This is a genomic window from Pseudomonas sp. S2_A02 (assembly GCF_054668495.1).
Genome location: NZ_CP162776.1, coordinates 1,434,266 through 1,491,936, shown reverse-complemented (window position 1 = coordinate 1,491,936; position 57,671 = coordinate 1,434,266). Strand labels below are relative to the sequence as shown.

The window sequence follows — 57,671 nt, the reverse complement described above, 5'->3', positions numbered from 1 at the left end:
AGCCACAAGATGGCGAACATCATCGAGGAGATAAACCCGGTGCTGCGATATTGGGATGGCCACTTTAAGCTCAGTCAGAGCAAACACCCCGTTGAGGAACTGGACGTCTGGGTGAGACGCCAGAATTCGTTGCGTCATTTGGCGACAATGGAAGCAGCCCTTGACGAGGGCGCGCAACCTGATGCGCTTGGGCCTCAAGGGAGGCCGTGCCTGCAACTCAGCGTTCAATGGCCGAGGCCCCTGGTGGAACTCGGGAGCGTCACATGTGAACCAGGCGCTACCGAAGAAACTGTGCGATCAACTCGGGTTGGTCTCGATACTGGATACGATAAACCGGTTTAGCCGCCTAACCTGAACCGCCGTATACGGATCCGTACGTACGGTGGTCTGAGAGGACGGCGGGGGTTAAATCCCGCCTCCTACTCGATCCGGAATTTATTCGGAGTCAATCTTTACTTGATCACTTATAAGCTGGGCAAGTATCCGCACTGGCTCGGCGCTCTGTCGAGACCTGTGCTAGCCCGATATCACGGTGGAAGTTCGCGAACTGAATATAACGGCAGTTAGCATGCACGCTTGATACTTTGTCGTCATGGACTAATTTAGATTCGATAGCTGGCTGCGGGATGTGGATTCTGCAACAAGCGGTTTTGGCTGAAGAGTTTCTCCCTCAACGTCCCAGGTGTGTATTCAGTCTTGTAGATTCCTCGCTCCTGAAGGACGGGAATAAGCAACTCGACGATGTCCTTGATCGTGTCAGGCGCCACTGCATACGCCAGGTTGAAACCATCAATATCGGTTTCCTCTATCCACTGTTGCAGCTCATCAGCAACCCGTTGAGCGGAGCCTACGATCAAGGGGCCAGAACCGCCCACGGCGATGTGCTCAGCAACTTCACCTACCGTCCAGACCCTGTTCGGATCGGAGATGGTGAAGCGATCAATCGCAGTATGCATGCTGTCATTACGGATATGCTTGATTGTATCGTTTGGATCACAAGAGGCGAAATCGATGCCTGTCCAGCCCGACATCAGCGTCAGCGCACCCTCATAACTGGCGTAGCGCTTATATTCAGCAAGTTTTTCCTCTGCTTCCGCATCGGTTCTGCCGACAATCAATGTCATCATGCCAAATACAGCAACACTATCGCGAGACCGTCCTTCAGCGACCGTGGCAGCCCTGAGCTTTTTGACAGTGGCCGCAAGTACGGTTTTTGTTGGGCTGCTGGCGAATACACATTCCGCGTGGCGACCTGCGAATGCTTGCCCTTTGGGCGATGCACCGGCTTGGTACAGTACGGGCGTGCGTTGGATGGAAGGCTCGCTGAGATGGATGCCCTTGAGCTGGAAGTATTGACCATAGTGATCGACAGGGTGAACTTTAGCGGGATTGATATAAATTCCCGTATCCACGTTCCGTTCTACAGCATCTTCCTCCCAGCAGCCTTCCCAAAGTTTGTACATGAGCTCCATGTACTCTTCAGCAATTTCATAACGCGTATCGTGGCCAGTCTGTGCCTTCGCGCCGCTGGCTTTTGCAGCACTGTTAAGATAGCCGGTGACGATATTCCAGCCGATTCGGCCATTGGTTAAATGGTCCAGCGTGCTCATTTTTCGAGCGAACGTATACGGCGGTTCATAGGTCAGCGAACCGGTGACGCCAAACCCGAGGTGTTGGGTGACGGCGGCCATCGCTGGAACAATAACGAACGGATCGTGGCTCGGTATTTGGACAGCATTGCGTAGCGCCGCGTCCGAGTTCCCTCCGTATACGTCATAAACTCCGGTCACATCTGCCAGGAAAAGCCCGTCAAATAAACCATTTTCCAGTGTCTTTGCCAGATCCTGCCAGTAACCGATCGTTTTGTACTCTGACGAACGATCGCGTGGGTGACGCCACAATCCCTGGGACTGATGCACAGGCGTGTTCATATCAAATGCATTGAATAGAATTTTTTTAGACATTAGATTTATTCCGATGGTCGGGCGAAGGTCTGAAGATTATTGATGCTCGAGAGTGGCGTACTTGCCGCTGTGGTAAACAAGCGGCTCGCCGCCATTGATCGCTGTATTGATCACTCGTCCAATGATGATTGTGTGATCGCCACCGCTGTAAGATTCATGAACCTCGCATTCACCATGCGCTAAAGCACCTTCAAGACATGGGCTGCCGGTGATGCCTTTGTAGAAGCTTACGTTGTCAAACTTGTCATCGGATTTTGATGAGAATAGTTGTGAAACGGTGCTCTGGTCTTTGCTAAGAAAGTTTATGCAAAAATGACCATTGTCCAAGATCGCAGTCAAGGTCTTGGAGTTGTTGTCAAGGCTCACCAAAAACAATGGCGGTGTCAGAGAGAGTGACATGACAGCGGTCATTGTAATGCCCGCACAAAGTCCCTCATCGTCAGCGGTCGAGATGACGGATACGCCCGCTGCAAATTGGCCAGCGAATTTGCGCAGATCGACTTCTGGTGTTTTTTTATTATCAAGTTGCATGAGATTTCTCCTGTTTGCCTAAACAGATAGTGCTTAGTGACTCACATCAATTCAAACGAATAATTCTGCAGGTTTGAGTTCGGTTTTTTCGATGCGAAAAGCTTTACTGATTTTTTGCACCGCTTCGCCGCGCTGGATCGATGCTCGGGATCTTGGTTGACCTATCTCAGAAAGCCGAGATCCAGAGGGTAATCAAGGATGATTCGGGTCTGGTCGAGGTCGTTTGCGATGGCGTTGTAATCACCACCTGTTCGCATTGAGGCGAGCATCAAACGCAACGATAGATTCTTGGCGGGGCCCGCCTGCACGACGTACCTGACCCACAAATCACGCTCCCATTGCGAGCCACTGCGCACGGCCTGATAGCGGGAGTACGCGCCGCCCGCATCCCTGCCGTCGATATCGGTGCCGCGTAGATAGCGCGCGGTGAAGCTTAGGCCCGGCACACCAAGCACTGCAGCATCCAGGTCGTAGCGGGCACTCCAGATCTTCTCGTTGGGACTGTTGAAGTCACTCCCCTGGGCGGCTGAGTCCAGTTCGATATCGAAACTGTTCCAGACATAGTCGAATGGCTGGTCGCCATCTATCTGCGTGTAGGCAAGTTCGACCTTGTGTCCTGCCAAGGCATAACCCACACGGGTGCTCCAGGCATCGTTACGAATATCACCCAACAACGCCGCGCCGGTATTACGTGTGCGGTAGTAGTTGACCCCGGTATTAATCACGCCACCGACGGCCAAGGGCATGCGGTAGTCAATCGAAGCAAACTGCTGATTCCAGATCTCATCCAGTTCAGAACCGAATAGTTTAATCCTGACGTTGTTGATACCCGTATATATGCCGCCGTAGTAACTGACAAACTCGCTGTCAGTCTGGCGCCCGCTATAGGCCGTACCCAGATGCCCGCCATGATTGGGTTGCGCCCGGTCACTGCTGGAGACGAAACGACCGGCGTTAAGGGTAAGGCCATCGAACGAGCGGTCCGTGGCGCTCCAGCCCCTGAGGGTTTGTGGCAACAGACGAATGTCACCGTACTTGAGCACCGGAGAATCGGGGAACAGGTCGCCGTAGGCCAGTTCCGTGTGGCCCACCCGCATCTTTACCGCACCACCTGCCTTGGAGTAGCCGCTCTTCGGATCGCCCTGATTGTCTCGCGAAACGATGCCGCCATTGCCGATGCCATCGCCGACCCGTCCATTACCACCATCGAGCTTCAGCGCCCCCATGTAATGCAGGTCCACTCCGAAACCAACCAGCCCTTGCGTATAGCCGGAGTTGAACTTTGCCAGGACGCCTTGCGCCCACTCTTGCCGGTAACTTTGCCGTTCGCCTTCGGGATTGCGGTAACTGCCGTTGCGGTTATCAGCATTCCAGTAAAAGTTACGCAGGCCTACCGAGGATGTACTCTCTTCAATGAATCCCTTGGCCGGCTCTGCCGCGGCCACACCTGCACTGCTCAGGACGGCACTGACGCCAGCCATGCCCAAAGTTATAAGTTTAAACCACATAGTGCGCTTCCTCGTTGCCAACAGTGAGCACCGTCAGCGTGAAATTTTTATTGTTATCAAGCGCGTTTGTCTAAAGCGCATTGCGGTATTTCTAACGTGCTACGGGGGAAATCAGTTACGATCTGCAAGTTTGCTTGCGCGTAACGAATTGGCACTTATTAACGTGCGCTAAACTGCTATGCGCATTTTAGAAATGCCCACATAAGGCATTTCTTCGTGACTTACATATTCGATAAGATCGCGTATGCTCACTATTCGCAGAGCATGCTTTTTTGCGAAGTTCATAAGCTCCGGTAATCTGGACATACTTCCATCATCGTTGGCGATTTCACAAATAACGCCGCTGGGCGTTAAACCTGCAAGTCTTGCCAGTTCAACCGATGCTTCTGTATGTCCATTACGACCAAGGACACCTTGCGGATGAGCGATCAACGGAAAGACGTGGCCGGGTCTGCGAAAGTCTTGCGGCCTCGCAGAGGGGACCAGCATCTGTCTGATCGTGTTCGAGCGGTCGCTTGCCGAGATCCCCGTCGTCACATCCTTTACGCCGTCAATTGAAACGGTGAATGCTGTGGCAAAGCTTTCCGAGTTTTCGCATACCATCAGCGGCAGATTCAATTGGGTAGCCAGTTCCGGCTGAATGGACACACATATCAGGCCTCGTCCGAGACGCATCATGAAAGCGATAGTCTCGGGAGTGACCAGGTCGGCAGAGACGACAAGGTCGCCTTCGTTCTCTCGGTCTTCGTCATCGACCACAATGACCATCTCGCCTTGGCTGATTGCGTTAATCGCACTGGCGACGCTATCCAATTTCATAGCTATCAAGCCTCTTTTTGATCAAGTTTGATTTCGTTTGACTGCAGTGAGCGGGTCACTACTGTGGACAAGGAGGAGGGCGCCCCATGGAGGTGCGCCCGTTGATCATTAGTGCCTTAGGTCAATGCCCTTGGTCTCTCGCATGAAAAATACGACCACAAACATAATGACGTTAAGGGCAATCACATAACCGGAAAATACCCAGGCTTCGCCAATCGAGTGCAACCAGGAATTAAGATAGGGTGCTGTTCCGCCGAAAAGACCAGCGGCCAACGATGTCATTACGCTGACGCCCATGCCCCTCATTCGAGCCGGCACCAATTCGGCCATCAAAGCCGGGTAATGCCCTACGCCAATGGCATAGATAAACAGACCCAGGCTTTGCGCAATGAATAGCGACGACGGCTCGCTTGACAGAAGCGCCTGGATTGGAAGGCCGCACAGAACGACCAGCGCAGCGAATGTCATTGAATTGATGCGCCGACCCAGCTTGTCCGAAACCCATCCGAAAACAGGCAGAAATGCAATCATGCAAGCTTGCGCACCAAGACTCGACAGAAAGGCGCTGTTTGGATCCATGCCATGCTGTGTAATAGCCATTGCTGGAGCAAAGGCGACCCACGTGTAATACCAGACGTTCATTGCCGCGTTGATCACCATCACTGTCATAATGATGCGACCGATGCTTACGGGTTTGCCGGGGGCGTCGCTCGCTGGCGCAAGCTTCCCCGCATCAGCCGCGTTGAAGACCTCCGTTTCATGGGCACTTTTACGCAGATACATTACATATAGACCGAGCACCGAACCTGCACCGAAACCGATTCTCCAGCCCCATTCATTCATCACGTCGGCTGTAAATATTGACGTCAGGCCCGCAGCAACGGCCGTGGCAATCATAATGCCCAGAATGACACTCACGTAGACCGAGCTTGTCCAGAGACCTCGTCTATCCCTGGGCGCAATTTCGGCCACATACACGTAGGAAACCCCTGACTCACCGCCATGAGCAAATCCCTGAAGGATTCGCATCACGAGTAGGGCAAAGGAAGCAAATGCTCCAGCGGTCTCATAGGTCGGGAGGAGGGCGATGCCCAGGCTTGCTAACGCAAGCAAGGTCATCGTAACGACCAGGGTAAATTTTCTTCCTCTACGATCGGCAATACGTCCGAAAAACCAACCGCCCAAAGGTCTTGCGACGAAGCCACCAGCAAAGATGGCCAAGGTGGACAGCAAGGCGGAAGTAGGATCAGCTTTTTCGAAGAAGTTTGCCGCCAGGTAAATAGATAGCGTGCTGTAGATTGTCCAGTCATACCACTCCAGGACGTTCCCTGCCGCCGCGGCTTTCAGTGATTGTCGGCGCTGGGCCATCGTGAGGGAACAACCGTCGGATAGGGGAGATTCCTCAGCATCAATCAGCTGGGCATTCGCTACTGTATCGCTCATTGTCATCCTCCCTTTACTTTCGTAAAGATATCGAATTTTTATAGTTGTTATATTGAAGGAGCGTTCTTATCGTTATAAGCGCGCAACATGAGAGTCAGCGCTCTTTACGAGCGCTGTAGGATGAGGTCAGTCTCTTATACAGCTCCAACCGTCCAGCGAGCGGGCGGCAGCGTACCATTGACGGCAAACTCCCCAACTATTCGCTGTTTATAGATATGCGGATTGTGCGAAGCGATGGTGCGCGCATTTCTCCAATAGCGGTCAAGTCCCAGCCCCTGTTTGGTGCTGGAAGCACTCATTGCATCAAATGCTTGAGTTGCTGCGTTTAAAACCAGATCGATAACAACTGACTGGATCTGAGACGTCTCGATTTCGAGGAGCGGACACGCTCGGTCATAAGCTTCCTTGTCGCCGTCTCTCAATAAATTGACGGCGTTCTCCATACTTTCAGCAAGTCGCATCACCAGCGCACCTGCTGAGTAAGCCATGCCTCGTACGGCACCGACTACTTGCAAAAGTTGCGGGTCGTGTGAGGATTTACTGGCTGCGCCATGTGAGTAAACGCGCGTTCTTTTCGCCACAAATTCGGCAGTATCATTGGCAATGCCACGCGCAATGCCCGCCAATGTAGCGAGGTGGTACAGTTGAAAGTACGGAAGCGAATGCCCAAACCGTGTTGAGTGCTTGCGCAGATCATTCTCCGCCACTAGCACATTGCGGAAATGTGCGGTGCCACTGGCAGTGAGCTTTTGTCCAAAGCCATCCCAGTCGTCTATGATCTCCACGCCCTCTGCATGCCTGTTAATCATTGCCAGCACTGCATCGTCGGTAGCGTCGCCCGCGTTGACTTCAATCCAGTCAGCGTACATCGCCCCCGTTGAATAATATTTTGATCCCGTGACGAAAAAATTCCCGTCTTGCTCAATCAGCTTCGTCAGCAACGATTTCTGCATCGCCCCCGGACCAATTTCCGCCATGGCGTTAGAAGCTGTTTCATTACGTCCAGCAATGGTCAGCCAGCGATCCGCGAACGGCGTTGCGCCGAAACTCAGCAAGTCTTCCACGAAGGCAAAGTGGCCGCGTAATGCTTGTGCGATATTGGAGTCAGCTTCACCCAGTTCGATAATCATCGCGAAGAATTCCGGTAGGGTGACCGCCGAGCCGCCGTAGTCGATAGGTACTCGGATTGCGCCAAAACCTAGCGCTTTGAGTTCATTGATTTGTGGGCCAGGTAAAATTCGATTGGAATCTCGCTCGGCCGCACCCTTCTTGATGTCGGCCAAAACAGGTCTGATCTTTTCAACAAGTGAAGCGTACCGAGGTGAAGGCGGGCAGCCCCAAGTATGGGTATCCAGTTGGTCTGTCGAAAGTTCGCTCGTAGTGCTCAACACATCTATCACCTATTATTATTGGAGCATTGTTCGGCAGTGAAGCGACACGTCCTGTTCTGAAAGTTGGAGATCCAGTTGTCATGCAGCTCTGGCGTGTCGGATTATTCATGTGCTTCGATACAACTTGCGCTACGTCATGACTTGAGACTGCGGGGCAGACTTCAGGCGTATCAATCCATCATTTGGAGCTTGTTGATGTCGAAGAATGAAATGTGCAATACCTCTTTCAGTCGCTTGTGACGCCTATCTCCTCCTCGAAATTTCCAGGCTGATAATTTGCCAAGTCCGATCGAAATTCAAACGAAAAAACTTTGTCGGGGTTAATCGATAATTTCGATGGGGAGGTGTGAAGGTGAGGCTGCGCCGGGCTGCGGAGTAGATCTCACGTACGTTGGCAGTCAGAGATAGGGGCTCCGTGCCTCTGATCGGATGATGCTTTCCTATTTGGGGCGCGTTTCCTTCGCAATGATTCAGTGAGGGTTGCCTTGAGCTGTGTCCTGCTTGACTGGACCAGCATGATGGCGTGTGATGATCCCAACGAATTGCCACATCCGAGATCATTACGGGTGGCCAAAAAGTGGTCGCCGGCACCAATCGTTGAACACTTCAAGTGCAGATTAATTATTGAAGAGAATAAAAAAGTATGAATTTCCGCCAACTCGAGACATTTTTGGTAATCGCCGAACTTGGAAGTTTTTCAGCGGCGGCAGATCGCCTGTGTGTCACACAGTCTACGATTTCGGCTCGCATTATTGAGCTTGAACAAGACCTGGGTGTCGAACTATTTGATCGATCACAACGTCATGTGCAACTGACGTTCAAAGGAAGAGAGCTTGTTGTCTATGCTCAACAGATGGAGACGTTGTCCGAGCAAATAAAACACACAGTGGGTTCGAAGCATTCACTTACCGGAATCATTCGAATTGGCGTTGCAGAACTGGTCGCCATGACCTGGTTGCCCAAGTTTGCGGCCCTCATAAGAGCGCGTTATTCGGGTCTTCAAGTGGAATACGAGGTTGGATTGAACCCCTTTCTTTCAGAGGGCATCCGCAGTGGTAACCTGGACCTGGCCGTTGTGGCGGGTCTCTCTCCCGAACCTGGCCTGATTGCACGTGACCTTGGAACGGTTTCGTTTGCCTGGATGGCCAGTGACTCTCTTATTCCCAGCAACGAAATAATGCCTGTGGAGGAACTGCGCAAGTGGCCAATTTTGTATCAGGGCACAGAGTCCTACACTAATAACTTGATCGATGATCTTTTGAACTTGCCCATAGGCCGTAAGCAGCGAGCGGCGACTTGTAACTCTCTAGGCGCAATCATTTCACTCGCCCGTGGCGGGCTGGGCATCAGCTTGCTGCCAATCTCATCCTGTGCCAGTTACATCAAGAGCGGCGAACTGAAGATTTTGAAAACAGCCCCCGAATGTTATGAGATGCCCTTTACTGCGGTGTATGACCGACACCCCAACGCTAATTTGTTGGCCGCTATCGCAGACATCAGCTACGAAGCCAGCAGTTTTCATCGGCGGTGAAAGAACGTCCTGGCACACCTCATTCAAAGCCTTTATCGGCATCCCGCATAACCATGGAATCATTTTCTATTGACCGGTCGGTACAGAGCCGTTATAAATTTGCCAGGAACTCAAACCTCGCACGGTCATGCACCGTCGTAGGGAACATCTGAAAGCCCACACGGGCATTGGAGCCAACAAGAACAATGAGCAATCACCTCACGCAGACCGCTACCTCATCCGTGTCCGCGAGGCTGATAGGGTTGACCTGTTTTGCCATGGTCGCATTCGCCGCCAACTCGTTGCTGTGTCGCCTGGCGCTCAAACACACCAGCATTGATGCAGCGAGCTTCAGCGTTGTTCGACTAGCGAGTGGCGCTTTGGTGTTGTGGCTGATTTGTGCGCTCAAACGGCCTTCAACGCCGGTCAAGGGAAGTTGGTTGGGTGCCGCAGCGCTGTTCATTTACGTGTTCGCTTTTTCCTTTGCTTACCTTCACCTCGAAACTGGAACGGGGGCATTGCTGCTGTTCGGTGCTGTGCAGCTGACCATGGTTCTCTACGGCGTTTTCAAGGGCGAGAGGATGCGGCTACCGGCGATTGTCGGTCTATTGTCGGCTCTGGGTGGCCTGATCAGTTTACTGCTCCCAGGGGCCACGGCTCCCGACCCTTTGAGCGCGATCATAATGCTGATATCGGGGCTCGCATGGGGGGGCTACTCGTTGCTTGGCAAAGGCGTATCGGACCCTTTGGCGACCACCTCAGGCAACTTCATTCGGTCAATTCCTCTGGTTCTTCTAGCCAGTCTGGCGTTTTTACCAGGGCTGCGCTGGGATCCGCTGGGGCTACTCTACGCGGTGTTTTCCGGAGCGCTGGCCTCGGGCGTCGGGTACGCGATCTGGTACAGCGCAGTGCGCGATCTGGCATCGTTTCAAGCGGCTAGCGTGCAATTGAGTGTGCCCATCCTGGCGTCGCTCGCAGGCATCATTTTCCTCAATGAAAGCCTCACCCTACGGCTGGTCGTAGCTTCTCTTGCTGTCCTCGGCGGCGTCGCATTGGTCCTGGGTTGCAAGCAACAACGCTAAGCGCTGCAAGTTAACGAAAAGTGGTGACAGGCATTCCTACCATGGCCAATGAGAGCCCAGGTTAAAGAATGTCTGCACCGTTACTTGAGCTACATCGCGTTAACGACCTGGCTTCAGCGTTGAGTTGAACCGAGCGCTTGCTGCAAGTCATCTATCAGGTCTTCAATCGCCTCAATGCCGACAGACAAACGAATCATCTCTGGCTTCACGCCAGCCTTGGCTTGTTCATGCTCGTTCATCTGGCGATGGGTGGTAGAGGCGGGGTGGCAAGCCAGTGACTTGGCGTCACCGATATTCACGAGGCGCTTGAAGATTTGCAGTGCATCGTAGAAACGCACGCCTGCTTCGTAGCCGCCCTTCAAACCAAATGACAGGATTGCCGATGGCTTGCCCTGCATGTATTTCTGCGCCAGCGCGTGATGTGGATGATCCGGCAGGCCGGCGTAGCTGACCCACTCCACGTCAGCATGCCCTTGCAGAAATTGCGCAACCTTCAGGGCGTTTTCAGTGTGGCGCTCCATGCGCAAAGCCAGGGTTTCTAGCCCTTGAAGCAACAGGAACGCGTTCATCGGTGCCAGCGCCGCCCCGGTGTTACGCAGTGGCACCGTGCGAGCGCGCGCGATGAAGGCAGCCGGGCCGAATTTTTCGCTGTAGACCACACCGTGATAGGCCGGCTCGGGCTGGTTGAGGCCGGGAAATTTTTCCGGGTATTGGGTCCAAGGGAAGGTGCCGCTGTCGACGATCACACCGCCCAGTGAGTTGCCGTGGCCGCCGACGTATTTGGTCACAGAGTGCACGACTATGTCGGCACCAAACTGGATCGGCTTGCACAAAATCGGCGTGGCCACGGTGTTGTCGACCATCAACGGCACCCCACGGGCGTGAGCGACTTCGGCCAGGGCTTCAAGGTCGATGATATTGCCGGCTGGATTGCCGATGCTTTCGCAGTACACCAGCTTGGTGTTGTCATCGATCAGTTCGGCGATGGCCTCGGCAGAGTCGTTGCGAGCGAAGCGTACATCGACGCCAAAACTCGGCAACAGGTGGGCAAACAGAGTGTAGGTGCCGCCGTAAAGTTGCGGGGTGGTGACGATATTGTCACCGGCGCGGGTCAGGGTCTGGATCGCATAGTGGATCGCGGCACTGCCGGCCGAGACGGCCAGCGCCGCGATACCGCCTTCGAGGGCGGCTATGCGCTGCTCTAGCACGTCGTTGGTGGGGTTCATGATTCGCGTGTAGATATTGCCGGGCACTTCCAAATTGAAAAGGTCGGCGCCGTGCTGGGCGTTATCGAATTCGAAAGCGACGTTTTGATAGATCGGTACGGCGACGGCCTTGGTGGTCGGATCCGACTTGAAGCCGTGGTGCAGTGCGATTGTGGCGTCTTTCATGATGGTTATTGACCTTCTCTAAGGCGTCCCGGAATTTGTTTTAATTGAGTGAGGTAGTAACAAGGAGAGCGCCTCGCCTGGACCGCGAGGCCCCCGAAGTTTGTCCGAGTTATTAATGACGATCGAGCCATACCGTCTGTGCGTTACAGAATTCTCGTACCCCAAAGTGCGAAAGCTCGCGACCAAAACCGCTCTTCTTCACGCCGCCAAAGGTGACACGGGGGTCGGAAGCGCAGTAACCATTGATGAATACACCACCTGTTTCAAGCTCCCCCGCCATTTTTTGGGCCCGTTCCACATCGCCTGTATAGATTGTTGCAGTGAGTCCGAACTCACTGTCATTTGCCAGTTCCAGCGCGTGCGCAGCGTCGCGTGCGGTGATTATCGACGCGACTGGGCCAAACAGTTCCTGCTTGAACGAGGTCATCTGTTTGGTGACATGGGTTAAAACCGTTGGCTCGTAGAAATTTCCGAGGCCTTCAGCTTTCTTGCCGCCCAGCAATAACGTCGCCCCTTCTTCCAGCGTATCGCGCACTTGTTGATCCAGTTCATCACGCAGATCAAAACGAGCCATCGGGCCGATGTAGGTGGTAGCTGCGAGTGGATCACCGAGCACCAGCTTGCGTGTGGCTTCGACAAACTTGCGGGTGAATTCCTCGGCAACGCCTTGCTCGACAATCAGGCGCTTGGCCGCTGCGCAGACTTGCCCAGTGTTTTGATAACGACCGATCACCGCGGCTTTCACCGCATCGTCGAGGTCGGCATCATCGAGTACGATAAACGGGTCTGAGCCGCCTAACTCCAATACGCACTTTTTCAATGCTGCACCGGCCTGAGCGCCGATGGCCGTGCCGGCCCGCACACTGCCGGTGAGGGTCACCGCTGCAACGCGTGAGTCCTTGATCGCCATGGAAACACCGACCGGCGTAACGTTGATGACTTCGAAAACCCCCTCGGGGAATTCCGCCTGCTTCAAGGCGTCCTGCAAAAGATAAGCGCTGCCCATTACGTTCGGCGCGTGTTTGAGCACGTAGGTGTTGCCGGCGAGCAAGACCGGAACGGCTCCGCGCAGGACTTGCCAGATCGGAAAGTTCCACGGCATCACCGCGAGAATCGGGCCGATCGGGCGGTATTCGATGCGTGCCTTGCCGCCTTCAACCATGGTTGGCTCGGCTGTTAACATCGCAGGGCCGTGTTCGGCGTACCACTCGCAGAGCTGTGCACACTTTTCGATTTCGCCACGAGCCTGGCTGATCGGCTTCCCCATCTCCAGGGTAATCATGGTTGCCATCGCTTCTGCATTGTTGCGCAAGACGTTGGCCAGGGTGTTCAGCCGTTGCGCGCGCTGCGCTACGGGTGTGCCCCGCCAGACACGAAACCCGGCCGCGGCACGTGACAGTGCTGTGTGCAGCGCCGCGTTCGATTCAAAAGGGTAGTGGCCGATCTGCTCGCCGTTGGCGGGGTTGATCGAAATGGCGTGGGTGAGGTTGGAAACGTTGGTCATTGTACCGCCCTGAGTGGTGGGGATGCGTTCAAGCTACGGTGGCTACAGATTTCTGGAAATTGATTAATTCTGATCAAATCGTTCACGTTTAAAGAACGACCTGGATCTGGTTTGGCCCGAGCCCTTTTCCTAGGGATTTTTTAAACAGTTGGACATGCAGGCAACTGCTTTGCTATCGGGTCGATCATCGACAAAAAAACCTTCTTGATTCGGCATTTTGAGGTTGGCTAATGTCGACGCGTCCACCGTCGCATTGGCGTCGAGCAGTTTGTTAATGTGTAAGACGTATCCGGTCACCGCATAGACCTGGTCGTTGGTTAGTGACTGTGGAGCCTGGAAGGGCATTGCCCTGCGTATGTAGTCGAAGAGCGTCGTCGCATAGGGCCAGTAGCTGCCCACCGTTTTCAGCGGCTTTTCAGTCGTCAGCGACCCTTCACCTCCGGTTAACGCAGGACCTACTCCGCCTTCGAGTTTCATGCCGTGGCAAGCGACGCAGCTACTCATGTAAACCTTTTCGCCCTCCGCGATTGTGGCATTTCCCGGTGGCAATGCTTTGCCATCAGGAGCCACATCGATGTTCCAACCGGCGATCTGCGCCTCCGTAGCTTTTGTGCCCAAGCCGTATTTGGGTTCCGCCGCGGCATAAGTGAACACGCATGCACCCAGCACGCCAAAGACTAGCGATCCGCATTTAAGCCCGCCCATTGGTCACCTCCCCATTGCTGGATACGCGCCACGGTTGCACTGAGTTGTTGTGATAGAACGAGACCTTGCCACGCTCGTCGATCAACTGCTCCATCATCGGCTGTACGTATCCGGTCTCGTCAATGGCACGGCTCATAATCATCAGTTCCTGGCCGTTCCATTCGAAGGCTGCTCTAAAGGCGGTTAGCGCCTTAGTCAGAATGGGCTCCTGTAACCTTGCTTGAGTCCAGTTGTTACCGCCGTCTACGGAGACGTCGACACGTGTGATTTTGCCGTGGCCGCTCCACGCAATCCCACGCATTTCATGGACGCCCTTGCGTGTCAGCTTCTGGGTGCCGGAGGGGTAGGTAATCAGTGATTTGCATTCCATGACAAAGGAAAACTTCCGGGCTTTGCCGTTGGCCATTAAATCGGTGTACTTGGCGGTTTCCTCTCGACTGTAGGCAGGTGCGTCGGTGACGTGTAATCGACGCAACCATTTGATGTGAGTATTGCCTTCGTAGCCTGGAACAAAAAGACGTAAGGGGTATCCCTGTTCTGGCCTCAGTCGCTCGCCGTTCTGGCTGTACACGACCATCACATCGTCCAGACACTTCTCGATCGGAATACTTCGCGTCATCGCTGCGCCGTCGGCACCTTCGGCGATTATCCACTTGGCTTCGGGCTTCAGGCCGGCCTCATCCAGCAGTGTCCTCAGAGTCACTCCAGTCCATTCAGCGCAACTCACAAGGCCGCTCACTTCGGCCGCAGTTTTACCCCACGGAGGGAGGAATGACGGATTGCCCGAGCACTCCATGAAATACACCCGCGATACCGCGGGAAGCTGGCGAATCTCATCCACGGTGAATATAAGCGCTGTTTCGGTGAGGCCATGGATCATCAAGCGATGTTCCGCAGGATTGATCTGCGGGACGCCTGCGTGGTGGCGCTCATAAAACAGACCATTGGGCGTAATGATGCCGTCCAGCTCTTGAAGCGGCGAGGTGCTGTAGGCCGACATCGTGTCTTTCAGGCCGGGGTACAGACTCCTGATAGCCTTCGTTTCGAACGTTGAAGGTTTGCCATAAGGGCTTGCTGTGGGTGTGCCCAGGCTGCGAGTCCATTGTGGGACTTCAAGGGGTAGGTTCGGGTCAAGGCCGGTCGCGCTGGTGGTGTCTGCCATGACGAGTTTGCTGTCAACCAGGCCAAAGGCGGCGGTGCCAACAAGTGCGCCGCTTTTAATCAGAAAATCTCGACGAGCCAGTGGCGTTTTAGACGCTTCTTGCTCAGCGGAGGCAGTGGATTTTTTTGTCATTTTTTTCCTCTGGAGCTTTGCCGACACAGATATACCGATCAATGGACCGATCGGTCAGTCTGGTGGGAGCTTAGATCGGAAAATACGGCTGGTCTAGTCTTTGCGAGCGACGACAAAGTGTTAAAGCAGATTTGGGTGAGGGGGGGGGGCAGCGGGGAAGCGGCGCATGTGATGCACCGCTGATAGCCGTCAAGCTTGGCGTTGCGCAGTTTTGAGTCCGGGCAGAATGGTGTCGCAAAAGAACATTGCGATGGATTCGGGAGAGCGCGGGCCTCCTGGTTTGATCCACAGGTAACTGTAGTGGTGAATGCCAAGGATCGCCTTGACGGCCAATGAGTCGGAAGTATGGAACGTACCCTCGCTGACGCCTGCCTTGAGGATCTGCGACCAGAGCTTTTCATACTGACGGTGCAGGTCGAGTAGTTCGGTCTGGCGTGCACCAATGACGGAATACACTTCACGAAAACAGACCGTCATCTCGGCTAGATGAATGACGATCGTACGCATGACGATGGTGGAGAACTGGCGAAATTTGTCTTCGGCAGGCAGATCGCTTTCGCACAGTGGGATGCCTTCAGCGATCAAGACCCGCAGGTAGCGGCTGGTGATCTCAAACAGCAACTCTTCCTTGCTGCCGATATGGTAATACAGCGCACCTCGACCAAGCCCCGTGGCCTTTTCAAGCTCGGCCATACCGGTCGCGTGAAAGCCCCGAGTGGAAAACAACTCCGCAGCGATTCTCAGTATCCGTTCCTTGGTGCCGATTTCAGTCGGTTCTACAGTGACGGCAATGTTTTTCTTTCCCATGAGTCCATTTCCAGCTTGTTAGGCACCAATCATACGCATGCAGTCGTGTTGAAGGATATCGATGCGAGCATTGGAGAATAGCCCTATTGACCGATCGGTACAGCAGGATTATAAATTGCCTCCCAAATGGACAGATCCGTTAAGGCGTGCAGCTCTAGGAGTATTTCTGAAAAATTTGGGATGAGTGATATCCGTTGCGACCATATTGGCATGCTGTATGCCTAAGGATCCCGCGTTTTGACTTTGATGTCAGGTATGTCGCGTCTTGCTCGCAGTACGAAATATTCAACGTAGCATTGTGCGACGGTACAGTGAGCGCGCCCCGCTATCAAACAGGGTCGGCTGAAGTTTGAGGCTTTAACGAAATCTAGTTTTCTTAAGTATGTCAGGGTAAATCGATTTTTTGAACACTTAAGTGAGGCATGTATGATTTTAGACAATTTCCATACCATATATGCGGAAAGGTTCTTCGCGCAACATGCTGAGTTGTTTTCCCCCTATTTGGCAGAGGTTGGGCTCAGTGAAATTATTTTGCGTTCTCCCAGTTATGAAATCCCCTTATCTGAATACGTTGCTTTATGGGAGGTGCTGGGCAGGGAAGTATCACAAACCATCGGGCTAAAGGTCGGAATACGAACAAGCTGTCATGGCTGGGGTATCTGGGGGCATGCAGTCCGGAGCGCGCCGACTGTGGATTTGGTACTTCATTGCTTGGGGCATTACATTGATGTCCTTATTCAAGGCGTTAGAATTGAAGTTGATAAAACGGATCGGTTGATTAGTGTTAGTTACCAGATTATTGATCCACTCATCATTCAGCGCAAGCAGGATGCTGAATTCTCAATTGCCTCTGGACTTAGCTTGATGCGGGAGGTTACAGGTTGTGATGAACTTTCACCAGTATTCGTAGAGTTCGAGCATGGCGCCTCAGGTGACTTGGATGTATATAAAGAAATATTTAATTGCCCTGTTTTTTTCAATCGACCTACAAATCGCTTATGCTATTCTGCCGCCCTTTTAGATATGCCTGTGCGCACTGCCGATATTCGTTTGTTTCAGGCGTTGGAGGGGGTGCTGGAACAGAGACATGCAGTTAGAGTGGGCCCTAATGATTTGCTGAATGGACTTTTGCGCCACGTCGCTGATAACTTGAGCAGTGGATGCCCAAACATAGATCAAATAGCCGCCTCAATGAAATTGGGGGTTCGGACGCTACAACGTCGTTTGGCCGATCAGGATTTGGATTTCAGTCATCTTGTTGAATCGGTTCGTCGGTCTTTGGCAGAAAATTATGTATCGTGTTCCAACCACAGCATAACCGACATTGCACTATTGCTTGGGTATACCGAGGCAAGCTCTTTCAGCCGTGCGTTCCGGCGCTGGATGCAGTTGACTCCGCAGCAGTACAGGCAGCAGGCAAGGGCAAAGTCGAATCCAGTTGGCACCTGATGCCTGTGTTTTAGTCGCGCTCGGACAAGCCCATCTGTCGTACTTGCAGTAGCTTCGCAGTTTTGTAGGCACATGCCGGAGAGCGAAGATGTTAATGCAGATTGAAAATTCTGATAAGTTTTTTATCGGCGGCACTTGGATGGGTCCCCAAGGCGATTACTCATGTCATGAGGTCATAAATCCAGCGAATGGTAGCGTATCAGGGTCGGTTTTGTTTGGCTCATCGGCTGACGTAGAGTTGGCTATACAAGCCGCTTTCGATGCCTTTCCTCGATACTCCATCACCCCTGTCGACTTTCGTGTTGCGCTATTGGAACGAATATGTGCAATTTACGAAAGACGTCTAGATGATTTAGCTAAAGCAATTACGCTTGAAATGGGCGCGCCTTTACATCACTTATCTCGACCTTTACAAGCTTCGATTGGACTTTGGCATTTTCAAGCTGCACTGGAAACGCTTAAAAATTTCAGGTTTGAAACCCAGCAAGGAACAACACTCATTACTAAAGAGCCTATTGGAGTATGCTCTTTGATTACGCCTTGGAACTGGCCCATGAATCAGGTTGTATGCAAAGTCGCCCCAGCGTTGGCCGTGGGGTGCACCATGATACTTAAGCCAAGTCAGAATGCACCTTACTCAGCATTGATCTTAGCTGAGATATTAGAGGAGGCAGGTGTTCCTGCTGGCGTGTTCAATATGGTGAATGGAGAGGGCCGTAAACTGGGGCAGCAATTGGCCTCCCATCCGCTAGTGGACATGGTGTCATTGACGGGTTCCACACAGGCGGGGAGTAGCTTGACTGTTGCGGGTGCTGAAACAATAAAGAGAATGTCATTAGAGTTGGGTGGGAAATCTGCGAATATTATCCTGTCTGATGCAGATTTAGAACAGGCGGTCCGGCATGGCGTTCTACATATGATGTCAAACTCAGGTCAGTCCTGCACCGCGCCCTCTAGAATGCTTGTTCCGCGAAAAAAATTTGAAGAAGTTGAACGGATTATCATTAAGGTGTGTTCTGATATAAAAGTCGGTGATCCTATGGACCCTGAGACCATGATGGGTCCAATGGCGAATGAGCGACAATACAATCTTGTCAGGGACTTAATACAGGTCGGTATCAACGAAGGGGCGAAGATATTAGTAGGAGGTACTGGGAATCCAATGAAAAATAACGAAGGATTCTACATTGCTCCAACTGTATTCACTCGTGTTGATAATAAAATGTTGATTGCGCAAGAAGAAATTTTCGGCCCTGTGCTAGTCGTCATCGGATACGACAGCGAAGAAGAGGCTATCGCTATAGCTAATGATTCGATATACGGTCTTTCCGGGTACGTTTATTCATCTAATCTGTTGCGCGCCAAAGAAGTTGCGAAGCTTATGCGCACGGGTATGGTTCATCTTTGCGGCGCCCCAACCGACATCAATGCGCCTTTCGGCGGCTATAAGAAATCTGGAAATGGGCGGGAGTGGGGAATTGCTGGTTTTGATGAATTTTTGGAGACCAAGTCAATAATGGGTATGTTGTAAGAATAGGGGGGGATTGCTCAGTTTGTTGAGGAGTCCTCCCTTCTCTTTCGGAGGTGAGATCGGACGTTTCGATTGCAATACGCGAGGGCGCTCACTTGCTTCCAATCCCCTGCTTGCGATTGTTTACTCACGACCTGGCAGGCTGCGAGTTCATCTTTCGAAATTTGCACTTGTTTTTATAAGTTTCACAGAAAGTCGGGTAGGCGCTCCGGAAGCGTTCGCATTTTACCCGCGATTACTGCTTTCTGCGTCATTGCCGCAGAACCATCATTGCGCAAGGAGTCGATTGTCATTCGATGTCAAGCATTCTGTCGTCGGATGGCAAGCGACTGCCTCGAATAATGAATACTTTGCTTGCTAGGTGAGCAGTAACCTTAACCGCAGTTTTTAGCTCGGATGGTTTTAAGGGCGTACTAGCTAACCAATAACAAAAATCAAAAGTGCGTGTACCGATTATATTGATCCTCCGTTTTCTGTCTTTTTCCCGGCAGAGCTAAGGTCTCTTTATTTTCGTGTCGCAAGCGCTTGAGTGGTTTTCTGTATTTCTGAGCCTTGCTTCTGTCCAATTAAAAGAAAAGAACCAGGAGAGCTTCATGAAAATGCTAACATTCTCATTGTTAGGTGGCGCGCTGTGCGCTGCGCTTGGCGTAGGCTGCGTGCAGGCCTCTTCCACAATTGACGCAAGCAAGCTTGGAAGCGACCTTACCCCTATTGGTGCGCAGAGGGAAGGCAATGCTGATGGGACGATTCCCGCGTGGGACGGGGGACTTACCAAGGCGCCCGCTGGCTGGTCACCAGGTCATGGCGATCCATATGCTGGCGATAAACCACTCTATTCAATTGATGCGGCTAATGTGGCCCAGTATCAATCGAAACTGCCAGCGGGTCAGGTGCAACTGATCAAAATGTACCCGGGTTATCGTGTGGATGTGTATCCGACACGACGCAGTTGTGCTATCCCTACTGAATTGGCTCAGCGTACCAAGGAGTTTGCCGGGCAAGGCAAGATCGGTGCTGACGGTTGGCGGTTGGAGCAGGCAGTTGGCGCTGCTGTGCCGTTTCCCGTACCGCAGAATGGTATTGAGGTAATGTGGAATTACAAGCTTCGCTATATGGCAAAAGGGCGTCGCGCTCAAATATCTTTTTTGGCGCGGGACAATTCGGGTACATTAACTGAAGCCAAACAATGGGCCTATGAGTATTACCCCTACAATGACCCTTTGGTCAAAGGTCCAGTTGATACCGGTGGCATCGAAGCTAAGCTGCTTTACGACATTCTGACGCCGTCATCCCGAGCGGGCGAGATGTATCTCGTCCACAGCTATTTTGATAAGCCACAGGACGCTTGGATTTATTTTCCCGGTCAGCGTCGCGTGCGGCGTGCTCCATCCTTTGCTTATGACAACCCTATCGCAGGTAGTGACGGTCTGTACTTTGTCGATCAGATTAACATGTTCACCGGAGCGCTAGACCGTTACGACTTCAAGTTGCTCGGAAAAAAAGAAATCATCGTACCTTATAACTCCTACAAGTTGGTGGATAAGTCCAACAAGTATCAGGATCTGATTGGGCAGAACTACCTTAAGCGCGATGCGCAGCGCTACGAGACGCATCGTGTATGGGTCGTCGAAGCAACGGTTAAAGCGGACAAGCGACACTCTTTCGCCAAGCGGGTATTTTTTATCGACGAGGACAGCTGGACACTGCTGCACGTTGATATGTATGACACCAAAGGCAACCTCTGGCGTGTGCAGGAAGGCAGTATTTGGGCAGACCCAGGAATTCAGGCCTGCACTAGTTTCGAATATTTAAGTTACGACCTTGTTGCTCGGCGCTATATAGCGGACGGTTTCACTCAGGAAGGCGAGGTAATGGATTTGACTGCCGGAATGGAAGGGCGCGTAAGCGACAAAATGTTCAACTCGAATGAACTGCGTCGTCGCGGTGAGCGTTAATTTCCTCGGAGTTCACCCAAATGTTCAAAATTAAAAAAAGCGGTGCTATCGCGCCGCAGCATTTCCCGTATGCCTGCAGTTCGCTGACTATTGGGATGATGGCGGTCTCGACGCTAATGTGGGCGCAACCGAGCCACGCGTTCCGTTTCGGTTCTGAGGATGGTATATCAGGTAGCTTCGACTCTTCCTTGAGCTACGGATTTGCTACTCGCATGGATTCCCCGGACTGTAAACTCCTGGGTGGAGATAGTGGTGGTTGTAATAACGGTACCAGCACTGGACTTGGTAATTACTATAACTTGACTAAAGGCAATGGTTACGCCAATGCCGACATCAACTACACCAATTCGGATGACGGCAATCTCAACTACAATAAGCATGATGTTTTTTCTGAAGTGCTTAAGGGGACTCATGAGTTGAGTCTACAATTCGGCGATGGCTGGAGTGCTCTGGGCCGAGTTGCGTGGGCCAAAGACCTCAAGATGGACAACACTCGACGCAGCACTCTGGACGACGAAGCCGACCGCGATGCCACTGAGCGTCTCGATCTCCTCGATCTATGGGTTGCCAAAAGTTTTGACCTGGGTGATATGCCGACAAAAGTTAAAGTTGGTAACCAGGTGATCAGTTGGGGAGAGGAAATCTTTATAACCGGTGGCATCAATCAAATTAATGCCCTCAGTTTACCCAAATACCACACGCCCGGAACCCAATTGAAAGAGGTATTCATTCCGGCACCGATGGCGTCGTTTAATGTGGGCCTTACAGAAACCCTGAATCTTGAGGGCTACTACCAGTTCAAGTGGAACGCTTATGACCTTGATCCGGTAGGAACCTATTATTCGAGTGCTGACGTAGTAGGCGAAGGTCGTCAGCCTATTTACTATTCAACTAGTTATCTTGATAACTTCGCAGGCGCGGGGACGTGTAATGCGATTACGCCAACCGGTCGATGTGGCGAACCCCTGATCAGCGGTCTGAACAATGCTCAGTTGGTCGCGAGCGGCCTTGCTGTTCCTTACGGCGGTGAACGTAAGCCGGATAATGGGCGGCAATATGGTGTGGCGCTGCGCTGGACAGCGGAGGATATCGGCGCTGAGTTTGGTGTTTTTTACGAGCGGTATCATGACAAACTCCCGTTCATTGGCTACACCGCTCTATCTGATCCGGATGCGTTACATACAGACAACTTCTTCGTAAATTATGGAGAAGATAAAGACTTGTTTGGACTGTCAATGTCCACCATGTTGGGTCCGGTAGCCGTAGCTGGAGAAGTGTCATTTCGACCTAACGATAGCGTCGCAATTGATCCGACGGTACCATTTGGCCGGGCGTTCACCGGATCCTTTAACAAGTACAGCGTATATGACACGGGCGTACACAATGGTTACGTCGAAGAAAAGAAATGGCAGATGGATGTTAACGCCATCTACACCTTCGCTGCCAATGATCCTCTCGGCTTCATTCCCCGTAGCCTAGGTGCATCTGACGGTTTTATCTTGGTCGAGGCAGCGGTTACCCACTACCCGGATCTCGATACCTCTGGCAAAACTCCATACTTTCTGCCGGACTACTCACTGCCAGATAAAACGTCTTGGGGCTATATCACGGAGATCGGTATCAATTATCCGAATCTCTTTGGGACCGGCATAACTGTGACGCCGCAGCTTGATTTCAGTCATGACGTTAATGGGACGACGCCGAACTCATTGCCCTTTGTAGAAGGTCGTAAGTCGCTGACCAGTTCTTTGCTGTTCAACTACCGAGATCGTTGGAAAGGTGGCCTGCAGTGGGTGCAGTTCTGGGGCGGTGGCGGTAACAATCTGATGGCTGATCGCGATTTTCTCAGCGGTAACATCTCCTATTCGTTCTGAACCTATGCCTCCTCCGTTGGAGGAGGCTGTTCACTCCTTCAGGTATTTTCACCATGTTGGCTTCTATGGTGCTCGGTCTCGAGCGTTTCTTCTTTCGCCATCGATTGGCGACGCTAGCAGTACTGGCGGTTATTACGCTGGTGATGGGGCTGTTCGCGTCGCGTTTGGAAATGTCGGCAGGTTTCGACAAGCAGCTTCCTCAGCAGCATGCGTTCATCAAGACGTTCAACCAATATCGGGACGTACTCTTCGGCGCCAACCGCATAATCGTGGTGCTGCATGCCAAGCACGGCGATATCTGGAACCAGCAAGCGCTGACCCGATTGTATGACCTGACTCAGGCAGTGTTCTTCATGCCCGGTGTTGATAGGCGGAGTGTTACCTCACTTTGGACACCTAATACGCGTGCGGTGCAGATTACCGAGGAAGGTATGAAAGCCGAAGACGTTGTGGGCGGTGAAGTCACCGTTGGTACTCTCGACGATAAGGCTATTGCTGGTATTCGCGAACGTACTCTTATCGGTGGATTTGTTGGCAGCCTGGTAGCGAACGACCATTCCGGAGCGATGATCGTGGCCGAGCTTGCAGATCCAGACCCACAGACAGGTAAGCGTTTGAACTACTTGGAATTCAGTCAGCGTCTTGAAAATGATCTGCGCAGTAAATATGCCGACGCCGACTACGATGTTCAAATCATTGGTTTCGCCAAGCAAATGGGCGATATAGGGGCAGGCGCCAAAAGCGTCATAGTTTTTTTTGCATTGGCTTTCGTACTCACCGCGCTGGCTGTGTATTGGTATACGCGTTCCTGGGCACTGACGTTCTTGCCGCTATTTTGCTCTTTGGTTTCGGTGGTCTGGCAATTTGGCACGATTACCTTACTTGGCTTCGGCCTTGATCCGCTTGCGATTCTAGTGCCGTTCCTGGTTTTCGCTATTGGTGTATCTCACGGAGTGCAGCAGATTAACTTTATCTCAAGGGAGGTATGTAACGGTGCTGATGGTATGACTGCTGCGCGCCGGAGTTTTGGGGGGCTTCTAATTCCCGGGACCTTGGCATTGATTACCGCTTTTGTTGGTTTCGCCACCTTGGTATTGGTCCCGATTCCAATGATCCGAGAATTGGCCATCACTGCATCGGTAGGAGTGGCCTATAAGATCATTACCAATTTGATCATGCTGCCAGTGCTGGCTAGTTATTTTCGCTTCGACACTGCCTTCGTAGCTAAGGTAGAGCGTCTTCGCCAATGGCGTGACAATGCCATGGTTGGGCTTGGGCTAATCGCCGAACCACGTAATGCTGCGATTGGGGGTGTCATTTGTCTTGCATTAATGGTGCTCGCGGTGTGGCAGAGTCAAGGACGTCATGTGGGTCATGTTCTGCCAGGGGCGCCCGAGCTCCATTCGGATTCACACTATAACCGAGATGTAGAGAGCGTCGTGCGTCACTTCTCACTGGGTCTGGACTTGTTCACCGTCGCAGTGGAAACCCCTGAAGGTGGATGCTACCGGCACGATGTAATGAGTTATGTTGATCGTTTGACTTGGCATTTGGGAAATGTGCCAGGTGTACTGTCAGCTCAATCCTTACCGGCGTTGACTAAACTGTCAGCTTCTGGTGTGAACGAAGGCAATCCGAAGTGGACGGCTCTTCCGCTGGACGAGCTGTCGCTGGCTGAAGCCGTGCGTCAGGTACCTGAGTCTCTGCGTTTGTACAACGCTGACTGTACCTTGTTGCCGATCAATCTTTACCTAACTGATCACAAGGCCACTACCTTGAAGCGCGTTGTACAGGCCGTCGAGCGCTATCGACTGGAGCATGCCCTCAAGGGCGTGACGGTACGTTTGGCCAGCGGTAATGCTGGTGTGCAGGCAGCCACCAATGAGGTGGTGGAAACCTCTGAGTTGCCAATGATGCTCTATGTCTATTTGACAATTATGGTGCTGGTGTTACTGGTCTATCGGGACTGGCGAGCAATGATCGCCTGTTGCCTTCCTCTCACTCTTGCAACCTTTCTTGGCTACTGGTTCATGAAGGAACTGGATATAGGGCTCACTGTTGCGACTTTGCCGGTGATGGTACTCGCCGTTGGTATCGGTGTGGACTATGCGTTCTATATCTATAACCGCCTCCAGATGCATCTTGTCGAGGGCCTGAACATCGTTGAAGCCTTTCAATTGGCTCTGCGTGAGGTTGGAGTGGCCACTGTGTTTACTGCAATCACCTTATCCGTGGGCGTTGCCACGTGGTCGTTCTCTGCACTGAAGTTTCAAGCCGATATGGGGCTGCTGCTTACCTTTATGTTCATGGTCAACATGATCATGGCCATTACCCTTTTGCCAGCAATCGCCGTAATGCTGGATGTTCTCATTCCCCGCCGGGGACCCGTTCGTGCTCCCTTGGTTGCACATTGATAGGAGTACATTTGATGTCCGCGACTCGTTCTCTGCGTCCGATGTTGTTGTCGCTGATTCTGCTGGGAGCCGGCGCTGAAGGCGGGGGAGTAGCCCTGCCGCTAGCCCATGCACAAAACGCTCCGCTGCTCGCTGTCACCCATACCGGCCAACGCTTGGTTGCTATTGGCGATCACGGGGTGGTGATACTGTCCGACGACGGTCAAACCTGGCGACAGTCCAGGCGCGTCCCGGTGGATGGACTGCTCACCGCTCTGAGCTTCGCTGATGCTCAGCAGGGCTGGGCAGTTGGCCACGGTGGCGTGTTACTGAAAACCGAGGATGGCGGCGAAACTTGGACCCTGCAGCAACGCATGGAAGGGCAGCCAGTGCTGCTTTCTGTATGGTTCGAAAATAGCCGTCACGGCATCGTTGTTGGCGCTTACGGTTATGCCGCACAGACCGAGGACGGAGGCCAAAGTTGGACACGCCTGAGTGTCGGCGAGGAAGGGGATGACTATCATCTCAATCATATTTTTTCGGGACCCGATAAGAGCCTTTTCATTGCTGCAGAGATGGGGCATGCCTTCCGCTCTTTGGATCACGGCACTACGTGGGAAAAGCTCGATACCGGTGTAAGAGGGTCGTTGTGGGGAGGGATCGGCCTAAGATCTGGCAGAGTGCTTCTTGTTGGAATGAGTGGCCGAGTGTTGATCAGCGACAACATAGGTGACACCTGGCGCGAATTGAACAGCGGCAGTCATGAGGCGATCACGGCTGTCGCCCAGCGTGCTGATGGTCGTGTGGCACTGGTTGGTAACGGTGGTCTGGTCGCCGAATCAGATGCCAATCTGGAGCGTTTCACCACCTCGCTCAGGGAAGATCGTATCAACCTGGCTGCCTTGGCACCCATGGATGACGGACGTCTGCTGTTGTTCGGTTCTGTAGGTGTGGTGCAGTAATAACTTTGGTGAAAGTCGTTTGATGCTTGCACCTGATACGTCTGGGTGCGGTGCCTATAAGCGACTTTCGCTTTTTTCATTTTTCCGCGGGCAACCGAGTCGCCTCGGAGCCGTGTTCGTTCTTGGCGCATATTTTCGAATGTGAGTTGCGCAGGATCCTGATACATCGCATCGGGTTTCATTACAAAGTATTATGTGCATACACAACTGGTCCGGTGAATTGTCGCTACGATCCAAACTATTATTACTTAATGTCTTTTTGCTAACTCTTTTACCATTGTCCTTGTGCCTTTAGGGGGCGCTCTGGGTTACGCGCGCACGATGAAATGACCCGTCGCGTAGAGCCGTTCGTACTGGTACCCAGCGCGCGGTGGTAGCTATCGAGCGTAGCTTGATACATTTGCATGGCAGTGTCGCGCATGCCATTCAGCCGAGTAGGCCCAGCAAGGAATTATCGGTGCTTCGGGAGAAATTTCCGATCTGGCTTCACAGATTGCCCTTTTGGTTGAACTGCAGGGTGCCGTCACTGATGAATTGAGCTCCAACATTGTCTCTGTAGATCAAATGGCAGAAGAGATTAGTTGACTGGATATTTCAGCACCGCAGGAGCAGGCGAAAGTGGCTGAACAGATGAAGGAGCTTGGGCAACACGATTCAAACTTTGATATTTATTTGTGACACCTGATGCCAAGTGTTTTGTCACGTTGGGTCAAGCCGGTCGGCGTTAATAAAATTAAGCTGCAGGTACATGAATAATAATCGCAAGTCACTGGATCACACTCTATGCTCAATCGTTCACTCCGATATTTGATGTGCGGGCTGTCATTGGTCAACGTGGCTCTGCCAGCACTAGCGTTACCCGCGCCAATGGCATCAGCGACGGAGTTCGTGCCAGAGCAGGTTCGAGTCGAAGTGCTCGGCGATCATCACGGCCAGAATTGGTTCTGGGCATGGGGTAGTAACGCTCCAAGCATGGGGAGTGGCCGCGTCTTGCTATTTGATGATGCGGGTCGCAATCTTGGGCAGTTGAGCACCGGAATGTGGTTCAACAGCCTGGTGCCATCTCGCAAGCGCGACGAGCTTTACGCTGTTGAGACCTACTTCAGCCGAGGGGTTCGCGGTGAGCGCACGGATGTTGTCACGGTATATGACTCCAAGACTTTGAGCCCAAAAGGCGAGATCAAAATTCCGGCCAAGCGCATGAGTGCCCTGATTTCAACAGGGCTGAGTGTGTTGTCGGACGACGATCGTTTTCTTATGGTGTTCAACTTCACTCCAGCACAATCGGTCAGCGTCATTGATCTTGAAAACAATCGGTTTGTGCAAGAGGTAGCGACGCCTGGCTGCGCCGCTATGTATTCCGCAGGGCCTAGGGACTTCTACTCCATTTGCGGAAACGGTGCCTTCTTGCATCTCGAACTTGACGATCGAGGTCGGGTGATGCGACAGGAGCGCAGTGCCCCAATTTTCGATCCACTGCAGGATCTTTTGCTGACCACAGGTTCTCGCAAGGGCAACACCTGGTACTTCGTCTCACAAAAAAGTTTTGTGTACGGGCTCCAGATGAGCGCCAGTGGAATAGAGCAGTCGCAGCGCTGGTCATTAGTCAACGAGCAGGAGCGCGCGGACGGGTGGGGTGTGGCCGGTAACCATGGCACTGCGATGCACGAGAAGAGCGGTCGGCTGTACGTACTTATGCACCAGGACAAGCCGGAAAATTACCAGAAGCCTGGTACGGAAGTCTGGGTCTATGACACTAAAACCCAGCAGCGGGTCTCTCGCATAAAGCTCAACGAATTAAGCGTCGCCATTGCCGTTAGTAAGGGCGAACAACCGCGCCTCTATAGTCTCGACTACATGATACCAATGCCAGCGGAGTTCATAAGCTCAATCTATGCGTCCAAAGGGGAAGCCGGGCTGATACCGCTCATGCGACAGAGTATCAATCTGTACGATGCCGACAGTGGCAAGCACTTGCGTAGTGTCGATGATATACCAGCAGGCGCCATGAACGAGGTGATGTCGTGGTGATTCCAACTGTTCTTCAGGACCCACTTGTACATCTCGCCAGTGCACTTGGTTTGGGCTTGTTGCTCGGAGCGGCAGCGCTGCACAAGTTGCAGGATGGGCAAAATTTTTCTCGTGTGCTGGATGACTATGGCATCGCTTTGGGCAAGGCGCTGCCTCTTTGGTTGCGTCCGCTGCTGAGACGTTTGCTTCCATGGCTGGAAATCACGGCCGTCATGGGGCTCTTGCTGAGCTTCTGGATACCTTGGGCTGCGATGGGTGCAGCGATCCTTATCGGGTTCTACGCCCTCGTACTGGCGATAAGTGTCGCGCGAGGGGCAGTGATTGAAGACTGTGGCTGCAATTTTGGCGGTGATCACCAGACACTGAGTAGAACGCTGGTCTGGCGCAATCTGTTCTTGCTTTTGCCCGTGTTGAACTTGATGGCGCCGATGCGGGATCGACCACTGGTGTGGTTAGACGCTGTCACTCTGGGCTTCTTGCTGCCAAGCGCTGCAGCGCTCTACATCCTGACGAATCTATTGATCTCCAACCGTGTTTCCCTACGAGCGCTGTGAAAATCATGACGAATGCACTGATTATTTCGAGTATTTTTTCCTGGCTCATGATCTTCGGTCTGGCCTTGTCCGTATGGGCTTTGGCACGCCAGATTGGACTTCTTCACGAGCGGATCAAACCTGTGGGTGCTTTATCGCTTGGCAAGACGATCAAGACCGGTGAAATAGCGCCGATCTTTACCTTGCCTAGCTTGAACGGCGGTTCAGTCAGCATTGGGGGGGGCAATGCCCAGGGACAGTTGACCCTGCTGTTTTTCCTGTCGGATACCTGCCCTGTGTGCAAAACCTTGTTGCCTGTAATCAAATCGATTCAGGAACATGAGCGTTTACGTCTTCGAGTCGTGCTCGCCAGTGACGGTGATGTCACCGCTCATCAGGCGTTCATTCAGACCCACCGTTTAAAGGATTTCCCTTACCTGCTTTCAAGGGAAGTAGGGGTGGCCTACCAAATCAGCAAGTTGCCGTACGGTGTGCTGATCGATGCTGCGGGTGTTGTGGTCACCCACGGGCTGATCAACACCCGCGAGCATCTTGAAAGTCTCTTCGAGGCTAAGGCAATGGGCTATCCAACGATGCAGGAATTTCAAGCTGCCCAGGCTGGGACTAAGCATTCCCTTTACAAGCAGGTACATTAACAATGGCGATCAAATGGTTTGACGAGGCAACCGAAATTCTAGCTCGTGCTACTGCTCGCAACACCTCGCGACGCGGTTTCCTGGGTGGGTTGGGCACCGTATTGATCGGCGCGGGCGCGGCAACGCTGCTGCCGGTCTATCGCGGCAGTGCCTTTGCTCAGCCGGCTTCCGCCTTGATGGAGGAGGGCGACCCTAACAGTTGTGACTACTGGCGGTATTGTGCCATCGATGGGTTTCTCTGCGGTTGCTGCGGCGGATCGGCGACCAGTTGCCCGCCAGGAACAATACGGTCGGATATTACGTGGATCGGTACATGCCACAACCCGGCTGACGGGAAGGACTATGTGATTTCCTACAACGACTGCTGTGGCAAAGAAAACTGTGGTCGTTGTGTTTGCCAGCGCGACCAGGGCGATTCCCCTATGTACCGTCCGCAGAGTTCCAATGACATCAATTGGTGTGCCGGAAGTCATGCGGATATGCCTTATCACTGCTCGCTGTCAGTGGTAATCGGCGTGAAGGGGTAAGGTGATGTCGGTTCGCACGCTTTGCGCCGCTGCTTTTACGTGCTTCGTGATGATCGGTTCTAGTTCTCTGTGGGCCACCGAACAGAGGCAGTTCGATTACATGCTCAATTGCCAGGGTTGTCATTTACCGGATGGTAGCGGCAACCCACAGCGGCAAGTACCGGCATTTTCCGGCCAGTTAGGTAAATTCCTTGGTGTGCCGGGCGGCCGCGCCTATTTGGTTCAAGTGCCTGGCTCAGCACTCTCGGGGCTTTCGGACGAAGCGCTGGCCGGCGTACTCAACTGGATGCTGGAGACCTTTAGTACGGCTGAACTTCCCTTCGGATTTAAACCTTACACCGGGGCGGAGCTGCATGAGTGGCGTCAGGTTGCTATGCCTGATATCGAGGGGGTTCGTAATGAATTAGTCCGACGTATCGCCCGCCAAGATGAATAACAACATAAGGGATCTTGAACCCATGAAAATGAACATCAGTGTTGGCCTATTCGCGCTTTTCGCCATGTTTAACGTCTGGGCTGTCGAGGCACCTAGCGCTGCGGCACTCGGGACCTGTGTCGCATGCCATGGCGAGCAGGGGCAGGGCAACGCCGCGCTAGGTGTTCCAAACTTGGCTGGTCAGCATCACGATTACCTTGCACAGCAAATGCGCGATTTCAAAGACGGATCTCGGGGTTATGACCCCAAAGACACCTACGGAGCGCAAATGCGCGCCATAGTGACCAATCTCGACGAAGCTGAAATCGAACGTTTGGCGCTTCATTATTCGCGGCTGGAGCCGGCACGATCGCAGGCGGTTGCCGGGGATCAAGCAACTCGGGGCCGAGATCTTTATCAGGGAACGTGTTCCAGCTGCCATGGGCCGCAAGGCGAGGGCTTTGCTTATCTCAAAGCTCCCAATCTCCGTATTCTCGACGCCAGTTATCTCGATCGCCAGCTCACACATTATGTTGAGGCTTTGCGCGGCAGCGGCGATCATGCCGATCAGTTGGGGCTTTGGATGCGAGGCATTTCTTTGCAAATTAGCGGAAATGCTGATCGCAAGGCCATTATCGATTACATCGTAAGCCTATCTGCGAGTGGTAGTGGCAGCAAATAATTACGCCAAAGTTGTTTGTTGTTACCTTGCAATACTTTACAGGTTTTGAAACGAGTTTGAGTGCAAGTCAAAAAATGCAATTAAAGTTGGAAGTACAGAATTGACTGAATTGTTCATAGTCAACTAATGAGCTTTTGACGAAACTGTGCTCGCCTGTTAGTTGGCGATCCAATCGCTAAGTGTTTCAGTGACGGTCGGAAATGAGCGGTTTTACCTGCTTGATGCTCACAGTTATTACCATGCAGGCATTTGGTCGTCTCTTGTGCAAGGCATTACAGCAGCAAAGAATTTTTTGAAGTCAATACAAGCGATCCGGGATATATAATCATGGTCCAAACAAAAATAATTAGTCCCGCACCAGGGGCGTACAGCTATCCGCTGTTGATCAAAAGTCTGCTGCTCTCAGGGCAGCGCTATGAAGCCGAAAATGAAATAGTCTACGCTGACAAGCTACGCTATAGCTATCGCACTCTCAATAAGCGTATTCGGCAAATGGCTAACGTGTTGACTGCTGCGGGCGTAAAGGCAGGGGATACAGTGGCGGTACTGGATTGGGACAGCCATCGGTATCTGGAGTGTTTTTTCGCAGTGCCGATGATCGGCGCCGTTTTGCACACCGTTAATGTTCGCCTGTCTCCTGAGCAAGTGCTTTATACGATCAATCATGCTGAAGATGATTTAGTCCTTGCACATGACGATTTTCTACCGCTTCTCGAGCAAATACATGGTGAACTGGTCACCGTCAAAGGCTATATCCAGTTGAGCGACGACCATGCAAAGCCAACGACTTTGCCCGTAGTTGGCGAGTACGAGCAGTTGCTGTCCCAGTCTCTCGCTACTTACGACTTCCCCGATTTTGACGAGAACTCGGTTGCCACCTTGTTCTACACAACAGGCACAACCGGTAATCCGAAGGGCGTTTACTTTAGCCATCGCCAACTGGTCCTGCATACCCTGGCTGGGGTCGGTACCTTGGGGGCGTATCAAGGATTGCCGATGCTACGCTCAGACGATGTATACATGCCAGTCACTCCAATGTTCCACGTACATGCTTGGGGAGTGCCTTATATGGCGACACTCATGGGCATTAAACAAGTTTACCCGGGACGTTATGAGCCCAATGCTCTTATCCGCCTCTTTAAGCAGGAAAAGGTAACTTTCAGTCACTGCGTACCAACTATCTTGCAGATGATCCTGGCTTGTCCCGAGGCAACCGGGACTGATTTCAGTGGCTGGAAGGTGCTTTTGGGTGGAAGCGCCCTTGCACTAGGTACTGCCGGTCAGGCGGCGGCGAGTGGGATGAAGGTGTTTAGCGGCTACGGTATGTCTGAAACTTGCCCGACACTATGTAGCACCTATCTGCGGGCTTCTGAGCTAGAGCTGTCAATTGAAGAGCAATTGCCTATCAGGATCAAGTCCGGAGTGCCATCGGCCATGGTCGACATAAAAATCGTCGATGCCTGCGGCAAGGACTTACCACATGACGGAGAGTCAATGGGGGAGGTTTTGGTGCGCGCGCCTTGGCTGACCCAAGGCTACCTCCATGATCCGGAAAAGGGCGCCGAGCTCTGGGAGGGCGGCTGGCTGCACACTGGTGATATCGGCTCTATAGATATGCGTGGTGACTTGGAAATCAAAGACCGAATTAAAGATGTTATCAAGACTGGCGGCGAGTGGATCAGTTCTCTAGAGTTGGAGAGTCTGATTAGTAAGCATCCCGGCGTTGAGTCCGTTGCGGTGGTTGGAGTTCCTGACCTTCAGTGGGGGGAACGACCAATGGCGATGGTCATTTGCACACCTCCATTACAGATCAATCAGGCAAGTCTAGTTGATCACCTAATGCAGTTCGTTGACAGCGGCATCATTAATAAATGGGCGATCCCGAAAAAATTTCTGTTTGTTGATGACATCCCTAAAACAAGCGTTGGCAAAGTAAATAAAAAACTCATTCGAGAAAACGAGCTCGCGCACCAGCAGCTAAACTGCGTCGAGGTCTAGTTCTATATTCAGTGAGTTAGAAAAAAGCTAAATTTTATTGTGGCGCTGGTGAATATCTGTGTAGCTGTAACGTTTATGTAAGGGGAGGTATAGTTTCCGTTTTTAAGTCTTTGCTGAGTTATGATGATAAATATCCATCGATGGTGCGTTAAATAGATAGGGTTATTAATTAACTCCACAAGCAAAATGCAAAATTGATGTGCAAATGCTTAGCCATGTTGCGCTCTACTAAAGGCATGCGGGTTTGCAATAAAGCTTGCCGCACACAGGGGAACCGCCAGTGCCCAATAACAATAATATCTATCCCACCAACATCCGTGCCTGGGGTACTGTCGCTGTATTGATGGCGGCCTACGTGTTGTCCTTCATTGATCGGCAAATCCTCAATCTCCTTGTCGGTCCGATTCGCCGCGATCTGATGATTAGCGACACCCAAATGAGCCTGCTGATGGGGTTGTCTTTTGCCTTGTTCTACACCGTATGCGGCATTCCCCTCGGGCGCTTGGCCGATACCAGAAGCCGACGCGGGTTGATCGCTTTCGGGATATTGTTCTGGAGTGCGGCCACGGCAGCCTGCGGCTTGGCAAGGCTTTATTGGCACTTCTTGATCTGCCGCATCGGTGTCGGTGTGGGAGAGGCAGCCTTGTCACCCGCTGCCTATTCACTCATTGCTGACAGCTTTCCTACCGAGCGCCGCGCCACGGCCATTAGTTTATATTCGATGGGGGTGTATCTAGGCTCGGGTTTTGCGTTTCTGTTTGGCGGACTGGTTATCAAGCTGGCGTCTGCCCAGGGCGACATATTACTGCCGCTGCTCGGAGAAGTCCGTCCCTGGCAGTTGATCTTTCTCGCACTTGGCGCCGCAGGGTTACTTTTCAGCCTGCTCCTGTTAGCGATTAAGGAGCCTGCCAGACAGGGCGTCGGAGCCGGGATTACAGTACCGTTGTCTGAGGTTGGTCGATACATCCGTGCTAACAAACGCACAGTACTCTGCCATAACTTCGGCTTTGCTGGCCTGGCTTTTGCCAGCTACGGCAGCGCAGCCTGGATTCCGACATTCTTTATCCGCACGTATGGTTGGGACGCGGGGCAGGTCGGCGTCGTCTACGGCGGCATAGTGGCGACATTTGGTTGCCTGGGCATCGTCTTTGGCGGGAAGTTGGCTGACTGGATGTTGAGAAGGGGCAGAAGCGACGCCCACATGCGTGTCGGTCTATATGCAGCAATTGGCGCAGTACTTTTCGTGCTGGCCTTTCCTCTGATGGAGAGCGCGCATTGGGCAGCAATTCTGCTGACGCCAGCAGTGTTCTTCCTGAGTATGCCATTTGGTGTCGCACCTGCGGCGATTCAGGAAATCATGCCCAACTCGATGCGTGGTCAGGCCTCAGCTGTTTACCTCTTTGTCATCACGCTGATTGGCCTGGGAATTGGGCCAACGGCGGTAGCTATAATTACCGACTATGTCTTTGGCGATGATATGTCACTTCGCTACTCACTCATGATTGTTACCAGCATTGCGGTGATGAGCTCAGTTGTGCTGTTGAGCATGGGCTTGAAACCATATCGTGAGAGTGTGGCGCGTCTTGAGTTGTGGGCGATTAGAGCGACCTGATCATTCGTGTGTGTTGGGATCAAGACGAATCTCGCGTGCTTTGGTCCATGAGAGCTGATTGATTAGTGTTCTTTGTCATTTAACCCATCGAGAGGCAGCAGGCCGCAGTCAGCTTTGGATCTCCATAGTCCGGGTTGCCAGCCACCGCTAGCGTTCGGTCGTGTTGAACGATGGGTCAGTTAATCAGTTCGAGCTCGAACGGCTTCAGCGCAAATGCAGCTCATGTAGGTCCGCAGACAACAGATCGGCGAACTGCAGGGCCAGTTGCGTCGGCAACACCACACAAAGATCTGTTGATGACACAATGTGCACCGCTTGAGGAAGTTATCCAGATCTAGCCCGTTTAAGTCGTGGATGGCCTTGGCGACTCGCTACTTTAAGTTTGATTAGGGGGACGGCTGTTCATTTCACACCGCTATCAAAACCCAATACAACCTTGCTCGAATCTTTGAATGCAGGTCATATCAGTGTCCCAATCTTGTTGGGTTGTGGCCGACGCCAGGCAGAAGTTTTATAAGCCTGGCCACCGCACTGCCGGTGTTGTGCATGGGTTTACTTGCGCCACTGGCACCGCGTCTGGCGCTGCGCTGGGGGTTGGAGCGCGCCATAGCTCTATGTTACCGCTTTATGTCCTGCAACGAGCCACCGTAGCCTATTCGAGCGTAGATGGCCTTGAACAAATCGACCGGCTGATTGCGCAATTGAATGCCGTGCTGAGCTACAGATCGCATTTGGCTTTAACTTAACCCCTTATTTGTGCAGTCCTTGTATGGATTGGTAGATGGTCTTTGGCATTGCTTCACCGAGGGCCACGGACAATGCCAGAGTTGCCGGGCGACTCCTGAAGTCGAAAATGACAATGATCAGCTTTTAATCTCCATAATCCGGGTTACAAGCCACGCCAGCGCTGGGTCGTGCTGGCGGTGGGTCAGGTGAACAAGTTCGAGCTCGAACGGCCTTAGCGCAAATGGCAGCTCATGTAGGTCCAGAGGCAACAGATCGGCGAACTGCAGGGCCAGTTGCGTCGGCAACACCACACAAAGATCAGTGGATGACACAAGGTGCGCTGCTTGCAGGTAGTTCGGGGTGGTGTAAACGATTCGCCGCGACAGGTTTTGCTCGGCCAGCCACTGGTCGACCATACCGCGAGTCTGACCGCCATGTACCCAAAGGTGACGCAGTTTCAGGAAGGTATTCAGATCCAGCCCGTTATTGAGTTGCGGATGGCCTTGGCGAGTCGCTACTCGCAATGTTTCGCTACGCCAGGGGAGGCGGGTGAAGCGTGCCGGCAAGTCGTCGAAGCGGCCCAACACCAAGTCCAGCTGGCTACGATCGAGTGCGTCAACCGGCAGGTTCGGTGTCAAGTGTTCGACATCGATACGCAGGTTTGGCGCCTGCGTCTGGAGACATGCCAATAATCGTGGCATGCACAGTTGTTCCAGGTAATCGGTAAGAGCTAAACGCAATTGGCGTTGACTCCGGAATGGATCGAAAGGATCACTCGTGTCCATGGCCTGCGCGATTTGTTGTAACGCCGCCCGGATCGGTCCTTCAAGTGCTAGCGCTCGTGGTGTCGGACACATGCGTCGTCCGACACGCACAAGAAGAGGGTCGTCAAACTGATCGCGCAAGCGCGCCAAGGCGTTGCTGACTGTGGGCTGGGTCACCGCCAGCCGCTCGGCTGCGCGCGAGACATTCTGCTCGCGTAGGAGCATGTCGAAGACCCGGAGCAGATTGAGATCAAAGTTCAGTGTATTCATGCGGAGAATATATAGCATGGAAAACAATGATTTTTAAAATATATTGGGCCTCGTTAGGGTGTCGGCTGTTCATCTCACACAGCTACAGGAGCGCTGCACGTGAATTCACCCTTCGATATCCAGCAAATTGCCGTAATCGGCGCAGGCACCATGGGCCGCGGTATTGTCATAAGCCTAGCCAGTGCCGGATTGCCGGTGTTATGGCTGGATAGCAATACTGCGACGCTCGACGCAGGACTGACGATGATCGAGCAAACGTGGTCGCAGCTTGTCGGCAAAGGGCGCATCACTCAGTTCGAGGCAGACGCCAACCTGCAACGGGTGCGGGCAGCGAAAGATTACGCAGCGCTAGCTGAGGTCGACCTGGTGATCGAAGCTGTGTACGAAAGTCTGGAGTTAAAACAGCAGATCTTTCGCGCGCTCGATGTGCATTTAAAGTCTCGAGCTATCTTGGCCAGCAACACTTCGGCCTTGAATATCGACTCTATCGCCGCTGTCACAAACCGTCCACAGCAGGTGCTGGGACTGCATTTCTTCAGTCCCGCGAACATTATGAAACTGTTGGAAATCGTTCGTGGCGAGCACACGCATAACACGGTGCTGCAAGCGGCACTTGAACTGGGTCAGCGTATAGGCAAGGTGGCGGTGGTGTCGGGTAACTGCCCTGGCTTTATTGGTAACCGCATGCTGCGCACCTACATTGCCGAAGCGCGCAAATTACTGCTCGAAGGTGCGTTGCCGCAGCAAGTGGACGAGGTGTTGCAACAATTTGGTTTTGCCATGGGCCCGTTCCGCATGTTTGACGTGGTCGGCATCGATCTGGAGTGGCGCGCTCGCCAACTGGCTGGGTTGAGCATGGAAGAACCACTGATGCAGGTCGACAATGCCTTGTGTGAACTCGGTCGCTTCGGTCAGAAGACCGGGCAGGGTTACTACAGTTATGCCCCTGGTAGCCGCCGGGCCGAGCACGATCCTCTGGTCGATGCGCTTGTGCACAGAATTTCCATGGGGTTGGGCTATCGCCGCCGTGATATTACCGCCGAGGAAATACTTGATCGTTGTCTTTTGGCGCTGGTCAACGAAGGGGCGAAGATCCTCGAAGAAGGTATTGCTGCCAACAGCCATGATGTGGATCAGGTCTGGCTGAACGGATATGGTTTTCCGGCAGCAACCGGTGGACCGATGAGTTGGGCGGATGAGCAGGGTTTACCAAAGATTCTTGCTGGGCTAAAGCGCTTGCACGAATTGTTCGGCGAGCACTGGCACCCAGCTGGCCTCATCCACCCATTGATAGCTAGTAAAAAGCGCTTTGCCGATGTACAGGAGGGCGGCGATGACCTATCAGGCTTCCCTGCGCGACATGCGAGTTGTATTGCGTGAACGATTTGATGTCTCTGGCGCTGTAAAGAATTTCTCAAGCAAGCCAGGGATTTACTATGCAATTGCTTCTGTTCGAACAAGGGATTTCAAGCATGAAAGACGCCATCATTGTATCCACAGCTCGCACGCCCGTCGCCAAGGCGATGCGTGGCGCATTTAACGATTTCAAGACGCCGAGCATGACTGCCGTCGCTATCCGCGCTGCTGTCGAGCGTGCAGGCATCGACCCTGCTCAAATTGATGATTTGGTGTTGGGTACGGCGATGCCAGGAGGCACCGCGGCCAACAATCCATCGCGTCTTGCAGCCTTGGCTGCCGGACTGCCGTTATCGGTGAGCGGGCAGACCGTCGATCGTCAGTGCGCATCGGGATTAATGGCCATCGCCATCGCTGCCAAGCAGATTATGGTCGACGGAATGATGGTCACTATCGGTGCTGGGCAGGAGCAAATCAGCCTGGTGCAAGCTACACACAACCAATGGGCAATCGAGTCGTACGATCCTGAAGTAGTGCGCCTTTGCGAGCATGCCTACATGCCAATGCTGCAGACTGCCGAGCTGGTGGCGCGCCGCTATGGCATTAGCCGGGAAGCGCAGGACGCGTACGCTTTGGAGTCACAAAAGAGGACAGCTGCTGCTCAGGATGCCGGGTTGTTTGCTGACGAGATCGTTCCAGTCTCGGTGCGCAAACGCGTCGTCGACAAGGCAAGTGGTGCGGTCAGCGTTCAAGATGTCAGGCTCACTGAGGATGAAGGCAACCGGCCTGGTACTGTGCTCGCCGACTTGCAAGGACTTAAACCCGTGATGGAGGGTGGCTGTATTACCGCCGGTAACGCCAGTCAGTTGTCCGACGGTGCCAGCGCTTGTGTATTGATGGAGGGCAAGCTGGCCGCGCGATCAGGCAGTACTCCGTTGGGGCTTTATCGTGGGATTGCCGTTGCAGGTCTGGCGCCGGAGGAGATGGGAATCGGGCCAGTGTTGGCGGTGCCCAAACTGCTGCGTGCGCACGGCTTGAGCGTGGACGACATCGGTTTGTGGGAACTCAACGAAGCATTCGCATGCCAAGTGCTTTACTGCACTGAGCGATTGGGAATAGACCCGATGAAGTTGAATGTGAATGGCGGCGCCATTTCGATAGGGCATCCCTACGGTATGAGCGGCGCGCGCATGGTTGGGCATGCATTATTGGAGGGAAAGCGGCGCGGGGTGAAATTTGTGGTGGTGACGATGTGCGTCGGCGGCGGGATGGGGGCGGCGGGACTATTCGAGGTCCTGTAACAACGCGGCAGTCTTATCTGGCCGCATGCATGCCGTTGCTCAGAAAATTTTCCCTAGGTCCAAATATTCGCCAGTTGCCGAAACTGAAAGTCTGGCCTCTTGCAGGCCGTACTTGTGGGTCGTGCAAGGTGTAGCTCGAGGAGAGCAATGAATAAAATGAATAATAAGACAGCTCAGGTGGTGGTCGGGTCCTTCGAACTCGATCAGCATCACCTCAGTCGCTACGGTGTGAAGGGTGCCTGGCGATCTGCTATCCAGCGCGACTGTGACTGGCGTTGCATTGACGCCTATGGCCATGTAAACAATGTTATCTACCTAGATTGGTGTCAAGAAGCTCGTAGTCGTCATTTCGCACAGGTGGCCGGCCATTTTCCTGGGCAGGGCGGGATTGGAATGGTGGTGCGCTCGGTTCAGTTCACCTATCACAAATCAATGTTATTGGGGGAGCAGGCGCTGATAACCACTCGTCTCATGCGAATGGGAAACACCAGCTTCGAGCAAGAGTACGCCATTTGGAATGGCGAGCTGTGTGGCGAAGGGGCTGCAATTTGTGTGTTTTACGATGTTCAGGCTGGCACCAAGGCGGTCCCAAGTCAGGCATTACGGGATGCAATGTTAGCGAGTGAGCCGCTGTTCGGATGACTAGTCAGTCTTTAAGTGGGAGTCAATGACCAATGCCCAGCAAGTTGCATTGATAAAAATGGCGAGCAGTTAAGCTGCTTTGTACTCGTTTAGGATGTTCTATCATTGACGAAAAATGTTAAGTCAACTCTTTAGTATCTACTTATAGCTAAAATTTCCACGCCACTCGGATCCAATAAGAAATGCCGAAGTCCTCGGAGTCTCGGAATTATACCGGGAAAAATTTGAGCCCAATGTCTTGGAAACTCAACAAGTAGAAACGGTTGCCGAAGATTGGAGCTGGCAGCGACGTCGATTCTATACACCTCGTTTAGCGGAGAGTCAGCAGAGCCAGGCCTTGGTCGGCAGCAACCCAGGCCGTGTCAACTCAACGTTTAAGCAGATTATCGCAATATCTTAAAGTGTGTGGCGTTGAGCTTCACAAACTATGCCCTTATTGGGCTAAACATGAATTTGACTCGCTGCTCTTGCTGAAATTTGATTAAGCTTCTTCTTCTCGCAGTTAACTTATGTGTCATGCAAAGGGGGGAGGTGGGCTCAAATAATTTTACGATAGTGTAAGTGCTTGTAGTTTAGTTTTGGTCAGTTTTAAGCTGGGTCGCGAAATAAATACTCCTAAGTGAGGGTGCTAGTAAAATAAGTCTTCAGAGTTCCTACAAAGAACGCGTGGAGGTAGTTCATATACTACTTCTCGATCGCGGCTATCTGAGTGGAATCGCTTATTTTGAATGTAGTTGATTTGCGCAATCGGTGTAGAATTTTCAGGTAAACTCAATGCCGGCATTCGTATGGTTAAGCTGCTTTGTATCTCGTCATTCAGGCGTTCGCATTTTTTCTTTAGTTCGCCTAGTTGCTGTGTGTTAGCTATTTGTAGGGATATAGCTGTTGCGTATAATTGGAATTCGGGCCAAAAATTATGAAAGTAATCAAAGTTTACTGTGATGGCCTCATTTTTTTCTGCATCCGATAGGAAGTTCCAAACCAAAGAAAACTGCTCGCTTTTGCTGCCAGATGCAATAAGTTTTCTCGCCAAATATTCAGGGATAACGGGAAATCGCATAAGGGCTTTAACTGACTCTTCGGGGTTTACCCAAGTGGCGCCGTTCTGAACCTCTACCTCGACCTGAGCCACTGCACTAAGGATCCAACCAATACATTGAAATCTGCAACATCTGACAATCCGAAATTCCTCGCTGATACGTTCGAAATTCAGAAAAACTGATGATGAATTTTCGTTAATACATACTTCGATAGAATATGTCATTTTGATACCGTTTATGTGGTTTGCCGTGCGATGTGCGTACTTTTCCAGATTGCTCAAGGCTGGTCAATACCGTTTTTTGTTGAATTTCTGTCAATTATTAGTTCTACATAATGCAGTTAGGTTTTTTGGCAGAAAATTCAACGGTTCTGAACGAAGTGAAATTCTCGATTTTTTTTGGAGTGACGGTATTTTTCTGTTGTGTGGGCATGTTAGTGGCATTTTGATAACCTGTTTAGCATCGCAAATTCACAGTTAAGTCTGAATTTTTGGTGGGATAGTCAGCTTATATAATTGCCGCCATTATAGTTGATGAAGTGTTCTCACCTTGACGAACCAGTTGCTGCCCTTCGACAACGTTTTGTGCGCTTATGAATCTCTTGGTGGAGGAAGGAGTGTGCTGAAGCGTTGGATGTAATCGGACAGCTAGGTCGCCTGGCATTGGCATTTGCCCGTGAAGCACCTTTGACAAATGATGCAATAGTGCGTGCCATTGAAAATATGCGCTGAGCCTAACGCGCGCTTGATTGAGGAAACGCTCACCGACCAACGATTGCAGGCGACCTCCACGCAATGAAGGCGAGCGTGCTTGCCAGGAGCTTAACCAAACCGTTCTCGCCTGTAGATTCTCAGTGGCATGTTTACATATTCGGATAATCATTAAGTTTAAGGCTAGGAGCGCCTCCGTCCTCCGGTTCGCGCTCAGGCGTATGTATCACTCCAGCTTCGGCGTCTGCACGCATCTGTTCGAGCTCTTTGTGAAATGCCTTGTCCTGAACCGTGGGTTCGCTGGTGTACGGTTTTCGGTCAGGTACATGCTGGGCTGCATAAGTCGTTACCGCGTCTGGATCGTGCTGCTGCTTTTCTTGAACTTGCGATTCCAGCATTGCACGGAGCGCGTCTTTGTCGGGACGGTTCAGCAATTTGTTACTCCTGTTCGAAAGCCAAGCGCTAGCTAATCGATTGGTAGATTGAGAGTTGGTGAAGGCAAGCTGTTTAAATTTGTGGTTGCATCGCATATTGTCAGTTAGCCGGATTGCAGGTTAAAAATCCTAGCAAGCCTACGCGGCAATCGTCTGTGATGAAAATGATGTCACAGCTACAATCTTGAATGCAGCTTTCGAGATGACTGAAGTGGAAAACCCTCACCTGCCGTTTTGCATGGAGGCTCAGAGGGCAGCGAGCAATCGTTCGAGCTGTTCTCGCTCCCAGGCGCTCAACAGTTCGACAGGGTCAACTCCATCGCGCTGCCAGCGTTCGAGTGCCCCGACTCTACCATCTGGCGACCTGCAGTACTCGCAGTAGTCCAGGGTGTCACAGTCATTGAAGAGGGTGAGCTGCCAGCCATCTATCTCCACGGGCATGAGGCCGTTATAAATCTCGCTCCAGGACTCCGTGGAGCTTCGCGTCATAATGCGTTGACCGAGTGCGACGTCCGTCAGCACCTGGCAGACCTCGCGGGCGGTGAGAGGGGAGGTTGTGTTCAAATCATTCTGAGCTTGAGTCATTGCTTGCTAACGCTAAGTTGCGGTGTGGAGTGGCGTCAATGAAGAGGTCGCTCCTTCGGGCCAAAAGAGGCCGGGCCTGGAAGATCGATCATTGCGGGCCGACAATCTGCTTTCTGTACTCGCCAAGGTTCGCCACCCAGTTACGCGAGATCATGTGAAGCTTATTGGCAAGGTCACGGCAGCACTCAGGTGTGAAGAATGGCGGCAAATCATCTTGCGCACGGACATACTCAAGAATGTTGCCGTGGCACAGGGTGTGCCGAACCCTGACGAGTTCAACATTCTGGCGGGTAGGCAGATTGGCTTCGAAATCTTGCTCACCTGGAAATGCTAAGGCGTCGATTGACATGCCGTTGGCCCTAGCTTGGCGCAGCAGTGAGTTACTGAGCAGCGAGATATCGTCAACGTTGTCGATTCGTGCAGGGATCTTCACTTGAGCCATCGTATTGCGAAGCGAGCCCTCGATTCCGGTGAGAAATCCAGTGCAAGCTGGCAGGTAGAGCTCATGCTTCAGCGCGTCATACGCTTGGATGAAAAGCCAATGACTTTCTGCGCCCAGCGAATGTTGAAGCCAATAGCTGCGCTCGTCGAAGTCCGCACGCTGTCTTCGCAGAAAGTCCTCAAGCTGATATTCGTCGCCAGACAGTTCATGGGGGGCAGTCACAATGGTTACCTCATTACAGCAGATTAGAAAGATGACGGGGCCTGAATCCCCGCAGCAGAGCTAGAAATCTACACCGGACGCTCGGGACAGGACGTCATAGTGTGTTTGCGTTGGAAATCCATTGCAGTACCTCATCGACACCTGCGCGATTAGCCTTCGCAAGCAGAGTCTTGCCAATCTTAAATGGCGCTTCTTCTCTACAGCGTTCTGCAAACCGGACGAAATTCTTATCCGCCGATATGATGACTTCCGCGTCAACCAAGTGCGTCGCCAGGCGAGAGTCGCCCGGCGTGCCGGTGGTGACCTTGTGCCATGCTTGAAGAAACTCGAACGACCCGCGTAGCCATTGCCGCGGAACCGCTGCGGGATCGAGTTCATGCAGCCATAGCCGATTCATCGACTCGGTTGATGAAAGCATGGCGGGCACGTCAATCTCGCTGTCGAGCCACTCTCTGATCGCACTCTCGTAAATCTGCAGTTCGGACTTGAACATATGCAGGCTGGGCACGCGCCAGTAGTGCACAGGCTTTCCCGTCCAGCCTGGCGTGCCGGTTTCTGGGATGAGTCCGACATGCTGTAGATGTGTCTCACTGCCAGGCCTGATTTTCTTTAGCCGTTCTCTGATGGCGAATGACTGCTCGACAGCCAGGTTCTCTTCTTGCTCCCGTCGAACGCTTTCATTCGTTGGAGGGGAATCAATCTCCCTGCGTGCACGATCCCAGAAGCCACCGGTACGCCTTACCCAGTCATATCTGACTCGGTTGAACTCCCTCATGTTCGGCTTGGCTATGACCCATTCCGGCCGCAGCCTGATTATCTCTGCTTTGACCTCAGCGCATTCGCTGAACACCTCCGGCATCAGGCGCTTCCAATCATTTTCTGTAAGAAGCCGGATTACCTTACGGCGGGCGTCCGGCACCGGCAGTTGCTGTACCTCATCCACCACGGCGGAAGAAACGACAATTTCAACTCCTGCTGCCCGGGCGCGCATGGCAAGTTCGCTGCCAGCATCCTCATTTGCGATGTAACTCCAGATGTTTGTATCCAAAAAAAATCGCATCAACGCTGTCTCAATCCTGAAAAGTAGTAAGCGTATTACGCTGTGAAGACCGTCAGATTTTGGATCAGCGCAGGTCAAACATCCATTGGAATGCTTCGACTGCGCCTAGCTTTCCGAAAGCAGGTTTGCGTCGCCTAATCACCTAGCTGAAGCCAGGCCCTGCGCCACTTGTCTCTTCAGTACATCCGTCAAACAATTCATGCCGTTGGTAGTGAGTTTCACAGAAGATCGACCTCGTCGGGCTTGAGCCATCCTGCCTCGATTACTCGCTGCTTAGCTATCCCAGGCTGAGCGGTGTAAACCACAATCGCGAGACTTTCTTCGGCCCGGCTGCACGTGACATACAGCAGGCGACGAGTGCGAGCCAAGGAATCATCTTTGCCCTCGTGTTGATTTTTTACGTCGCTGTCAGAAGCTGGTTTGACACCCAAGAGCTTGTCGTAACTGAAAAGGAAACCACCTGCCTCTTCGTCATTGAGGATGACCATGACTCTGGGGAAGCCGTTCCCGTCTTTAGATTCTCAGTGGCACGTTTACAGACCAGGATAATCATCAAGCTTAAGGCTAGGAGCGCCTCCATCCTCCGGCTCGCGCGTAGACGTATGTATCACTCCAGCCTCAGCGTCTGCACGCATCTGCTCGAGCTCTTTATGAAACGCCTTGTCCTGAACCGTGGGTTTGCTGGTGTACAGTTTTCGGTCAGGTACGGGCTGGGCTGCATAAGTCGTTACCGCATCTGGGTCGTGCTGTAGCTTTTCTTGAACTTGCGATTCCAGCATTGCACGGAGCGCGTTTTTGTCTGGACGATTCAGCATTTTATTATTCCTATTCGGAAGCCAGGCACTAGCCATTCGATTGGTACATTGAGCAGTTGGTGAGGGAAGGGCCGTTTATATTTGTGATGCATCGCAGATTGGCAGTTATCCGGATTGCAGGTTAAAAATCCAGTAAGCCTACCAAGGCTCGGCTGCAACCGCCTGTGAGGAAAATGATGCCATGGCTACAGTTTTGTAAGCAGCTTTAGAGATGACGATAATGGTCAGACCCCTGACTTGCCGTTTTGCATGGAGACTCAGAGGGTAGCGAGCAATCGTTCGAGTTGTTCACGCTCCCAGGCACTCAGTAGTTCGACAGGATCGGCTCCATCCCTCTGCCAGAGTTCGAGTGTCCCGACTCTACCATCAGGCGACCTGCAGTACTCGCAGTAGTCCAGGGTGTCACAGTCGTTGAAGAGTGTGAGCTGCCAGCCATCAATTTCCACGGGCATGAGGCCGTGATAGATCTCGACACAGGACTGTCCGGATCTTCGCATCATGATGCGTTCGCCAAGCGCGACGTCCATCAGCACCTGGCAGATCTCGCGGGCGGTGAGAGAGGTGGTTGTATTCAGATCATTTTGCTTTTGAGTCATCGCTTGCTCGTAGCGGCCTAGGTTCATGGCAACGCCCATGATCCGCATGTTGCTAGGGGCCAGAACTTGCCGCTCCGATGATGTACGCGGTAAAGACAATCAGAAGGTTGTGGGCATCGATCACCTTCATGTTCTCCCTTATGAATCTGCGCGAAGTCGCAAACGCCAGAAGCCATTCGATAGCGCAGGATGTGGGCCGGGGGGCTACTGTACCTCCAACAAACCACTGAGTTTTAGAGTTCCCGTATGGGACGGTGTAGCTCCGTTACCGACATTGTGAACACCAGTTTGGACTTCCCATTATTCGAATAGCTATGGGGTACATCTGTCTTGGCTACTGCTGCGCTGCCCTTAGTAATGATCAGTTCGGTTTCGCCCACATCAAGATGAAGAGTCCCTGACTCCACATGGAACAGCTCGGTGGTGCCTTGAGGGTGTCCAGGGGAAGCGAACTTTTCACCGGGGTACAGCTCCCATCGCCACAGCTCTAGCATATTTGGGCCGCTGGTTCCTGCGAGGAGGCGGGCGGATCCCCCGGATGGCCCTGTCCAGAGCGTAGGAATGTCGTGGCTCTTGATCAGGTGAGCCGATGGCATGTCGGCCACATTCACCACATCAGCAACTGATAACCCAAGCGCAGCCGCGATTTTGCACAATATAGCGATGCTCGGATTGGCGCTGCACTTCTCTATTTCAACCACCATCCCCTTGCTCACTCCGGAACGGCGAGATAACTCGTCCAAGGTGATCTTTTGCTTCTGCCGCTCTTGTTTGAGCCTGCGCGAAACCGCCTCACTGACCGTCTGGACGTCGGCACCTGGCTCGGTCGATATATTGACTTTATTGGTCATTGGTAGCTAGCATGATTTTCAATTTAAGGGTTTGAGGGATTCTCTGATGCTGTCTGTACTGCCGTCAATTAGCGAAGACGTAGCCAATCTAGCGCCCGGCTTCAGAGCATTGAGCATTGTGGTTGAAGCTGCTCCAATAACCAATCATGATGTCGCCTCAAAGGCGCTGGCTCAGGCATGTAAATCAGTTCAGTCGGGCGATGTGCGCTGGGCAGAAGCTCATCTCGCAGCTTGGGCAGACGTCTTCCGTAAATTCGGCGCAAAGCCGCAACGTACTCCATGCTCTGCCGAGGCCCTACGTAAGCGCGTATTGCGCGACGGCAGCTTAGCCAGCATTGATCCCGTGGTAGATCTCTACAACGCGATCAGTATCGAGTATGCAATCCCCGTTGGAGGGGAGAATGCAGAGGCCTATGTGGGCTCCCCACGTCTTGTAGCTGCTGTCGGAACTGAAGTGTTCGACACCATGAAAGAAGGCGTGCCGGCACAAGAGCTTGCCGACCCTGGCGAAGTCGTATGGCGGGATGATCAGGGTATCACTTGCCGTCGGTGGAATTGGCGTCAGGGTGTCCGAACCAGGCTCAATGCTGATGCAAAGCACATGTGGTTCATCCTAGAAAGCCTGCCAGCGATGCCAATAGAGGCCCTAACCGAAGCTGGAGATAAATTGATAGAGGGGCTGGAGCTGATGATGCCCGGCGTTCGTATTGAGAGCATTCTGATCGAGGCTACGGCCTCTTAAATCCGGACGAAGAGATAAATAATGTTCAGTGGACTTAGCGCATTCCCTTTAACCTCGATGAATGAATCAAGGGTACGCTCACATCGAGACGGCAAAGATGTGGGGGGAGATGTGACGGAGACGAAGTTACGATAGAGCTCAGTTACCAATCTGGCGTTAAGTTGATCCCAGAGGAAGCGGCTGTGCTGGGAGGAGAAAGTACTTCATTCAGGTGACGTCAATGGATTTCTGCTTGTACAGCCTGCGAGAAATTTCGATTTACTGCCTCCCCAGTACGGGTCGACGATTCGATAGTAAAAACCGTTCAAAACGCCGTGGACGGGTCGTTTTTGCACGATGAAAATTTCTCCCATGATCTGACCCCCTGTTGATCAATCCATACACCTAAATCTCAGATGGGTTTTTATCAAGGAAGGTGGATGAATGGGAGCTTCGTGAACAGGGAGAGGACGTCCCGGGAGCCCGGCGGTGGCCTGCCAGGTTCGAACGCCAATTATGCCCTGTCATTTACTAGAAATGCAGTGATCGCATCCGAACCTAAGTGAACGGTCGCTTGGGCTGATCAGATTGAACGAACGGGCCGTTCACCCAAGCTGCTGATAAAGGTTTCCCGTATTGTTTTACCTGCTCACCCGATGCAAATATGCCGCTTTGTAAACGAAGGCAACATGGAGGCTTCGCACATGAGCGCTACTTCTTCAATCTGGTTTTTTGTCGTGCCCTTCGCGATTGCAGCAGCAATCCCCGGCCCCGCTCAGGGAGTCCTTCTAGGTCAAGTGGTGTCGCGAGGCGCGAGGTCTACGGTACCTTTCATCGGCGGCATGGTGCTGGGAAATGCTGTCTGGCTGGTGGTCGCTACCCTCGGTCTGGCGGCGCTGGCACTGCAGTTCGAGCCCGTGTTCATCGCGGTGAAATGGCTCGGTGTCGCTTTTATACTGTTCATCGCATGGAACTTATGGTCGAAGAACACCGAACAACATCAAGAACCTGCGAAGCGCTCAGTTGGTCGAGGTCTTCTTGCAGGCGCTGTGCTGACCCTAAGTAATCCAAAGGCCGTTGTATTTTTCGGCGCGGTGCTGCCTCATGCATTTGATCTGACGGCGCTGTCCTGGTCAGAAGTCATCTTTATTACCGCGCTCGGCATCGGGATCGATCTCACTATCCAACTGGCTTACCTCGTTACCGCATCGCGAATCAAGCGCACCATCCAGTCACCGAAGGCAATGAAGCTTATGAACAGAACGTCAGCCGGCGTAATGACCGGTTGTGCGGGCTGGATGGCTGTTTCGCGCTGATCTTCTCTTCAGTAAGGCTTTGCAAGGCTGCAAAGCCTTCTCTCTTGCAGCCGACTAGGTCACCCTATCTGCTTTCATTGACCTGAACTCCTAGTCGCAAGCTTGGGTGGACGTCTGCTATTACCGAAGGCTGCCGGTTACAGTGGCAGCCGATTGCGGTCTCTCAGGAACAAGTCAATCCGCTGTCATGAGTACCGCTAACGCGATGCTGATGAACTCTTCGTTCCTGCTAATTGTGTCCAAAGCGCCGCGAACGTTGCTGGCGACCTCCGCTGATCCGCGATGCTCGACCCAGAGCGTGAGTTCTATTATCGCGGCTTCAACTGCTAACGATTTTGATTGATCTTGAACAGTAGGGAAGGGAGCGGGTCTGCGTTGGACATTGTGATTCTTCCGTGGAAGAGGTCAGCGTAGATCAGATTCTTGGGGATGTACGACCTACACCACTCTGACGAGGATGCTCGGCATTCAGGAGCGAACAAACAGCTTCTGCTTCCGTCCTGACTTTGAACACGCCATGCTTGCTGGCTGACCCGCCCTCGACGAGATCAACAACCCTGTATCGCTTGCTGCCATCGTCTAGTGTCGTGGTTTCTATCACTCTGAATCTTGCGTGCATGGTCGCTTTCCGTGCATGTGATGCCTGCTGGTTTTTCGGAGGATTTCGGGCGGGGCTGTCGGAGGGAGTTTGCTTGCCTGAGCGGCCTCGTGCGCTTAGCTAATTAAGCGTGCCGTCATAGGATTTTGTGGGTTGGAGTGCATGTGTACTCCGTTGCAATCCGTGCTTCTCAAGGTCTAGCTAAATGGACGCGCTGATGGCACTGAGCTATGTTCGTGCGTACGATTAAGCGCGAAACAGCGCAATCACTCAGGCAAGGACTCGGCGCGATGATTTATCAATGCAATGGATGCAACAGGACTACCTTCGAGATCGCATGCCCGTTGTGCATGGGTTCTCAAGTTTCACCGTCATCAGAGCTCACGTTGCGACACCTCACGCCACTGGATCCTTCGTTTTATCCCGACTTTCAATACAGATCCAAAGGTTTGATTCAGGACTTCTTCGGGAAGAAGAAGGAGCAAGCCCAGCTCAACGATCTTTTGAACAACGTCTTGAGAAAGTACGCGGAGCTGAAGCAGCCATACTTCACGAACTTCATTCACACAACTCGCGAAAGCGCAGGTAGCAGCGATGACGCGGGCGTACCTGGGCCACGATTGGATGGTGTGTACAGCGAGAGGGAATTGTTCAGGGAAGTCTTGATTCGCAAAGGCTTTGACGAGCTTGAAGGGCTTCCATCTCTCTTGGACAAGCTGTTGCAGACCACCGCCTTCAACTCTGCGTATCTGGGCTTCTCCAGAGAGTTGACCCGACACATTCGAACTGACCTTACCGACACCCTACGCTCTTGGATTGAAGAGGCAGGAACGACCTTCAGGTCTGACTTGGCTCTGTTCTTTTACTACCTTTGGGAAAATGACGTGGCTTTCCCCAATGTTCCATTCAATCCCCAGGCGGCTTCGACATCTGGTGTGCCACTCCTCCCGATACAGGTTTTCCGGAATGGCCTGAGCCTCTGCGAGGAAATTTATTTCGATATTCTCGTCGAGCGTCTGGGATCTCAGCTGGAGCATTTCAATCCGAATCAGTTCATCACCATGTATCTGGTGGATGCTATGGACGGATTTCAATTTGAAGCTTTCCTGGTTGAGATCTTCCAGACCATTGGCTATGACGTTAAGGAAACCAAGAAAACTGCTGATCAGGGCGCCGATCTTTTCGTTACCCGGTTCGGTAAAAACATGGTCATCCAGGCTAAGAACTATTCGGGCTCCGTAGGCAACGCGGCTGTGCAGCAGGCCATCTCTGCTAAAGCCTTCTACGGATGTGACGAGGCGATGGTCGTCACGAACTCCTACTACACGAAATCGGCGAAGGAGTTGGCCGGCACGGCGGGCGTGCGGCTAATCGACCGTGATGGGCTTCAGAGCTACCTAGATGACTACAATCAGAAGCTTATCGAGGTCTACCAGGCCGAGGAAGAAAGTGCCTAGGCCTGTGCCCGTCAGCAGTCTAGACGGCAGCCGCCAAGGCATCATAGGCGTAATCCTCATCATAACGCATTCAGAAGCCGCTCAAGTGTCTGATGCTCCCATGTGCTAAGCAGAGCTATAGGGTCAGTCCCGTATCGATCTCCCGAGTCGAACGACCAACGCCGTCCATCGATGGTGACGCATGCTTCGCAGTAATGGAGCTCATCACAATCGTTGAAGATCGTCATGCTCCATCCGTTGATGTCGGCCATGAACATTCCGGCATAAAGCTCGTCCCAAGTCTGAGCGCATACTCTGACCATCGCGCGTCGGCCAAAGATGGCATCACGCAGCACCTGGCAAACCTCTCTCCTCGATCAAATACAGCGAGTCGCCAACATCGAGTTCCAGTTCCTGCAGCGCCTCATCGGGAATTCGAATTGCGCCGTCACCGTCCCATTCTTCGATGATGATTTTCATAGGTGGCTTTCTCACGTGTGGTCTCCACTGTTTCTGATTCGGCGTCAGGCGTCCGAATTTCAACGGCCCTGCAACAAGCTAATATCGAAATCGCTCTGCATACGCTTGACCGTTCCGATGATTATGGCTGCGAACCCTTCGTGGCTTTTGTCTTGGAGTCCCAGCCAAGCGTCTGCGTTGTTGACCCAGTTCGACGGGACTGGATGGGAAGTGAAGGCCCTGGAGTCGAATGTCCACCATGGCCACCAAACGGTAGTGCGTCCAGGGAAATCGCAGAGCTTGTCCATCGCTCGTTTGATTTTTCCGGAGTCAATCCTCTTGGTGTCAGCCTCGCTAAAGGCACAGATACCGAAATATAACCCTTCATGGTTTCGTTTATTGAACGCCCAGCTAGGCCCACATCGGTCAGCAGAATTCAAACGAACTCCAATCACATTATGAGCAGCACCATCAATCAACTCCTCGTCAAAGACCAACTCGGCGCCCAATGCATTGAGTTCGCCACGCAAGTGATCAGCAAAATCCCGCCATAGCTGGCGCTTGACCTCGTGCAGGTGCTGAGAGATATAAAAAGCTCCCCTCAGGCTTTTTTCATTTCGCAGCATCAACTCGGTAAGCTCTTGACCGTTGTCCAACTGCATTTCTCCATTGATCTGTTCACGAATGAATTGCGCGACGGTCTCAACAAACAGGCGCACGGATGCAGCACGGGTGAGCACCGCGCATTCGTCCAGCCATCCAGCTAGCCGGAAAAAATCCAAGCTGACAACTCGATCCGCTAGATGCGCGGGCGCGTGCTTGGGCAGGCTATGCTCGGATATTTCTCCGTTGGAGAGATAGATCAGCGTCCAACGTCCGTCTAGATGCTGACTATCCAGGTATGTTGCGTAGTCATAGACCTGTTTCTTCTGATCAGTCGCCCAAGGCTTGTTTTCAATGGCTAGGCCGCCTGTGCGAAACCGTAGGTAGAGATCCAAACGTCTATTGCTTGGTAGCCTGAACTCAGTGTGGCTGCTTAAGTGATCCGCCGTGGCCGGCTGAAAGCTGGACTCGGGAAGTAGTGCAAGAAATTTGGCCAGGTACACATCGCCCTGTCCATGTCGGCCAATCGGATCGAGCAGGAGACTGAGATACGTTGAAAGCGCATCTTCGTCGCGTTGAAGAAAGTCTATTAGTCGAAAGTCCGGTGCTAGTTTTGCTTGGTACTTTTGCTTCGCTTTGAGATCCAGGTCGTACCAGATCTGAAATTCGATCAATAAGTCCTCGATAACGGACGCTTCCATTCTGGCCTCATGTGCACTGCGGAGTGGGGTGGTTTCGAGCAAATGGTTTTCGCGAAGCTATAAACGTTTTGCGCAACAGTGTCTATCAGGTGAAGGTGCCTAGTCGCCTCCACACTCTTAAGGCCGATCAATTTACTCAACCAAAGTTAGATTCTGCGCAAAACCGATTGCGGTTGAGATATCCAGTGATATTGAAGCAAACGACTTCATCAATAACGCCTCTGGCAATGCCCAATCCCATTTTTCCCGCAGCATATTCTCTACATCTGCAAGAATCGAATCGAGATCGTTTGCATCCAGGTCACCTACTTCCTTGAGTGCGGCCAGTGTCCGATGGATGTTGGCGTCAACCTCAATCGCCAAGCCCGCGTTGTCACACGAAAGGCCCACATGATTGAGTAACAGGCGCAGTGCATCGTTGGCGTAATCACCCAGCCAGCTGATCAGATAGCATTTACCGCCGGACTCAATGACGTAACGTTCACCAAGGCCTAATGCGTTAAAAGTCTTGCGAGCCTCGTCGAGCAACGTTTGGGCATCGCGATCAATGAATGGGCAGGGGACAGGGTCTGCCAGGACGGCTCGCATTTCTTGGCGCACGTTGTCATGCACCATCGCACCCAGACCATCGAACTGAGGAGGGGCACCACCGCGTGCGGCGGAAACAATGATGACTTTGGCTTGGAGATCAACATCACGAACCTGCCACCTTCGGCCTCCGAAGATAATGCGTTGATCCTTGGTCAGCGGCCGGCTTACGGGTACTGAGCCAAGTGCTTTTCCGTCGCACACCAGGCGGAATTCCTCATCACTGGTGAATGCGCTGTAGAACTCATAGTGGTTGATCAGGCGCTCTCCAACTGTCCCTGGAAGCAACAATCCGGAGCTTTCCTGAACGATGAGTTCATGCTCTCCTAGCGACTTGAGCAGCTTGATGAAGTCTGACCTCTCGACGTTTTGGAATGCTCCTTCAGCGATAAGGTTTTTCCAAAGATCAGCAGCGGAGGCGCCACCGCACTGAGCAATTATGGAGAGGCATTGCTGAACGAGAGTGGAGGCATGAATACCCTGAGCCCGGGGAGGTTCAAACCACCCTCCAATTAAAAGACGAACCATGGCAATGGTCTGAACCAATCCCTGGCGCAGCTGATCTGAAATGCTCGATCCATCTTTGAGTGGAGACTCCTTGCAGTAAACGCGCAAGATCGCGTTTTCCCCCGGGCGTCTGCCCGAACGGCCCAGTCTCTGGCGCAAGCTCGCCACCGATGGTGGGGCGCCAATTTGCACCACTGTCTTGATGCTACCGATGTCTATTCCAAGCTCAAGCGTCGTGGTGCATATGGCCGATGCCGCCTGATTACCTGCCTTGAGGGCATGCTCAGCTTGCTCCCGCAGGTCTTTCGAAAGGCTGCCGTGATGAGGCCAGAACTCATTGGGCAAACCATTATTCTCACAGCGCCTACGCAATTGGTCTGCATACCATTCAACCTGCTGCCGGCTGTTTGGGAAAATCAGATTATTGCTGCCGCGCAATACCTTGTAGAGATGATCAGCGATAGCGAAGTCTGGGCTTGCTTTGTTTTCCGTTTCGTCTTCATCGCCTTCCTCATTAGAAGACTGGACGGGAGCCTTTCTGAGCTCATTCATGGGCGGCTGGATGTAGCCGCGAATTTGCACCTGGAGTGTCTGGTTTGAGTTTTGGACTCAATGACAGTCACCCCGTCGACGCCTCCTGAGCGCAGAAACTCTGACGCCAACGTCATATCGCCGAGTGTGGCCGAAAGCCCAACCCTGGGGAGTCGACGCCCGGCAACGAGCTCTACACGGTGCATCAGGGACTGAAGCTGTTTGCCTCGCTCACTTCCAATGAACGCATGCAGTTCGTCCACGACGATATAGCGCAGATTCTGGAACACCCCCGTAAGGCTGGAGCCTCGATTGACGAAGAGTGCCTCAAGGGATTCAGGCGTGATCAGTAGAACCCCTTCAGGTGACTTCAGGAAGCGATGCTTTTTGCTCGATGAAATGTCCCCATGCCAAGCCACTACGGGAATTTCAAGCTGCTCACAGAGGCGGCCTAACCTGTCCCATTGGTCATTGATCAAGGCCTTGAGCGGGCTGATGTACAACACCGAACCGGGCGGGTCGTTGCTGTTGAGTAAATTGGTGAGTATGGGGAGGAAGGCGGCCTCGGTTTTCCCTGCCGCTGTTGCTGCGGCGATGATGACATCCTGGTCAGCATCCATCAGCACCGGCACAGCTCTTTCCTGGGCGTCGCGCAAGGACGTCCAGCCTTCAGCCCAAATCCATCGCTGGATTCGAGGCTCCAGCTGATCGAAGCCCGATGATTCAGAGTGTGAAGGTGGCAAGTTCATCGTCCGCATCGACTTTCGTATCTTCTTCGCCGCCCATGTCCTTGGCTACTTCTACAGCTCCAAGCAGTGCGCGCCAATCAGCACCCGGGTTTTGCTCCAGGATGGCCAGCAGGTTGATGAAGGCGGTGATCGTCGTGCGAGGTGTACGGAAATAGGCTTCACCTAATCGCTGGTTGCAGTGCGCCATGAATAATGGGAGCGCCTCGTCAGGCAGTAAATACTTCTCAGCATCACCGCCTGCATAGACGTGACGGAGCTTCTGAAGCAACACGTAGAAGTCTTCTGGCGCGAGGCTGGTGAGGCGAATAACCGGGCCCGAAAGATCCACCAGTCCTGATTTGGCAAACGAGTTTTCGGCCAGTCGCGATTGCAGGGCAGGGTAGCTATACAGCCCCCGGCGAGTGTCCATCAAAAACTCGGGAGTGCCACCCAGGACAAATCCAAGCCCCTGAGACGATCCCTGCAGCGAATCATTGAGGATGCGAAGGATCTGCTCGTAGTTGGCATTGCGTGCCTGCGTGTTGGCCAGCTTGTAGAGGTTTACCAGTTCGTCGAGGCAGATCATCAGGCCGCCAAAACCTGCGAGTCTGACGAATCTCGATAGCAGCTTGAGCTGATCGTAGACGGAGGCATCATCAATGATGGTTCGTACACCTAGGGCCGCTCGGGCATCGGTCTTGGTTGTGAACTCGCCACGCAACCAACGAATCGCATCAGCCTTGAGTTGCTCGTTGCCTTCCTCGAAACCTCGGCAATAAGCTGCGATCACTTCAGCGAAATCATAGCCGTTGACCATCTCGGTTAACTCAGCCAAGTGGGTTCGGATGACAGTCTCGCTGTCTGTACCTGCCGCCTTGGCTTCTGTTTTGGCTTGCGAGATAAACTTCTCAACGATGCCTTGCATGGCCCCACCGTCGGGCTTCGTGCGTGTAGACATGTTCTTGGCCAGCTCGGAGTAAAGCGAGCGTGCCTGGCCGCCGGTGGCGTGTAGCCTGCGATCTGGGTTTAAGTCAGCGTGCATGGTTACGAGTTTTCGCTCCATGGCAATGGCTCGAACCAAGTTCAGAAAGAACGTCTTGCCTGCACCGTATTCGCCAATCACCACTCGAAATGCCGATCCGCTTTCGACTAGGCGATTGACGTCTTTGATCAGTGCATCGAGTTCGCCCACCCGGCCGACCTGAATCAAGTGTTGACCGACGCGAGGAACAACGCCAGCACGCAATGATTGGATAACTGCGTCGCGATCCTTGGCTCTGATAGTGCTCATAGGGCTAACTCTTCCAGAATGTCTGTATTGATTTCGATGGGATCATCACCTTCGGTGACGGGCATGTCGAAACGCTCAAAAGCCATGTCGTTGATTTGTTCCAGGGCACCATCGAGCATCAGTTCCATGTCGCTGGCGGCGGCTTCAAGTTCGGATCGGCTCCATTCAGCACGCGAGATTAACAAGCGCAGGAACGCAGAATGTTCCAGATCGAGACCGGCAACGCCAGCACTCGTTTCTGTCGCCGATTCCACAGCCTCAAATGACTGTTCCGGTTCATCAACCTGGTCGTCAGTGAATACCTGGGCGAGGAGGGCCGAAACTTCTGCCGTTTCACGTTGCAACTCAGCAATTCGCTCGTGATCGAGCACGAAGCCTTGCTTCGCAATGGCAGCTGACACTATTCCGGACTCGGATAGAGAGGAGCTTGTTGCAGGTTTAGCAGGGGTAATACTCGTTCCGGATGCAGCCAGGTGAAGATCGCTGTACAGCAGCTGACTATCCAGTTGCAGCGCCTTGTAAACGCGCTCAAGAAGCTTCACTTCCGATGGACTGACGATGCCATCAGCTTGCGCAAGGTGGGCCAGGAAGCTGGCAATCGTACGCTTGGCTTCGACAGTTAATGGATCAAGTTTTTTCTTCAGGCTTGCAAGCGTCGGTGGTTGCTGGATCTGGATTTGCAAGTGCGCCTTGAGACGTTTGCGATGGGCAATACTCAGGTGACTCCATGAGTCGATGTGCTGAGCAAGCAATGTGACCTCTTCATTGGAAGTGTCACCATCCGCAGATGCGACTGCGCTGGCCAGATCAAGTGTGACTGAGGCCGCGTTGTAGGCCGCTGAGGCCCGCAGTGATCCGTCTTCGGGCTGGGTTACGAACAGCGCGATACGATCTTCAGCTTTCGGAGTCCTGCTGCCAGCGAGCACGTCGGGTTCCATGCCGATATGTAGCGATTCCAGTGCTCGGGCAAGGGCGAGAACCTTGTCACGAGACAGTGCACCAGCGCTCTTGAATCGACCCGCGAGTTCGCCAAAGCTCATGACAATCAGATCGTCACCGATTTGGGTTTGAAGCTCATCCAGCTCCGTACGGGCTGCGGTTGGCCAAAGGGTGACCGGAAGTTGTAAAAGGCCCTCAAGGGCTTCTGCGCTCTCAGGGTTTCGGCCTAGATAACGGCTAAAGGGTTCAAGCTCACTAGTGCAAAGCTCCACCAGCAATTGCAGGATTTTACGTGTTCCCGAAGTGGCCATGACATCAGGAATATCACCCAGGCTAAGCGAGGGGGCCATTAGCACAGCAGAGGCTGCGCGATAGCTGGTTTTAAGCTTGGTCTTGTTCTGCGCCAGGATGAGACCCGCAGGGTGGGAGCTTTCGTATTTCAGCTTGAACAGCGTTGAAAAGACTTCTTTGCAGCGTGTCACCGGGGTGCGCTTGCTGATATTGGGGTCGCCCAGTGCCCAAGCCAATGCCCAATCGGCGCCCAGTGGTCGCTTGTTGGAGGCGTGTTGCCCCAAACCTATGCGCAGCGGCAGTGGCATTTCGTAGTTGTAAGCAGCAACCAGGGGAGGCGGGCCAAGGTAGAGGTTTGGATCAACCGTGGTGTTACTCAGGTAGTCCAGAAAACCTTCCGCATATCCCCTGAATGACCTGTTGTCCCCATAGATACTCAGCAGTCGTTGGACTTCTTTGACGATCAGAGGAATCTCAGCCTTCAACTGCGGATCGCTTACAGCATCAACGAGAGCCCGGCGCTCAAGGCCATAGAAAAACAAAAAGACATAGCCGGTGTCTGCCAGTGGATTACGACGTCC

At 52.8% G+C, this 57,671-nt stretch carries 46 protein-coding genes and 6 pseudogenes (2 of these 52 running past the window's edge); 24 read left to right on the top strand and 28 right to left on the bottom strand.

Going from position 1 to position 57,671, the window contains the following annotated elements:
* Positions 1 to 355 (top strand): annotated as a pseudogene (locus AB4O41_RS06710) (group II intron maturase-specific domain-containing protein) (its annotated part extends 335 nt beyond the left edge of the window); the annotation flags it as partial.
* A 247-nt stretch (positions 356 to 602) separates the two neighbouring features.
* On the opposite strand, the gene AB4O41_RS06705 reads toward AB4O41_RS06710, so the two are convergent.
* The 6 genes from AB4O41_RS06705 to AB4O41_RS06680 form a co-directional block, all read right to left on the bottom strand.
* A complete protein-coding gene (locus AB4O41_RS06705; protein ID WP_460146774.1) occupies positions 603 to 1,964 on the bottom strand; it encodes an LLM class flavin-dependent oxidoreductase in 1,362 nt (453 codons plus the stop codon).
* A gap of 36 nt (positions 1,965 to 2,000) precedes the next feature.
* Positions 2,001 to 2,495 (bottom strand): flavin reductase family protein, encoded by a 495-nt coding sequence (locus AB4O41_RS06700; protein ID WP_460146773.1) that lies wholly within the window; start codon positions 2,493 to 2,495, stop codon positions 2,001 to 2,003.
* Between the two features lie 161 nt (positions 2,496 to 2,656).
* Positions 2,657 to 4,003 (bottom strand): OprD family porin, encoded by a 1,347-nt coding sequence (locus AB4O41_RS06695; protein WP_460146772.1) that lies wholly within the window; start codon positions 4,001 to 4,003, stop codon positions 2,657 to 2,659.
* A 168-nt stretch (positions 4,004 to 4,171) separates the two neighbouring features.
* Complete coding sequence (ribB, locus tag AB4O41_RS06690) at positions 4,172 to 4,822, bottom strand: 3,4-dihydroxy-2-butanone-4-phosphate synthase (RefSeq protein WP_460146771.1); 651 nt, start codon at positions 4,820 to 4,822, stop codon at positions 4,172 to 4,174.
* A gap of 108 nt (positions 4,823 to 4,930) precedes the next feature.
* Entirely contained in the window at positions 4,931 to 6,265 is a 1,335-nt protein-coding gene (locus AB4O41_RS06685) for an MFS transporter (protein WP_460146770.1), read from the bottom strand.
* A 134-nt stretch (positions 6,266 to 6,399) separates the two neighbouring features.
* Complete coding sequence (locus AB4O41_RS06680) at positions 6,400 to 7,548, bottom strand: acyl-CoA dehydrogenase family protein (protein ID WP_460146769.1); 1,149 nt, start codon at positions 7,546 to 7,548, stop codon at positions 6,400 to 6,402.
* A 751-nt stretch (positions 7,549 to 8,299) separates the two neighbouring features.
* Between AB4O41_RS06680 and AB4O41_RS06675 the strand changes: the two genes are divergently transcribed.
* Together AB4O41_RS06675 and AB4O41_RS06670 are read left to right on the top strand one after the other, a co-directional pair.
* Positions 8,300 to 9,187 carry a LysR family transcriptional regulator gene (locus AB4O41_RS06675; RefSeq protein WP_460146768.1) on the top strand — a complete coding sequence of 296 codons (888 nt, stop codon included), beginning with the start codon at positions 8,300 to 8,302 and terminating at the stop codon, positions 9,185 to 9,187.
* 221 nt (positions 9,188 to 9,408) lie between these two features.
* Complete coding sequence (locus tag AB4O41_RS06670) at positions 9,409 to 10,248, top strand: DMT family transporter (RefSeq protein WP_460148309.1); 840 nt, start codon at positions 9,409 to 9,411, stop codon at positions 10,246 to 10,248.
* Positions 10,249 to 10,361: 113 nt separating this feature from the next.
* On the opposite strand, the gene AB4O41_RS06665 is transcribed toward AB4O41_RS06670, so the two are convergent.
* The 5 genes from AB4O41_RS06665 to AB4O41_RS06645 form a co-directional block, all read right to left on the bottom strand.
* On the bottom strand, positions 10,362 to 11,639 hold the full coding sequence (locus AB4O41_RS06665; protein ID WP_460146767.1) for an O-acetylhomoserine aminocarboxypropyltransferase/cysteine synthase family protein: 1,278 nt from the start codon (positions 11,637 to 11,639) through the stop codon (positions 10,362 to 10,364).
* Between the two features lie 112 nt (positions 11,640 to 11,751).
* Positions 11,752 to 13,143 carry an aldehyde dehydrogenase family protein gene (locus AB4O41_RS06660; protein WP_460146766.1) on the bottom strand — a complete coding sequence of 464 codons (1,392 nt, stop codon included), beginning with the start codon at positions 13,141 to 13,143 and terminating at the stop codon, positions 11,752 to 11,754.
* A 129-nt stretch (positions 13,144 to 13,272) separates the two neighbouring features.
* Complete coding sequence (locus AB4O41_RS06655; protein WP_460146765.1) at positions 13,273 to 13,848, bottom strand: c-type cytochrome; 576 nt, start codon at positions 13,846 to 13,848, stop codon at positions 13,273 to 13,275.
* A complete protein-coding gene (gene soxC / locus AB4O41_RS06650) occupies positions 13,835 to 15,142 on the bottom strand; it encodes a sulfite dehydrogenase (RefSeq protein ID WP_159390001.1) in 1,308 nt (435 codons plus the stop codon). Before soxC ends, AB4O41_RS06655 begins: the two co-directional genes overlap by 14 nt.
* Positions 15,143 to 15,331: 189 nt before the next feature.
* Positions 15,332 to 15,949, bottom strand: coding sequence for a TetR/AcrR family transcriptional regulator (locus AB4O41_RS06645; protein ID WP_159390000.1), 618 nt, complete (start codon positions 15,947 to 15,949; stop codon positions 15,332 to 15,334).
* A gap of 426 nt (positions 15,950 to 16,375) precedes the next feature.
* On the opposite strand from AB4O41_RS06645, the gene AB4O41_RS06640 reads away from it, so the two are divergent.
* The 15 genes and pseudogenes from AB4O41_RS06640 to AB4O41_RS06570 all read left to right on the top strand — a co-directional run.
* Positions 16,376 to 17,398 carry an AraC family transcriptional regulator gene (locus tag AB4O41_RS06640; protein ID WP_159389999.1) on the top strand — a complete coding sequence of 341 codons (1,023 nt, stop codon included), beginning with the start codon at positions 16,376 to 16,378 and terminating at the stop codon, positions 17,396 to 17,398.
* A gap of 88 nt (positions 17,399 to 17,486) precedes the next feature.
* Entirely contained in the window at positions 17,487 to 18,929 is a 1,443-nt protein-coding gene (locus AB4O41_RS06635; RefSeq protein ID WP_460146764.1) for an aldehyde dehydrogenase family protein, read from the top strand.
* Between the two features lie 512 nt (positions 18,930 to 19,441).
* Entirely contained in the window at positions 19,442 to 20,884 is a 1,443-nt protein-coding gene (locus tag AB4O41_RS06630) for a DUF1329 domain-containing protein (protein WP_460146763.1), read from the top strand.
* Between the two features lie 20 nt (positions 20,885 to 20,904).
* Positions 20,905 to 22,758, top strand: a complete 1,854-nt coding sequence (locus AB4O41_RS06625; RefSeq protein WP_460146762.1) for a DUF1302 domain-containing protein — start codon at positions 20,905 to 20,907, stop codon at positions 22,756 to 22,758.
* Between the two features lie 53 nt (positions 22,759 to 22,811).
* Positions 22,812 to 25,172 carry an efflux RND transporter permease subunit gene (locus AB4O41_RS06620; RefSeq protein WP_460146761.1) on the top strand — a complete coding sequence of 787 codons (2,361 nt, stop codon included), beginning with the start codon at positions 22,812 to 22,814 and terminating at the stop codon, positions 25,170 to 25,172.
* A 14-nt stretch (positions 25,173 to 25,186) separates the two neighbouring features.
* Positions 25,187 to 26,113 (top strand): WD40/YVTN/BNR-like repeat-containing protein, encoded by a 927-nt coding sequence (locus tag AB4O41_RS06615; protein WP_460146760.1) that lies wholly within the window; start codon positions 25,187 to 25,189, stop codon positions 26,111 to 26,113.
* 783 nt (positions 26,114 to 26,896) lie between these two features.
* The gene (locus AB4O41_RS06610; protein WP_460146759.1) at positions 26,897 to 28,144 is read left to right on the top strand and encodes an amine dehydrogenase large subunit; all 1,248 of its coding nucleotides are present in this window, start codon (positions 26,897 to 26,899) and stop codon (positions 28,142 to 28,144) included.
* Entirely contained in the window at positions 28,138 to 28,698 is a 561-nt protein-coding gene (locus AB4O41_RS06605; protein WP_159389993.1) for a MauE/DoxX family redox-associated membrane protein, read from the top strand. Before AB4O41_RS06610 ends, AB4O41_RS06605 begins: the two co-directional genes overlap by 7 nt.
* A gap of 5 nt (positions 28,699 to 28,703) precedes the next feature.
* Positions 28,704 to 29,333, top strand: a complete 630-nt coding sequence (gene mauD, locus AB4O41_RS06600; RefSeq protein ID WP_460146758.1) for a methylamine dehydrogenase accessory protein MauD — start codon at positions 28,704 to 28,706, stop codon at positions 29,331 to 29,333.
* Positions 29,334 to 29,341: 8 nt separating this feature from the next.
* Positions 29,342 to 29,860 (top strand): methylamine dehydrogenase light chain, encoded by a 519-nt coding sequence (locus tag AB4O41_RS06595; protein ID WP_460148308.1) that lies wholly within the window; start codon positions 29,342 to 29,344, stop codon positions 29,858 to 29,860.
* Positions 29,861 to 29,864: 4 nt separating this feature from the next.
* Positions 29,865 to 30,296 carry a c-type cytochrome gene (locus AB4O41_RS06590; RefSeq protein ID WP_159389990.1) on the top strand — a complete coding sequence of 144 codons (432 nt, stop codon included), beginning with the start codon at positions 29,865 to 29,867 and terminating at the stop codon, positions 30,294 to 30,296.
* A gap of 22 nt (positions 30,297 to 30,318) precedes the next feature.
* Positions 30,319 to 30,957: a c-type cytochrome gene (locus tag AB4O41_RS06585; protein ID WP_460146757.1), complete on the top strand. Its 639-nt coding sequence runs from the start codon at positions 30,319 to 30,321 to the stop codon at positions 30,955 to 30,957.
* A gap of 327 nt (positions 30,958 to 31,284) precedes the next feature.
* Positions 31,285 to 32,955 (top strand): fatty acid--CoA ligase, encoded by a 1,671-nt coding sequence (locus tag AB4O41_RS06580; protein WP_460146756.1) that lies wholly within the window; start codon positions 31,285 to 31,287, stop codon positions 32,953 to 32,955.
* Between the two features lie 280 nt (positions 32,956 to 33,235).
* Positions 33,236 to 34,567: a spinster family MFS transporter gene (locus tag AB4O41_RS06575; RefSeq protein WP_460146755.1), complete on the top strand. Its 1,332-nt coding sequence runs from the start codon at positions 33,236 to 33,238 to the stop codon at positions 34,565 to 34,567.
* A gap of 504 nt (positions 34,568 to 35,071) precedes the next feature.
* Positions 35,072 to 35,185, top strand: a pseudogene (locus AB4O41_RS06570) (MFS transporter); the annotation flags it as partial.
* Between the two features lie 245 nt (positions 35,186 to 35,430).
* Here AB4O41_RS06570 and AB4O41_RS06565 read toward each other — a convergent pair.
* Complete coding sequence (locus AB4O41_RS06565) at positions 35,431 to 36,345, bottom strand: LysR family transcriptional regulator (protein ID WP_460148307.1); 915 nt, start codon at positions 36,343 to 36,345, stop codon at positions 35,431 to 35,433.
* Positions 36,346 to 36,426: 81 nt separating this feature from the next.
* On the opposite strand from AB4O41_RS06565, the gene AB4O41_RS06560 reads away from it, so the two are divergent.
* From AB4O41_RS06560 to AB4O41_RS06550, 3 genes are all read left to right on the top strand, one after another.
* On the top strand, positions 36,427 to 37,707 hold the full coding sequence (locus AB4O41_RS06560; RefSeq protein ID WP_460146754.1) for a 3-hydroxyacyl-CoA dehydrogenase: 1,281 nt from the start codon (positions 36,427 to 36,429) through the stop codon (positions 37,705 to 37,707).
* 92 nt (positions 37,708 to 37,799) lie between these two features.
* The gene (locus tag AB4O41_RS06555; protein ID WP_460148305.1) at positions 37,800 to 38,984 is read left to right on the top strand and encodes an acetyl-CoA C-acyltransferase; all 1,185 of its coding nucleotides are present in this window, start codon (positions 37,800 to 37,802) and stop codon (positions 38,982 to 38,984) included.
* Between the two features lie 147 nt (positions 38,985 to 39,131).
* On the top strand, positions 39,132 to 39,626 hold the full coding sequence (locus tag AB4O41_RS06550) for an acyl-CoA thioesterase (RefSeq protein WP_460146753.1): 495 nt from the start codon (positions 39,132 to 39,134) through the stop codon (positions 39,624 to 39,626).
* A 628-nt stretch (positions 39,627 to 40,254) separates the two neighbouring features.
* On the opposite strand, the gene AB4O41_RS06545 is transcribed toward AB4O41_RS06550, so the two are convergent.
* The 9 genes from AB4O41_RS06545 to AB4O41_RS06505 all read right to left on the bottom strand — a co-directional run bounded on the left by AB4O41_RS06545 (position 40,255) and on the right by AB4O41_RS06505 (position 46,381).
* On the bottom strand, positions 40,255 to 40,947 hold the full coding sequence (locus AB4O41_RS06545) for a hypothetical protein (RefSeq protein WP_460146752.1): 693 nt from the start codon (positions 40,945 to 40,947) through the stop codon (positions 40,255 to 40,257).
* Positions 40,948 to 41,528: 581 nt separating this feature from the next.
* A complete protein-coding gene (locus AB4O41_RS06540; RefSeq protein ID WP_460146751.1) occupies positions 41,529 to 41,810 on the bottom strand; it encodes a hypothetical protein in 282 nt (93 codons plus the stop codon).
* Positions 41,811 to 42,056: 246 nt separating this feature from the next.
* On the bottom strand, positions 42,057 to 42,299 hold the full coding sequence (locus tag AB4O41_RS06535) for a DUF7693 family protein (protein ID WP_460148303.1): 243 nt from the start codon (positions 42,297 to 42,299) through the stop codon (positions 42,057 to 42,059).
* 184 nt (positions 42,300 to 42,483) lie between these two features.
* On the bottom strand, positions 42,484 to 43,059 hold the full coding sequence (locus AB4O41_RS06530) for a hypothetical protein (RefSeq protein ID WP_169916592.1): 576 nt from the start codon (positions 43,057 to 43,059) through the stop codon (positions 42,484 to 42,486).
* 94 nt (positions 43,060 to 43,153) lie between these two features.
* On the bottom strand, positions 43,154 to 44,119 hold the full coding sequence (locus tag AB4O41_RS06525; RefSeq protein ID WP_460146750.1) for a hypothetical protein: 966 nt from the start codon (positions 44,117 to 44,119) through the stop codon (positions 43,154 to 43,156).
* A 218-nt stretch (positions 44,120 to 44,337) separates the two neighbouring features.
* Positions 44,338 to 44,607: a hypothetical protein gene (locus tag AB4O41_RS06520; protein ID WP_460146749.1), complete on the bottom strand. Its 270-nt coding sequence runs from the start codon at positions 44,605 to 44,607 to the stop codon at positions 44,338 to 44,340.
* Positions 44,608 to 44,652: 45 nt separating this feature from the next.
* On the bottom strand, positions 44,653 to 44,934 hold the full coding sequence (locus AB4O41_RS06515) for a hypothetical protein (protein WP_460146748.1): 282 nt from the start codon (positions 44,932 to 44,934) through the stop codon (positions 44,653 to 44,655).
* Positions 44,935 to 45,191: 257 nt separating this feature from the next.
* Entirely contained in the window at positions 45,192 to 45,509 is a 318-nt protein-coding gene (locus AB4O41_RS06510) for a DUF7693 family protein (RefSeq protein WP_460148302.1), read from the bottom strand.
* Between the two features lie 254 nt (positions 45,510 to 45,763).
* A complete protein-coding gene (locus AB4O41_RS06505) occupies positions 45,764 to 46,381 on the bottom strand; it encodes a helix-turn-helix domain-containing protein (protein ID WP_460146747.1) in 618 nt (205 codons plus the stop codon).
* 46 nt (positions 46,382 to 46,427) lie between these two features.
* On the opposite strand from AB4O41_RS06505, the gene AB4O41_RS06500 reads away from it, so the two are divergent.
* Positions 46,428 to 47,123: a B3/B4 domain-containing protein gene (locus AB4O41_RS06500; protein WP_460146746.1), complete on the top strand. Its 696-nt coding sequence runs from the start codon at positions 46,428 to 46,430 to the stop codon at positions 47,121 to 47,123.
* A 683-nt stretch (positions 47,124 to 47,806) separates the two neighbouring features.
* Positions 47,807 to 48,418: a LysE family translocator gene (locus tag AB4O41_RS06495; RefSeq protein ID WP_460146745.1), complete on the top strand. Its 612-nt coding sequence runs from the start codon at positions 47,807 to 47,809 to the stop codon at positions 48,416 to 48,418.
* Between the two features lie 174 nt (positions 48,419 to 48,592).
* Here AB4O41_RS06495 and AB4O41_RS06490 read toward each other — a convergent pair.
* Positions 48,593 to 48,801: pseudogene (locus tag AB4O41_RS06490) on the bottom strand (hypothetical protein).
* Between the two features lie 505 nt (positions 48,802 to 49,306).
* On the opposite strand from AB4O41_RS06490, the gene AB4O41_RS06485 reads away from it, so the two are divergent.
* Positions 49,307 to 50,473, top strand: coding sequence for a restriction endonuclease (locus tag AB4O41_RS06485; protein ID WP_460148301.1), 1,167 nt, complete (start codon positions 49,307 to 49,309; stop codon positions 50,471 to 50,473).
* Positions 50,474 to 50,532: 59 nt separating this feature from the next.
* Here the strand turns inward: AB4O41_RS06485 and AB4O41_RS06480 are convergent, their stop codons facing one another.
* The 6 genes and pseudogenes from AB4O41_RS06480 to AB4O41_RS06455 form a co-directional block, all read right to left on the bottom strand.
* The gene (locus AB4O41_RS06480; protein ID WP_460148300.1) at positions 50,533 to 50,775 is read right to left on the bottom strand and encodes a DUF7693 family protein; all 243 of its coding nucleotides are present in this window, start codon (positions 50,773 to 50,775) and stop codon (positions 50,533 to 50,535) included.
* Positions 50,776 to 50,821: 46 nt separating this feature from the next.
* Positions 50,822 to 50,947 (bottom strand): annotated as a pseudogene (locus AB4O41_RS06475) (AbrB/MazE/SpoVT family DNA-binding domain-containing protein); the annotation flags it as partial.
* Between the two features lie 44 nt (positions 50,948 to 50,991).
* Positions 50,992 to 52,215, bottom strand: coding sequence for a PDDEXK-like family protein (locus AB4O41_RS06470; protein WP_460146744.1), 1,224 nt, complete (start codon positions 52,213 to 52,215; stop codon positions 50,992 to 50,994).
* 132 nt (positions 52,216 to 52,347) lie between these two features.
* Positions 52,348 to 54,521: pseudogene (locus tag AB4O41_RS06465) on the bottom strand (DEAD/DEAH box helicase).
* 43 nt (positions 54,522 to 54,564) lie between these two features.
* Positions 54,565 to 55,860, bottom strand: coding sequence for an ATP-binding protein (locus AB4O41_RS06460; RefSeq protein WP_460146743.1), 1,296 nt, complete (start codon positions 55,858 to 55,860; stop codon positions 54,565 to 54,567).
* A pseudogene (locus tag AB4O41_RS06455) lies at positions 55,857 to 57,671 on the bottom strand (tellurite resistance TerB family protein); it runs 602 nt beyond the window's last position. The gene AB4O41_RS06460 and the pseudogene AB4O41_RS06455 overlap by 4 nt, the downstream one beginning before the upstream one ends.

Bases quoted from the DNA above. Each gene is read 5' to 3' on its own strand.
- AB4O41_RS06460 (WP_460146743.1), bottom strand. From the start codon at position 55,860: ATGAGCACTATCAGAGCCAAGGATCGCGACGCAGTTATCCAATCATTG.
- AB4O41_RS06645 (WP_159390000.1), bottom strand. From the start codon at position 15,949: ATGGGAAAGAAAAACATTGCCGTCACTGTAGAACCGACTGAAATCGGC.
- AB4O41_RS06515 (WP_460146748.1), bottom strand. From the start codon at position 44,934: ATGCTGAATCGTCCAGACAAAAACGCGCTCCGTGCAATGCTGGAATCG.
- AB4O41_RS06580 (WP_460146756.1), top strand. From the start codon at position 31,285: ATGGTCCAAACAAAAATAATTAGTCCCGCACCAGGGGCGTACAGCTAT.
- AB4O41_RS06555 (WP_460148305.1), top strand. From the start codon at position 37,800: ATGAAAGACGCCATCATTGTATCCACAGCTCGCACGCCCGTCGCCAAG.
- AB4O41_RS06535 (WP_460148303.1), bottom strand. From the start codon at position 42,299: ATGACGCGAAGCTCCACGGAGTCCTGGAGCGAGATTTATAACGGCCTC.
- soxC (WP_159390001.1), bottom strand. From the start codon at position 15,142: ATGACAAAAAAATCCACTGCCTCCGCTGAGCAAGAAGCGTCTAAAACG.
- AB4O41_RS06505 (WP_460146747.1), bottom strand. From the start codon at position 46,381: ATGACCAATAAAGTCAATATATCGACCGAGCCAGGTGCCGACGTCCAG.
- AB4O41_RS06550 (WP_460146753.1), top strand. From the start codon at position 39,132: ATGAATAAAATGAATAATAAGACAGCTCAGGTGGTGGTCGGGTCCTTC.
- AB4O41_RS06485 (WP_460148301.1), top strand. From the start codon at position 49,307: ATGATTTATCAATGCAATGGATGCAACAGGACTACCTTCGAGATCGCA.
- mauD (WP_460146758.1), top strand. From the start codon at position 28,704: ATGACGAATGCACTGATTATTTCGAGTATTTTTTCCTGGCTCATGATC.
- ribB (WP_460146771.1), bottom strand. From the start codon at position 4,822: ATGAAATTGGATAGCGTCGCCAGTGCGATTAACGCAATCAGCCAAGGC.
- AB4O41_RS06470 (WP_460146744.1), bottom strand. From the start codon at position 52,215: ATGGAAGCGTCCGTTATCGAGGACTTATTGATCGAATTTCAGATCTGG.
- AB4O41_RS06655 (WP_460146765.1), bottom strand. From the start codon at position 13,848: ATGGGCGGGCTTAAATGCGGATCGCTAGTCTTTGGCGTGCTGGGTGCA.
- AB4O41_RS06495 (WP_460146745.1), top strand. From the start codon at position 47,807: ATGAGCGCTACTTCTTCAATCTGGTTTTTTGTCGTGCCCTTCGCGATT.
- AB4O41_RS06585 (WP_460146757.1), top strand. From the start codon at position 30,319: ATGAAAATGAACATCAGTGTTGGCCTATTCGCGCTTTTCGCCATGTTT.
- AB4O41_RS06665 (WP_460146767.1), bottom strand. From the start codon at position 11,639: ATGAAAGACGCCACAATCGCACTGCACCACGGCTTCAAGTCGGATCCG.
- AB4O41_RS06705 (WP_460146774.1), bottom strand. From the start codon at position 1,964: ATGTCTAAAAAAATTCTATTCAATGCATTTGATATGAACACGCCTGTG.
- AB4O41_RS06675 (WP_460146768.1), top strand. From the start codon at position 8,300: ATGAATTTCCGCCAACTCGAGACATTTTTGGTAATCGCCGAACTTGGA.
- AB4O41_RS06615 (WP_460146760.1), top strand. From the start codon at position 25,187: ATGTCCGCGACTCGTTCTCTGCGTCCGATGTTGTTGTCGCTGATTCTG.
- AB4O41_RS06640 (WP_159389999.1), top strand. From the start codon at position 16,376: ATGATTTTAGACAATTTCCATACCATATATGCGGAAAGGTTCTTCGCG.
- AB4O41_RS06500 (WP_460146746.1), top strand. From the start codon at position 46,428: ATGCTGTCTGTACTGCCGTCAATTAGCGAAGACGTAGCCAATCTAGCG.
- AB4O41_RS06695 (WP_460146772.1), bottom strand. From the start codon at position 4,003: ATGTGGTTTAAACTTATAACTTTGGGCATGGCTGGCGTCAGTGCCGTC.
- AB4O41_RS06620 (WP_460146761.1), top strand. From the start codon at position 22,812: ATGTTGGCTTCTATGGTGCTCGGTCTCGAGCGTTTCTTCTTTCGCCAT.
- AB4O41_RS06520 (WP_460146749.1), bottom strand. From the start codon at position 44,607: ATGGTCATCCTCAATGACGAAGAGGCAGGTGGTTTCCTTTTCAGTTAC.
- AB4O41_RS06685 (WP_460146770.1), bottom strand. From the start codon at position 6,265: ATGAGCGATACAGTAGCGAATGCCCAGCTGATTGATGCTGAGGAATCT.
- AB4O41_RS06635 (WP_460146764.1), top strand. From the start codon at position 17,487: ATGTTAATGCAGATTGAAAATTCTGATAAGTTTTTTATCGGCGGCACT.
- AB4O41_RS06565 (WP_460148307.1), bottom strand. From the start codon at position 36,345: ATGCTATATATTCTCCGCATGAATACACTGAACTTTGATCTCAATCTG.
- AB4O41_RS06480 (WP_460148300.1), bottom strand. From the start codon at position 50,775: ATGGTCAGAGTATGCGCTCAGACTTGGGACGAGCTTTATGCCGGAATG.
- AB4O41_RS06590 (WP_159389990.1), top strand. From the start codon at position 29,865: ATGTCGGTTCGCACGCTTTGCGCCGCTGCTTTTACGTGCTTCGTGATG.
- AB4O41_RS06700 (WP_460146773.1), bottom strand. From the start codon at position 2,495: ATGCAACTTGATAATAAAAAAACACCAGAAGTCGATCTGCGCAAATTC.
- AB4O41_RS06525 (WP_460146750.1), bottom strand. From the start codon at position 44,119: ATGCGATTTTTTTTGGATACAAACATCTGGAGTTACATCGCAAATGAG.
- AB4O41_RS06610 (WP_460146759.1), top strand. From the start codon at position 26,897: ATGCTCAATCGTTCACTCCGATATTTGATGTGCGGGCTGTCATTGGTC.
- AB4O41_RS06660 (WP_460146766.1), bottom strand. From the start codon at position 13,143: ATGACCAACGTTTCCAACCTCACCCACGCCATTTCGATCAACCCCGCC.
- AB4O41_RS06625 (WP_460146762.1), top strand. From the start codon at position 20,905: ATGTTCAAAATTAAAAAAAGCGGTGCTATCGCGCCGCAGCATTTCCCG.